General features: G+C 36.6%; 60 protein-coding genes and 1 pseudogene (2 of these 61 running past the window's edge). 10 read left to right on the top strand and 51 right to left on the bottom strand.

All coding sequences use genetic code 11. The features are described from left to right. The 4 genes from mgtE to NTX65_14050 all read right to left on the bottom strand — a co-directional run. Positions 1-1,331, bottom strand: partial view of a magnesium transporter gene (mgtE, locus tag NTX65_14065; protein ID MCX6170467.1) — the 5' portion only. Its footprint begins 37 nt before the window's first position; only the first 1,331 of its 1,368 coding nucleotides appear in the window; the start codon lies at positions 1,329-1,331; the stop codon falls past the left edge of the window. Between the two features lie 228 nt (positions 1,332-1,559). After that, positions 1,560-1,919 carry an H-type lectin domain-containing protein gene (locus NTX65_14060; protein MCX6170466.1) on the bottom strand — a complete coding sequence of 120 codons (360 nt, stop codon included), beginning with the start codon at positions 1,917-1,919 and terminating at the stop codon, positions 1,560-1,562. A gap of 111 nt (positions 1,920-2,030) precedes the next feature. Then, positions 2,031-2,945, bottom strand: a complete 915-nt coding sequence (gene rfbD, locus NTX65_14055) for a dTDP-4-dehydrorhamnose reductase (protein ID MCX6170465.1) — start codon at positions 2,943-2,945, stop codon at positions 2,031-2,033. Then, positions 2,938-3,804, bottom strand: a complete 867-nt coding sequence (locus NTX65_14050; GenBank protein MCX6170464.1) for a carbohydrate kinase family protein — start codon at positions 3,802-3,804, stop codon at positions 2,938-2,940. The genes rfbD and NTX65_14050 overlap by 8 nt, the downstream gene beginning before the upstream one ends. A gap of 107 nt (positions 3,805-3,911) precedes the next feature. Between NTX65_14050 and bshA the strand changes: the two genes are divergently transcribed. Beyond that, the gene (bshA, locus tag NTX65_14045; GenBank protein MCX6170463.1) at positions 3,912-5,039 is read left to right on the top strand and encodes an N-acetyl-alpha-D-glucosaminyl L-malate synthase BshA; all 1,128 of its coding nucleotides are present in this window, start codon (positions 3,912-3,914) and stop codon (positions 5,037-5,039) included. A gap of 96 nt (positions 5,040-5,135) precedes the next feature. Here bshA and NTX65_14040 read toward each other — a convergent pair whose 3' ends face one another. From NTX65_14040 to galE, 3 genes are read right to left on the bottom strand one after another with little or no spacing between them, the layout of a single operon-like run. Continuing rightward, the gene (locus tag NTX65_14040; GenBank protein MCX6170462.1) at positions 5,136-6,464 is read right to left on the bottom strand and encodes a UDP-glucose/GDP-mannose dehydrogenase family protein; all 1,329 of its coding nucleotides are present in this window, start codon (positions 6,462-6,464) and stop codon (positions 5,136-5,138) included. 17 nt (positions 6,465-6,481) lie between these two features. Further along, positions 6,482-7,030: a dTDP-4-dehydrorhamnose 3,5-epimerase gene (rfbC, locus tag NTX65_14035; protein MCX6170461.1), complete on the bottom strand. Its 549-nt coding sequence runs from the start codon at positions 7,028-7,030 to the stop codon at positions 6,482-6,484. 8 nt (positions 7,031-7,038) lie between these two features. After that, positions 7,039-8,013 (bottom strand): UDP-glucose 4-epimerase GalE, encoded by a 975-nt coding sequence (galE, locus tag NTX65_14030; protein MCX6170460.1) that lies wholly within the window; start codon positions 8,011-8,013, stop codon positions 7,039-7,041. Positions 8,014-8,151: 138 nt separating this feature from the next. Between galE and NTX65_14025 the strand changes: the two genes are divergently transcribed. The 3 genes from NTX65_14025 to NTX65_14015 are packed head-to-tail and all read left to right on the top strand — an operon-like array spanning position 8,152 to position 10,025. Continuing rightward, positions 8,152-8,475 carry a carboxymuconolactone decarboxylase family protein gene (locus NTX65_14025; GenBank protein MCX6170459.1) on the top strand — a complete coding sequence of 108 codons (324 nt, stop codon included), beginning with the start codon at positions 8,152-8,154 and terminating at the stop codon, positions 8,473-8,475. Between the two features lie 7 nt (positions 8,476-8,482). Further along, complete coding sequence (locus NTX65_14020) at positions 8,483-9,556, top strand: hypothetical protein (protein MCX6170458.1); 1,074 nt, start codon at positions 8,483-8,485, stop codon at positions 9,554-9,556. Then, positions 9,549-10,025, top strand: a complete 477-nt coding sequence (locus NTX65_14015) for a hypothetical protein (GenBank protein ID MCX6170457.1) — start codon at positions 9,549-9,551, stop codon at positions 10,023-10,025. The genes NTX65_14020 and NTX65_14015 overlap by 8 nt, the downstream gene beginning before the upstream one ends. Positions 10,026-10,078: 53 nt before the next feature. Here the strand turns inward: NTX65_14015 and NTX65_14010 are convergent, their stop codons facing one another. From NTX65_14010 to NTX65_13955, 12 genes are all read right to left on the bottom strand, one after another. Continuing rightward, complete coding sequence (locus NTX65_14010; GenBank protein ID MCX6170456.1) at positions 10,079-11,344, bottom strand: outer membrane protein transport protein; 1,266 nt, start codon at positions 11,342-11,344, stop codon at positions 10,079-10,081. 285 nt (positions 11,345-11,629) lie between these two features. Continuing rightward, positions 11,630-12,298 carry a rhodanese-like domain-containing protein gene (locus NTX65_14005; GenBank protein MCX6170455.1) on the bottom strand — a complete coding sequence of 223 codons (669 nt, stop codon included), beginning with the start codon at positions 12,296-12,298 and terminating at the stop codon, positions 11,630-11,632. After that, the gene (locus NTX65_14000; protein MCX6170454.1) at positions 12,295-12,897 is read right to left on the bottom strand and encodes a YeeE/YedE thiosulfate transporter family protein; all 603 of its coding nucleotides are present in this window, start codon (positions 12,895-12,897) and stop codon (positions 12,295-12,297) included. The genes NTX65_14005 and NTX65_14000 overlap by 4 nt, the downstream gene beginning before the upstream one ends. Further along, positions 12,894-13,448 carry a YeeE/YedE thiosulfate transporter family protein gene (locus NTX65_13995; GenBank protein MCX6170453.1) on the bottom strand — a complete coding sequence of 185 codons (555 nt, stop codon included), beginning with the start codon at positions 13,446-13,448 and terminating at the stop codon, positions 12,894-12,896. The genes NTX65_14000 and NTX65_13995 overlap by 4 nt, the downstream gene beginning before the upstream one ends. 47 nt (positions 13,449-13,495) lie before the next feature. After that, positions 13,496-14,443 carry a polysulfide reductase NrfD gene (gene nrfD / locus NTX65_13990; protein ID MCX6170452.1) on the bottom strand — a complete coding sequence of 316 codons (948 nt, stop codon included), beginning with the start codon at positions 14,441-14,443 and terminating at the stop codon, positions 13,496-13,498. A gap of 67 nt (positions 14,444-14,510) precedes the next feature. Next, complete coding sequence (locus tag NTX65_13985) at positions 14,511-14,825, bottom strand: GIY-YIG nuclease family protein (protein MCX6170451.1); 315 nt, start codon at positions 14,823-14,825, stop codon at positions 14,511-14,513. Between the two features lie 156 nt (positions 14,826-14,981). After that, on the bottom strand, positions 14,982-15,521 hold the full coding sequence (locus tag NTX65_13980) for a 4Fe-4S dicluster domain-containing protein (GenBank protein MCX6170450.1): 540 nt from the start codon (positions 15,519-15,521) through the stop codon (positions 14,982-14,984). Between the two features lies 1 nt (position 15,522). Then, positions 15,523-17,721 (bottom strand): molybdopterin-dependent oxidoreductase, encoded by a 2,199-nt coding sequence (locus NTX65_13975; GenBank protein MCX6170449.1) that lies wholly within the window; start codon positions 17,719-17,721, stop codon positions 15,523-15,525. Positions 17,722-17,723: 2 nt separating this feature from the next. Beyond that, on the bottom strand, positions 17,724-18,167 hold the full coding sequence (locus NTX65_13970) for a MerR family transcriptional regulator (protein ID MCX6170448.1): 444 nt from the start codon (positions 18,165-18,167) through the stop codon (positions 17,724-17,726). Between the two features lie 201 nt (positions 18,168-18,368). Continuing rightward, positions 18,369-20,330 carry a hypothetical protein gene (locus NTX65_13965; protein ID MCX6170447.1) on the bottom strand — a complete coding sequence of 654 codons (1,962 nt, stop codon included), beginning with the start codon at positions 20,328-20,330 and terminating at the stop codon, positions 18,369-18,371. After that, a complete protein-coding gene (locus tag NTX65_13960) occupies positions 20,327-20,953 on the bottom strand; it encodes a molybdenum cofactor guanylyltransferase (GenBank protein ID MCX6170446.1) in 627 nt (208 codons plus the stop codon). Before NTX65_13960 ends, NTX65_13965 begins: the two co-directional genes overlap by 4 nt. Before the next feature lie 126 nt (positions 20,954-21,079). Next, positions 21,080-21,766 carry a ribonuclease H-like domain-containing protein gene (locus tag NTX65_13955; GenBank protein ID MCX6170445.1) on the bottom strand — a complete coding sequence of 229 codons (687 nt, stop codon included), beginning with the start codon at positions 21,764-21,766 and terminating at the stop codon, positions 21,080-21,082. A 146-nt stretch (positions 21,767-21,912) separates the two neighbouring features. Between NTX65_13955 and NTX65_13950 the strand changes: the two genes are divergently transcribed. Beyond that, a complete protein-coding gene (locus tag NTX65_13950) occupies positions 21,913-23,043 on the top strand; it encodes a heparan-alpha-glucosaminide N-acetyltransferase domain-containing protein (protein MCX6170444.1) in 1,131 nt (376 codons plus the stop codon). Here the strand turns inward: NTX65_13950 and NTX65_13945 are convergent. The 12 genes and pseudogenes from NTX65_13945 to NTX65_13890 form a co-directional block, all read right to left on the bottom strand. Further along, positions 23,040-23,492, bottom strand: a complete 453-nt coding sequence (locus tag NTX65_13945; protein MCX6170443.1) for a thioesterase family protein — start codon at positions 23,490-23,492, stop codon at positions 23,040-23,042. The two genes, NTX65_13950 and NTX65_13945, sit on opposite strands and share 4 nt — an antisense overlap. A gap of 98 nt (positions 23,493-23,590) precedes the next feature. Next, positions 23,591-24,622 (bottom strand): beta-eliminating lyase-related protein, encoded by a 1,032-nt coding sequence (locus NTX65_13940; GenBank protein MCX6170442.1) that lies wholly within the window; start codon positions 24,620-24,622, stop codon positions 23,591-23,593. Beyond that, a complete protein-coding gene (lnt, locus tag NTX65_13935; protein MCX6170441.1) occupies positions 24,619-26,274 on the bottom strand; it encodes an apolipoprotein N-acyltransferase in 1,656 nt (551 codons plus the stop codon). Before lnt ends, NTX65_13940 begins: the two co-directional genes overlap by 4 nt. Beyond that, a complete protein-coding gene (locus tag NTX65_13930; GenBank protein ID MCX6170440.1) occupies positions 26,261-26,878 on the bottom strand; it encodes a DedA family protein in 618 nt (205 codons plus the stop codon). The genes lnt and NTX65_13930 overlap by 14 nt, the downstream gene beginning before the upstream one ends. Continuing rightward, entirely contained in the window at positions 26,878-27,369 is a 492-nt protein-coding gene (ispF, locus tag NTX65_13925) for a 2-C-methyl-D-erythritol 2,4-cyclodiphosphate synthase (GenBank protein MCX6170439.1), read from the bottom strand. The genes NTX65_13930 and ispF overlap by 1 nt, the downstream gene beginning before the upstream one ends. Then, on the bottom strand, positions 27,366-27,638 hold the full coding sequence (locus tag NTX65_13920) for an acylphosphatase (protein MCX6170438.1): 273 nt from the start codon (positions 27,636-27,638) through the stop codon (positions 27,366-27,368). Before NTX65_13920 ends, ispF begins: the two co-directional genes overlap by 4 nt. Beyond that, on the bottom strand, positions 27,613-28,578 hold the full coding sequence (locus NTX65_13915; protein ID MCX6170437.1) for a DMT family transporter: 966 nt from the start codon (positions 28,576-28,578) through the stop codon (positions 27,613-27,615). The genes NTX65_13920 and NTX65_13915 overlap by 26 nt, the downstream gene beginning before the upstream one ends. Beyond that, complete coding sequence (gene era / locus NTX65_13910) at positions 28,568-29,476, bottom strand: GTPase Era (protein MCX6170436.1); 909 nt, start codon at positions 29,474-29,476, stop codon at positions 28,568-28,570. Before era ends, NTX65_13915 begins: the two co-directional genes overlap by 11 nt. Before the next feature lie 536 nt (positions 29,477-30,012). Further along, a complete protein-coding gene (locus NTX65_13905; GenBank protein MCX6170435.1) occupies positions 30,013-31,530 on the bottom strand; it encodes an amidase in 1,518 nt (505 codons plus the stop codon). A 537-nt stretch (positions 31,531-32,067) separates the two neighbouring features. Further along, positions 32,068-32,343 (bottom strand): annotated as a pseudogene (locus NTX65_13900) (transposase). A gap of 21 nt (positions 32,344-32,364) precedes the next feature. After that, entirely contained in the window at positions 32,365-32,895 is a 531-nt protein-coding gene (locus NTX65_13895; GenBank protein ID MCX6170434.1) for a hypothetical protein, read from the bottom strand. After that, on the bottom strand, positions 32,892-33,458 hold the full coding sequence (locus NTX65_13890) for an RNA polymerase sigma factor (GenBank protein ID MCX6170433.1): 567 nt from the start codon (positions 33,456-33,458) through the stop codon (positions 32,892-32,894). The genes NTX65_13895 and NTX65_13890 overlap by 4 nt, the downstream gene beginning before the upstream one ends. 208 nt (positions 33,459-33,666) lie before the next feature. On the opposite strand from NTX65_13890, the gene NTX65_13885 reads away from it, so the two are divergent. Continuing rightward, positions 33,667-34,050, top strand: a complete 384-nt coding sequence (locus NTX65_13885; GenBank protein MCX6170432.1) for a hypothetical protein — start codon at positions 33,667-33,669, stop codon at positions 34,048-34,050. Between the two features lie 75 nt (positions 34,051-34,125). Here NTX65_13885 and trxB read toward each other — a convergent pair whose 3' ends face one another. The 4 genes from trxB to NTX65_13865 form a co-directional block, all read right to left on the bottom strand. Further along, positions 34,126-35,076, bottom strand: a complete 951-nt coding sequence (gene trxB / locus NTX65_13880) for a thioredoxin-disulfide reductase (GenBank protein MCX6170431.1) — start codon at positions 35,074-35,076, stop codon at positions 34,126-34,128. Positions 35,077-35,185: 109 nt separating this feature from the next. Then, entirely contained in the window at positions 35,186-36,124 is a 939-nt protein-coding gene (gene queG / locus NTX65_13875) for a tRNA epoxyqueuosine(34) reductase QueG (protein MCX6170430.1), read from the bottom strand. Positions 36,125-36,222: 98 nt separating this feature from the next. Then, on the bottom strand, positions 36,223-36,558 hold the full coding sequence (locus NTX65_13870) for a Rieske 2Fe-2S domain-containing protein (protein ID MCX6170429.1): 336 nt from the start codon (positions 36,556-36,558) through the stop codon (positions 36,223-36,225). Next, positions 36,555-37,406: an MBL fold metallo-hydrolase gene (locus tag NTX65_13865; GenBank protein MCX6170428.1), complete on the bottom strand. Its 852-nt coding sequence runs from the start codon at positions 37,404-37,406 to the stop codon at positions 36,555-36,557. Before NTX65_13865 ends, NTX65_13870 begins: the two co-directional genes overlap by 4 nt. A gap of 70 nt (positions 37,407-37,476) precedes the next feature. On the opposite strand from NTX65_13865, the gene NTX65_13860 reads away from it, so the two are divergent. Then, positions 37,477-38,364 carry an endonuclease/exonuclease/phosphatase family protein gene (locus tag NTX65_13860; protein ID MCX6170427.1) on the top strand — a complete coding sequence of 296 codons (888 nt, stop codon included), beginning with the start codon at positions 37,477-37,479 and terminating at the stop codon, positions 38,362-38,364. 185 nt (positions 38,365-38,549) lie between these two features. Beyond that, positions 38,550-39,521, top strand: coding sequence for a thermonuclease family protein (locus tag NTX65_13855; GenBank protein MCX6170426.1), 972 nt, complete (start codon positions 38,550-38,552; stop codon positions 39,519-39,521). Between the two features lie 36 nt (positions 39,522-39,557). Here the strand turns inward: NTX65_13855 and NTX65_13850 are convergent, their stop codons facing one another. The 11 genes from NTX65_13850 to NTX65_13800 form a co-directional block, all read right to left on the bottom strand. Then, complete coding sequence (locus NTX65_13850) at positions 39,558-41,267, bottom strand: hypothetical protein (GenBank protein MCX6170425.1); 1,710 nt, start codon at positions 41,265-41,267, stop codon at positions 39,558-39,560. A 198-nt stretch (positions 41,268-41,465) separates the two neighbouring features. Then, positions 41,466-41,798, bottom strand: a complete 333-nt coding sequence (locus NTX65_13845) for a 4Fe-4S dicluster domain-containing protein (protein MCX6170424.1) — start codon at positions 41,796-41,798, stop codon at positions 41,466-41,468. Positions 41,799-41,825: 27 nt separating this feature from the next. Further along, positions 41,826-42,185 (bottom strand): DUF309 domain-containing protein, encoded by a 360-nt coding sequence (locus NTX65_13840; GenBank protein ID MCX6170423.1) that lies wholly within the window; start codon positions 42,183-42,185, stop codon positions 41,826-41,828. Between the two features lie 66 nt (positions 42,186-42,251). Further along, entirely contained in the window at positions 42,252-42,995 is a 744-nt protein-coding gene (locus NTX65_13835) for a TPM domain-containing protein (protein ID MCX6170422.1), read from the bottom strand. A 35-nt stretch (positions 42,996-43,030) separates the two neighbouring features. Beyond that, positions 43,031-43,636, bottom strand: coding sequence for a LemA family protein (locus tag NTX65_13830; protein MCX6170421.1), 606 nt, complete (start codon positions 43,634-43,636; stop codon positions 43,031-43,033). An 88-nt stretch (positions 43,637-43,724) separates the two neighbouring features. Then, positions 43,725-45,086, bottom strand: a complete 1,362-nt coding sequence (locus NTX65_13825; protein ID MCX6170420.1) for a PFL family protein — start codon at positions 45,084-45,086, stop codon at positions 43,725-43,727. Positions 45,087-45,181: 95 nt separating this feature from the next. Next, on the bottom strand, positions 45,182-45,607 hold the full coding sequence (locus NTX65_13820) for an ACT domain-containing protein (protein MCX6170419.1): 426 nt from the start codon (positions 45,605-45,607) through the stop codon (positions 45,182-45,184). Beyond that, the gene (locus NTX65_13815; GenBank protein ID MCX6170418.1) at positions 45,604-46,440 is read right to left on the bottom strand and encodes a hypothetical protein; all 837 of its coding nucleotides are present in this window, start codon (positions 46,438-46,440) and stop codon (positions 45,604-45,606) included. Before NTX65_13815 ends, NTX65_13820 begins: the two co-directional genes overlap by 4 nt. A gap of 1 nt (position 46,441) precedes the next feature. After that, positions 46,442-47,269, bottom strand: a complete 828-nt coding sequence (locus NTX65_13810; GenBank protein ID MCX6170417.1) for a hypothetical protein — start codon at positions 47,267-47,269, stop codon at positions 46,442-46,444. Positions 47,270-47,348: 79 nt separating this feature from the next. Beyond that, positions 47,349-47,768, bottom strand: coding sequence for a membrane protein insertion efficiency factor YidD (gene yidD, locus NTX65_13805; GenBank protein ID MCX6170416.1), 420 nt, complete (start codon positions 47,766-47,768; stop codon positions 47,349-47,351). 184 nt (positions 47,769-47,952) lie between these two features. After that, a complete protein-coding gene (locus tag NTX65_13800; GenBank protein MCX6170415.1) occupies positions 47,953-49,095 on the bottom strand; it encodes an acyl-CoA dehydrogenase in 1,143 nt (380 codons plus the stop codon). 200 nt (positions 49,096-49,295) lie between these two features. Between NTX65_13800 and rlmN the strand changes: the two genes are divergently transcribed. Beyond that, a complete protein-coding gene (gene rlmN, locus NTX65_13795) occupies positions 49,296-50,360 on the top strand; it encodes a 23S rRNA (adenine(2503)-C(2))-methyltransferase RlmN (GenBank protein MCX6170414.1) in 1,065 nt (354 codons plus the stop codon). A 2-nt stretch (positions 50,361-50,362) separates the two neighbouring features. Here rlmN and NTX65_13790 read toward each other — a convergent pair whose 3' ends face one another. The 5 genes from NTX65_13790 to NTX65_13770 form a co-directional block, all read right to left on the bottom strand. After that, on the bottom strand, positions 50,363-50,968 hold the full coding sequence (locus NTX65_13790) for an NTP transferase domain-containing protein (protein MCX6170413.1): 606 nt from the start codon (positions 50,966-50,968) through the stop codon (positions 50,363-50,365). Between the two features lie 71 nt (positions 50,969-51,039). Next, a complete protein-coding gene (locus NTX65_13785; protein ID MCX6170412.1) occupies positions 51,040-52,311 on the bottom strand; it encodes a pyridoxal-phosphate dependent enzyme in 1,272 nt (423 codons plus the stop codon). Positions 52,312-52,407: 96 nt separating this feature from the next. Continuing rightward, positions 52,408-53,418: a hypothetical protein gene (locus NTX65_13780; GenBank protein MCX6170411.1), complete on the bottom strand. Its 1,011-nt coding sequence runs from the start codon at positions 53,416-53,418 to the stop codon at positions 52,408-52,410. A 171-nt stretch (positions 53,419-53,589) separates the two neighbouring features. Beyond that, a complete protein-coding gene (locus tag NTX65_13775) occupies positions 53,590-54,093 on the bottom strand; it encodes an ORF6N domain-containing protein (protein MCX6170410.1) in 504 nt (167 codons plus the stop codon). A gap of 59 nt (positions 54,094-54,152) precedes the next feature. Beyond that, positions 54,153-55,367 carry a YgeY family selenium metabolism-linked hydrolase gene (locus tag NTX65_13770; GenBank protein MCX6170409.1) on the bottom strand — a complete coding sequence of 405 codons (1,215 nt, stop codon included), beginning with the start codon at positions 55,365-55,367 and terminating at the stop codon, positions 54,153-54,155. Between the two features lie 208 nt (positions 55,368-55,575). On the opposite strand from NTX65_13770, the gene ygfK reads away from it, so the two are divergent. Further along, positions 55,576-57,671: the 5' portion of a putative selenate reductase subunit YgfK gene (gene ygfK, locus NTX65_13765; protein ID MCX6170408.1), read on the top strand. Its footprint extends 1,033 nt past the window's final position; only the first 2,096 of its 3,129 coding nucleotides appear in the window; it begins with the start codon at positions 55,576-55,578; the stop codon falls past the right edge of the window.

The raw sequence follows: 57,671 nt of genomic DNA, 5'->3' as shown, positions 1-57,671 counted from the left end.
ATCAATCCGGTAACGTCAACAAGGGTTGCAACAAAAGGAGCAGAAGAAGTTGCCGGGTCAAAACCAAGTTTCTTAATTATCAATGGTAGCATCGAACCCATTAATGTTCCCCACGTAACAACACCTACTAATGAAACACTTACTGTAAGTGCAAGTAAAAACCACTGATTGCCGTAATAATGCCCCACAGATTGCCATACTGAAATTCTTACAAACCCAATTGAAGCAAGAATAATACCTAAAACCAAGCCGGTTAATATTTCTCTTTTAAAAATGAAGAACCAGCTTTTTAAAGTTATTTCTTTTAAGGCAAGTGCTCTAATAACAAGTGTTGTAGCTTGTGAACCTGAATTTCCACCGCTGGAAATGATGAGAGGAATAAAAAGAGCCAATAAAACTACTCTTTGAATTTCATCCTGAAAAATTTGCATGGCTGAAGCTGTTAACATCTCGCCTAAGAAAAGAATGCTTAACCAGCCAGCCCTTTTTTTAATCATCTTAAATAAGGAAATGTCCGTATAGGGCTCGTCAAACGCTTCTACTGCGGCAATTTTTTGAATATCTTCAGTAGCTTCTTCTTCCGCAATATCCAGAACATCATCTACAGTAACAATTCCTACGAGTACGCCGCTTGAGTCTGTGACAGGAAAAGCAATTCTATCATACTTTTTGAAAACTTCTACCGCCGTTTCTTGATCATCATTTACCTTTAATGAAACAAAAGTAAAATCCATTAGATCACTAACTTTATCATCAAGCGGAGACAAAAGAAATTCGCGGATTGTTATATCATCAATTAAAACACCTTTTTCATTTACTACATAAACTACATTCAGTGTCTCGCTGTTTTTTCCATTGACTCGAATGAAATTTAGAGTTTCTTGTACAGTCCAATTCTGTTGTGCTGCAATGTAATCGGGAGTCATCAAACGACCGATGCTATTTTCCGGATAACCAAGAAGCTGTAATGAGATCTTCCTTTGTTCCGGAGATAAATAAGTGATCATTTGTTTAACTACATTTGGCGGGACTTCTTCGAATAATGCAGTTCTATCATCATCGGCCATTTCATTGAGTATAGAAGCAATATCTTCTTTACCAAGAAGTTGAATCAAATTTAATTGAGCATCAACATCAAAATATTCAAAAACATCGGCAGCCAAATCTTTTGGAAGAAGGCGGAAAAATATTGCTTGTTCATTCTCTGGTAATGAAAGAAAAAGGTCTGCAATATCTATAGGTACCCAATCAATTAGAATTTCTTTGAGGGCAGTGAACTGTCTATTTTGAATTAAATCTGTTATTTCTGGTTTGAGTAACTGTGACAGCATTCAACCTCCGGCGGATGAAGGGTTGAGAAAAACGACATTGAATTTTGTAGTCGCAATCTAAAACAGAATAACTAAATATCCGATAAGAAACTTGTGTGAAGCAAAACTATTTCTGATTGGTAAGTAATAAAAATATCAGTTCGGTCAATTGATAAAGGGTAGAGTTAATAAAAAAGCTATTCCCTTTATATAAAAGGAACAGCTTTTCATTAAAATTATCATTAAAAATTATTCTTCAGTATGAGCAAGCCAGAATCCGCCAATGGCGTTTAATTGAGTATCGCCCCAAACTTCTGCAAGTAATACAAACCCGTCACGGGAAATACCGGTAGCTCTTATACTATAGCGAACTTGGGTTGCCTTTTCAGCATCAAGAAGAGACGGCATTATAACAACTTTTGGTTTCTTATCGAATGGTTTGCTAAAATTAACCTCGAACTCAACCATTCTCTTTCCCTGATTCGTATTTAGTGTATAGTTTGGGCTATCCTTTGTGTAATAAAACCAGCTGCTTTGAACCTGAGACTGAGCATACGAGCTAGCACAAAACAACAATAATACTGCAACAACCAATAATAATTTCTTCATAGTTTTATTCCTCCTCCTGATTTGATGAATGGGTTTAAATCCAATAATTCTATTTTCAAGTTCATAATTATAGATCAAATTGTCAATTAAAGAATTAGTGAAAAATGATTATTATAAATTCAGCTCATTTTTGATAAGCTGGAAACTTGTCTCTATCGATTTTGGTTTATATTCAAGTTCGGTCTCAGCCTTGAGCGTAATAAGTCCGGATTTTAGAGGGCGATGTGCGGGTTGGTTAAGATCTTTAGTAAGGATCGGCAAAATTAACTTTTTGTCTAAATTGAAATATCCGGCAATGCGTTGTGTGAAATCAAATCTTGACAACATTTCAATACCGCCGATGTTGTAGATTCCTTCCATTTTAAATTCAGTTACTTTATTTATAGCAGAGACAATATCATCAATATATGTTGGGTTGCCGATCTGATCTGTAACAATGCGAATTGTTTGACCGGAACTTAGAGAAGTTAAAACCCATTTAACAAAATCATTGCGACCGAATTTAGCAGCTCCATACAAAATATTTGTACGAATAATTGTAAATCGCACACCGCTAGTCCGGATAGAGTTTTCACTTGCAAGTTTAGTTCTTCCGTAATAACTAATTGGACATGGTTTATCTACCTCGGTGTAAGGTCCGTTCTTTCCGTCAAAAATATAATCCGTTGATAAATGAATTAGATGTGCGTCAATAGTCCAGCAGTAATGTGCAATATTTTCCGGACCGTTAACATTAATTTTCCATGCAGTTTCCTTATCAGTTTCAGATTTATCAACGTTGGTGTAAGCAGCGGTATTTATAACGAAATCCGGAAAGAAGTTAAGAATGATTTCGCGAACTTCATTTTTTTGTCTAATGTCCAATTGCTTATAATTGACTTCAGGAATGAGAGATTCATTTTCCACAGACGCGCAGAGGAGTTCAATTTTATCGTCAGAGCGAAAAAATTCAGCAAGCCGCTGCCCCAGCATTCCGTTTGAACCAATTATTAATATTCTCTTTTTTATTAAATCACCGCTAATCATTCAGTTTTATTAATCTTTCCGTCGTTAAATTTTTTGTTGTGGCTGCAATAGCTCCCGCTTTATTTGCCTTATTAAGTGATTTACTTACATCTCTTGTAGAAATATATGAATAAAAGAAGACCGCCCCAAAAATATCGCCACAGCCAATTTTATTAACTGTTACAACTTGTTCAGCATTTAGAAAAAGTGATTTGATTTCTCCGTTTTCAAGAAAATAAGTTTGTGCTCCTTTCTCTCCTTTTGTGATGATGAGTATTTTGGGTCCGAATCGGAGAATTTCTTTTGCGGAATTAAATTCGTCCATGTTTTGAACTATTGTATTTAGTTCGCTCTCATTACATTGAAGAATATCAATGTTAGTAAGCCATTCATAGGTTTGGGGGATCGGGCGGAATTCTCGTTCCATATTCGCACCAACTCCCCGTGAAAGTGTATGAATGTCAAAATAAATTATGCCTTTAAAATATTTCCTAATCGTTTTTAATTGATCAAGAGAAATATCAAATCCGGTAATCATATTTATTAGGATTCCGTCGAACTGATTCCAATCTCCAATTTTTTCTATTATAAGCTGCGATGACAAATTTTCATATGTTTCTTTTCGCTCCCCCAAACCCGAAGTTCTAAGAATAACCTCAGGCATATTTTCGACTGTGTCTATGAACGTCTTATTAATTTTTGAATAGAGACTTTCAAAAAGATGAAATGATTTTTCATTCATACTTGTAAGAAGAAAGATTTCATCTTCCGGCTTGGCTAGAGACAATATTCCGATAGTTGAATAAAATATTCCTCCTGGTCTGGAGATTTCACTATTGAGTTCTTCAAAGTGATCGATAATTGAATGTCCTATGAGCAAAATTTTCATTGAATTAAAAAAAACGTATTTTGAACGTAATTATAAACGTAGTTGTTTAGATATAAAATAGTGAATTATATTCATATCAATAAAGATAGAAAGACAGAATGAAAATTGGAATTACGTGTTACCCCACTTACGGCGGCAGCGGCGTTGTAGCAACAGAATTGGGTTTAGCTTTAGCGGCACTTGGACATCAAGTTCATTTTATCAGCTACGCCATTCCTCATAGACTAACCGGATTTTATGAAAATGTTTTCTTTCACGAAGTAGAACTTAGCACCTATCCATTGTTTGAACATTCTCTGTATGATTTAGCTTTGACAAGCAAGATGCTGGAAGTATTTGAATTCGAGGACTTGGATTTGATGCATGTACATTACGCAATACCGCACGCAGTTAGCGCATACCTTGCTCAACAAGTTTTACGCAAGTCAGGTAAAAATTTAAAATTCATTACAACACTGCATGGAACCGATATTACTCTTGTTGGTCTTGAACCTTCATTTATGCCGCTCGTAAAATTCAGCATCGAAGAGAGCAACGGCGTAACTACAGTTTCCCGTTTTTTAAAAGAGAAGACGCTGACTAATTATAACATCAAAAAAGAAATTGAGGTTATCTATAACTTCATTGATATTGATAAATATAAGAATCAAGAGAGTGAAGTTTTCCGTAAACATATAGCACCAAACGACGAAAAAGTTTTGGTTCATACTTCAAATTTCCGGCAAGTTAAAAGAGTTGCCGATACAATCCGGGTTCTAGAAAAAGTGAAAAAAGAAATTCCAACGAAATTAGTACTTGTGGGTGATGGTCCAGAAAGATCGGATTGCGAACGTCTTGCAAGAGAACTCGATTTGCAGAAAGATGTTGTATTTCTTGGCAAGCAGGATGGTCTTGTAGAAATTTTGAATGCGGCGGATCTATTTCTGATGCCGTCTCAATCAGAAAGTTTTGGATTATCTGCACTAGAGGCAATGGCGTGCGGCGTTCCGGTTGTTAGTACCTCTGTTGGCGGTTTGCCGGAATTAAATATTCACAACGAAACCGGTTATATTGCAGAGATTGGAGATATTGACCGGATGGCAAAGTACGCAATTGAATTACTGACAAACGAGAAACGGTATAAATCGTTTTCAAAAAATTCCCGTGACCGTGCAGTTAATAATTTTGATAAGAATTTAATTGTACCGAAGTATGTTGAGTATTATGAAAAGGTTCTAAATTCATAATGTCACTCTGAGATTATACTTTAGTATGAACAAGGAATCTCAAAATTGAAAATTGAGAAGTTTTTCATTTAAGCACGTATGAAGGTCGCTCAGAATTTATATTCCTACCGGTTTTCTTCCAATGCTGAAATACACAAATCCTAACTCCGCCATCTTTTTTGTATCAAAAATATTTCTACCATCGAAAATTATTGAAGATTTTAATTCGGATTTGATACGGTCGAAATCCGGATTGCGAAATTCATTCCACTCGGTCAAAGTAAGAAGAGCATCTGCATTTTTTAGAACTGCATACTGATCTTGTGAATATTCAAGAATGTCATCCAAATAATATTTAGCATTATCCATAGCTGCAGGATCATAAGCAGAAACTTTGGCACCAAGCCGCACTAATTCTTTGATGATTGTGATAGATGGTGCATCACGCATATCGTCTGTATTCGGTTTGAAAGCCAGTCCCCAGACTGCAAATTTTTTACCTTTTATATCACGGTCAAAATGTTTCAAAACCTTTTTTATAAGAATTAGTTTTTGAAGTTTATTTACTTCATCAACAACTTTGAGTAATCGAATTGGTGAGTTGTGTTCTTCCGAAGTTTTAATTAATGCATTTACATCTTTCGGAAAGCAAGAGCCTCCATATCCAATACCCGGAAAAAGAAATCTTTTTCCTATTCTAGTATCGGCGCCAATTCCCTTCCTTACCAAATCAACGTTTGCGCCAACAGATTCGCAAAAATTTGCAAGTTCATTCATATAAGTGATGCGCATTGCTAGGTATGAATTAGCCGCATACTTAGTTACTTCGGAACTTTCCGGATCCATTTCCAATATCGGGTTTCCTTGCCGTACGAAAGGTTCATAGAGCGCACACATTTTTTCGAAAACTTTTTGAGTCCGTGTTCCAACAACAATTCTATCGGGTTTCATAAAATCATCAACTGCAAATCCTTCGCGTAAGAACTCCGGATTAGAGACAACCTCAAAATATTTGATTCCATACTTTTCAATAATTCTTGTCAATCTGGCAGAGGTTCCGACAGGCACAGTGCTTTTATTTACGATAATCTTAAAATCCTTAGTCCCGGAAGTCTTTAGGATATTTCCAATCTCTTCAACAACTCCAAAAACATATTTAAGTTCAGCGGAACCGTCTTCATCCTGTGGAGTTGGTAGGCAGAGAAAAATTACCTCAGATTCAATGACAGCTTTTTTTAGATCGTCGGTGAAGATTATTCTTTTCTTCTCAACATTTCGATGGAACAGCATTTCCAAACCGGGTTCATAAATTGGAATTTCCCCGGCATTCAACTTCTGTAATTTATCTTGATTGTTATCAACACAAATAACCTGGTTGCCCATCTCTGCAAAACACGTTCCGCTTACAAGCCCAACATAACCTGTTCCGATAACTGATAAATTCATTTTTGACCCCGTGAATATTAGTAGAGAAAATCTTTTTCTATTTCTTTAAAAAGTTTTGCTTGTAAATCTTTTTCGGAGACGATCGGTTTATCAACTTTCCAATCAATTTTAAGATCAGAATCGTTGAACAGAATTGCGCGCTCAGATTGTTTGTTGTAGAGCGCCGAACATTTATAACTAAAAATCGCTGAATCTGAAAGGACAGAAAAACCGTGAGCAAATCCGGGAGGAATCCACAACTGATTTTTTATTTCCTCATTTAGCTCAACAGCAAAATACTTACCGAATGTTGGGGATCCGAATCGAATATCAACAGCAATATCTAACACTTTTCCCACAACCACACTGCATAACTTACCTTGAGCATATTCACCAATTTGATAATGCAATCCACGGACAGTTCCTTTTGATGATTTGGAAATGTTATCCTGAACAAATGATTTATTAATTCCGCCATTTATAAATTTTTCCAGGTTGAATGCTTCAAAAAAATAACCGCGTTCGTCTTGAAAAACATCGGGTTTAACCACAATCAACCCGTCTATAAAAGTTTTTTCGAATATCAATCTTTACCTCAGTATTTTGGATTTTGGTGCCAGCGCCATGCTGTTTGGATAATTTCTTCAATAGAATATTTTGGTGACCAATTTAAAAGATCTTTTGCTTTTTTATTATCGGCTACAAGTACTGCCGGATCTCCGGCACGTCTTCCAACAATTTCAAATGGAATTACTTTTTTAGTAATATTTTTTGCTTTCTCAATTATTTCAAGAACTGAATTCCCTTTTCCTGTGCCTAAATTAATTATTGCTGATTCGCTTCCGCTGTTCAAATAATTTATTGATTTCAAATGTGCGTCCGCTAAATCGCTCACATGAATGTAATCGCGGATACATGTACCATCTTTTGTTTCGTAATCATTTCCAAAGACAGAAACTTTTTTTCTTACGCCTAATGCAGCTTGTAATATTATCGGAATTAAATGCGGTTCAGGATTGTGGCTTTCTCCAATTGAACCTGATGAATTGGCACCCGCAGCATTGAAATAACGCAATGCAATGTGTCTCATTCCGTTAGCAATTTCAAAATCTTTCAATATCGTTTCAATCATCAATTTAGTATTTGCATATGGATTTATCGGATTCGACGGCTGATCTTCCGATATCGGTACTTTAGAAGGATTACCGTAGATAGAACATGTGGAAGAGAAAACAAAATTTTTAACACCATTCTCCGCACATAACCTGATCAAATTCAAACTACCGACAACATTGTTTTGATAATAAATTCCTGGGTTCTCGACTGATTCTCCCACGTATGCATATGCGGCAAAATGAACTACCGCTTCCGGTAAATAAGTTCGAATTGTGTGAGCAAGGGCTTCTGTGTCTAGAATGTCAATATCTTCAAACAGAACATTTTGAGGAACAGCTTCAATATGTCCGCGCAACAAATTATCAACTACAAGAGGTTGATGCCCTTGATCGATAAGGAGTTTAACAAAATGCGAACCGATATATCCGGCGCCCCCTGTAACAAGTACTTTCAATAATACCTCGATACATTTTATTGATTCAAAAATACAAAAACTTTTCAATTAGAATGACCGATTATTGTTTCGCATTATCAAATTGCAGGAACAACATTTTTGGATTAATTTGCAATCGACAATAAAAATGAGGTCGGGATGTCAACTCTTCCCAAAAGATTTGAAAGATTTCTTAAAGAATATCCTGAGGTTGCGGTTGCATACGAAATGCTCGGGGACGCAATTCACAAAGAAGGTTCTCTTACCGAAAAGGAACGTACGTTGGTAAAACTTGCGATTTCTGCCGGAGCTAAAATGGAAGGTGCTGTTCATGCTCAGGTTAGAAAAGCTCTAAAAGCTAAACTAACAAAAAAGGAAATTCGTCAGGTTGCACTCCTTTCGATTCCAACTATTGGATTCCCATCCTCTATGGCAGTTATGAGCTGGATGGATGATATCCTAGATAAGAAGAAAGGCAAATAAAAATATTTTGCAAACTGAAAAACCTCTAGTAGAACTTAAAAATATTTTTGATGAGACGACTCCCTTAAAAGTTCAACGTATTGTTGCTCTTTGGGGATTTAGTGAAGCGGCATTCGGCGGAATACTTCATGCGCTAAAAATTCCATTCACTGGATTATTTCTTGGCTGTGCGGCGGTAATTTTTATTACTCTAATAGCTCATTATTCAAATGATAAGTTAGCAATTCTGAGAGCCACGTTAATCGTAATATTAGTGAAAGCATTTGTCAGCCCTTACTCTCCAATAACGGCATATTTTGCGGTAGCGCTTCAAGGAGTTCTTGGTTATTTATTTTTTTCGCTGATCAAGTATGAACGTGCGGCAGCGCTGCTTCTTGGTTTTTTTTCTTTACTTTTTTCGGCCTTGCAAAAATTAATTTTTCTCTCTTTGATATTCGGTACGGGCTTATGGAAATCCATTGACCTATTCGTTGATTTTGTTTTGTCGCAAATTCCCATTTTTAAGCAGTCTACAACTTTCAGCTTTAGTATAATATTAATTTCAATTTATGCAGGTATTCATATATTCTCGGGAATTTATATCGGAATAAAAGCCGCACTAATTCCGCGTTGGCTTATATCGAAATCGGAATCATTTGAGAAAATGAAAATTGACTTTGCAGAAAACGAAGACTATTTCAAAAAATCAAAGAAGAAGAAACGCTGGTTTAAGAGATCCTCGGGAATTTTATTGTTTTTATTCTTATTTGGATTGATGATTCTTTCGTTTTACTTTCCTCAGCTTGGTAAAAATCGCGCTTATGAAATTATGTTCACTTTGGTGAGAGCAATTGTAATAACGTTCTTCTGGTTTTCGATTATCTCTCCATTCGTTATAAAACATTTCAAAAAATTTCTTGAAAAGAAAAATTTTAGGCATGCTTCTGAGATGAACGAAGTAACCGCATTGTTCCCCGGTTTTAAGCAGATAATAAATTTCTGCTGGAGAATCTCTTCATTGAAAAAAGGAACAAAAAGAATTAGAAAATTTTTCTCGGATTCTCTTGCACTTTTACTTTTAGCGGAAATTAAAATTGACTAAAAAAATTTTCATACTTACAGGAGCGTTCCATTCCGGCAAAACAACTCGCTTGATGCATTGGGCGGCATCACAGAAAAAAATTGACGGTATCTTCCAACCCGTTATTGATGACAAGCGATTCATATATCACATTTCTTCCCGGACATTAAAATCCTTAGAAGTTCCGTCAACAACAAAAGATGAACTTATAATTAAAATCGGAAAATATTTTTTTAGCAAAGAAACATTTTCATGGGCACAAGAAAAATTACTCGATTGTTTGAGTAAAGATCTGAACTGGCTTGTGATCGATGAGATCGGTCCGCTTGAACTTGAGAGCAAAGGGCTGGAACCTGCTGTTTCAAAGATTTTGAATGAATTCGAAAAGTATGATGGAAAGATTTTGTGTGTTGTTAGGGGCTCAATAATTGATAAATTTGTTGAGCATTACAAACTTGAGAATAAATTTACTCTGTTTGATTTCGATTAATATTAAAAACATGAGCAAGAAAATCTTGCCCATGCCTTTAAACATTTTCTTTATTAGAAACTAAATGCGTACCCAAATTCCAATTGCCACTGGCTCATTTTTAAAACAATAGTTTGAAGACCCGGTGCTTCTAATGGATTAGCACCAGCAACTTCTTTTGGCAAAGCATACATAAAAGCAACATTCAATTCATTCGTTTTAGTAATCATCTTAGATACACCAAAAGTTAGATGGCTCTCAATGACTCCAGGTGCAAGAATATTAAACATTACTTCCGTTTCTGATATTGGTTCTTTGCCATAAGAAAATCCGCCCATAAAGGTCCAATCTTGAATGCCTTTATACATCACACCAAATTTATAAATTGTCATATTCTTCCAACCGAATCCCGCTCCGTTGTCAGCGCCTAAAGGTGCAGTCATTATATTTGGAATCATTGGATTGTTAATTGATCTTACTGCGCTGTAAAGTATTTGTCGGACATCAAAAGCAAATGTGAAATCTTTTATGACATCTGTTGCAATACCTACAACCCAGTTTGCAGGTACATCAAAATCACCTTTCTCTGCAAATAATCCTTTGTAACCGTCAAATGCGCTCATGCTCATTTTTGTTTGATATGAAGCACCGATCATAAAATGATCTGCATATGTTCCTTGATAACCAACACGTACCCCAAAACCAGATGATGTGCTGACTCTATTGCCTGTTAAGCTTTTGGAGTCACTTGAAAACATTGAGAATGCTGCCAATCCTTTTGCCGCAAATCTTTGATAACCGAATAATCCAGTTATTCCAAGAGATTGATTAGCATCAACTTTTGCTGCAAAGGTCAAACCAATAAACATTTGTTCAATATTAACTCCGGTTCCAGGAGATGAAGGATCTCCAAAAATTTGTTTTGGATAATCCGAGTTCATTCCACCATTACCATAAAACATTAATCCTAAAGCCATATTATCTTGAACCTTATAATTTACACCCAAGGTTGGCATATAGAAATAATTTGATTCACTTTCAGTTGTTCCGGGCATTAATCCAAATGTTCCCGGATAACCGGATGGGTTTCCTGTAACTGTGAACTGACGAGCAGGACTGAAAACTGCAAAGTCGACATCAAAACGATTTCCTAATGACGCTAAACTTGCCGGGTTTGTTGCAGCTCCTATAGAACTTAATGATAAAGCTGAACCTGCACCTGCTAGTGCGGAATATTTAATTCCGAAACCATGACGAAAATATCCATCGGTTGCAAAAATACTTTGGCTCATAAATGAAAATACCGCTAAGACAAGAAGAAATCTGAAATGCTTTTTCATCTTTGTACCTCTTTGTGATTTTTTTTTGAATACGTAATTAAGTAACACTGTGAACTATTTGAATCTATTCTTTCAGATCAATTCTTCTTATACTCTTTTCCAAAAAGAGCGAGACCAATAGATTCATCCAACACAGACGGCATGCTCATGTGATTCATAAAAAAAATCTTTTGATTGACTTTCAAAACCAATCTTTATTCAAGCAATCCGAACTTTTATATTACAATCATGTTCAAAAAGTAAAATTATTTTGATCATGATCTTGCACATAATCTTGTTCTTTCTTTAGCAACCTTCTTTCTTTTTCTTTACAGCTTTTCCACCAACAGCGGGAGTAGAAAGTTTTGGCAATACCGGAGTTGTTGGTTTTATAGTTGGCGAAGCCGCCGATGTTGTCTGTTCTGCTGTTGCTAATTGAGGCGTACCGCCAAAGTATGCGCTAATCTGTTTTGCTTTTTCAAATGCTGCTGTTTGTTCCGGTGTTGCATTTAATGCTAGCTTCGGAAATAAAATTTGATTTTTCCATTCATTCAATCCGCCGGAAAGAATATAGACACCTTTATAATTACTGCTCTTTAGTACAAACCAAGCTTGTGCTGCAGATATGTCATCAATACCATAAAGAAGAATAGTTTGATTTCTCATTAATCCTGAACCGAGCAAATCTTCCATCCTAATATTAACTGAAGTAGGAATGTTGTATTCGGAATATTCTTTTTCATTTCTTAAATCCACTAAAGTAAAATCCGATTTTTCTTTGATCAGCCAATCCGCTAAAGTCATTACATCAATTTTGTCTTGATCTTTAACGGTTGATAGTGCCATCTCTTTCGCATTTACATAAATTTTATTATCGTCTGTTGGATTAGCTATAAAGAGCGCGATAATTCCTAGAAAAGCAGCAGCCATCGCTAATTTTTTTGATCTGCTTAGTTTCATAAACCATTCTTTCATTCTATACCTCTTCCGCTTTTCTTTGCTAATTTTCTTTCTCCCCATTGAGCTGCCGCAAAAGCACCTAATGCCATTGCAACAACTAAGAAAACAACCATTCCGTGTGAAAGTCCAAGGAAACCGGGAAGAGTGACTCTTCCCATGTTAGTCGAATTATAAAATCCTTCTAACAGCGGGAACATTTCTCCAAAGACAAAGATGCCGAAGAAAATTCCTAACAAGTAAACTAAACCGTCGATTCTTCCTGTTGAAGCTGAGACAACAGATGTGCCGGGGCAATATCCGCCGATTACAAATCCCATCCCGAGTATCAATCCGCCAACTATTTGAGGAAGTATGTAAGTATCGCCAACATAAACAAGAGAAAGATCAAGCCAGCCCAACCAGGCGAAGTAAAATAATCCAAGCATTGCGGTAACAATTGCGGTGAACATCACTTTTAAAACACGCATATTATAGAAATAAAACTGCGCGGCAAGAATTCTGGCATTTCCAAATCCGCCTCGTTCAAGTGCGAAGCCAAAGCCAATGCCGATAATAAATGCTACGACCAAACTGAAATCGAAGCCGAAGTAATCAAATTTAAAATAGGGCATCATAACCATTGCCTCCTTACGAAAAATGCAACAGCATAACCACCGCCGAATACTGCTAACATGAAAGCCCAGCCGCCAAGACTAAGTAATGCACCGCCTGTAAGTGCTAATCCGCTCGTGCATCCACGCGCCAACTTTGCGCCGAAACCCATTATTGATCCGCCAACAAAAGCATAAATCAATCTTGTTCTTACGGAAACATTTGGACCTTTTTCTGTTGTACGTTTAATTCTGTGTGCGAGAGAACCGGAAATAAATCCCCCGACAACAACACCAATAACTTCAAATAAGAGCCAATCTTTAAGAGGATTTGTAGTTCCATCGCCTATGTACTCTTTATAAAAATTATTTGAAGCAGCATGTTCGGGCGCAACTTTTTCAACACCTACTGCAACAAGAGTTGAAACTGCTCCGGAAGCTCCGAGCCCACGTCCCATAATTAAAAATGCTGCAAGTAGAACAAGTCCTAAACCAACGCCGGTAACGTAGGGATTCGAATACGGCTTCGGCTCATGATGTTTTTCTACATGAGATTTTTCTTTTTGTGAATTCATAAATACTCCATCGTTTTAATCTTTTTTGAACTTCAATTGAATCTTTCTTAATTAAAATGAGCATTGAGATAATGACTGTACTGTCCCGCAGCAACAATTATAAATCGTAATATCAATCCGCCCAGAATTACCATTATCGGTGCGATAGGTGTATGATTAATTTTATGATTAACTGCCAAGAGTTGAATAATGAGTGGCACAACCAAGCCCATTCCAACTACAAAAACCCAGAAAGGAGCTGTGTAAGGACCGCCTAGTAAAAGTTGCGCAGCTTGAATTTGAGCTTGTGAAGAAGTTGCAAGACCGATCAGCATAAGGACTATTACAAACATTTCTATCACTATAAATCCGTTATCGGCTTTAGCAAGTAATTCCCTTTCTTGAACATTTTTTGCAATCATATGAACGAAAGCTGCGGCAGTGGACAATCCGGAGATAAGAAAAAGAACCCAAAGAATTGAAGTATTCCACAAAGGACGTGAGCCCATGGCACTTAGCAGAACGCCGGTGTAAACACCAAGCATACCGCCAAGCAGCATATTTCCAATTCCAATATTTTGTATTAGGTGCGGTCGTGAATTGATGTAATCGGTAATTTTATTTACTTGAGGGAAACGATTCGCAAGAAATGACGGAGGCACCATAATCATATTTGCAAATATCAAAGGATAAACCAAAATCAAAATCCAAGCACCCCATGACATTGGTGAGGAGATCTTGAAAGTTGTGTAAAGTCGCCACACAAAAAGTTTATGCTCTAAATCGAGGAAGAGAGCACCAAGTCCCAAACTTAAAAACACAATACTTATTAACGGGATATAATTAGCAATACTATCCGAATTTTTATGTTTCTCTTTAAATAAAAAATAACCCGCTATGATCATCATCCCGGCAACCATTCCGCCGAGAAAAAGATAAACAGGAATCTCCCAACCCCATACTGCTGTGAAAGGATCAATCTGCGGATTGTGCCGTGTTGTTGTTAATTCTTGCATTTCTTACTCCTTTAATTCTGAGCGTAGCGAAGAATCTCCTACTACATCGCTAGCATAAATCTAACTTTTATTTGTTTTCTTCTTTCCCCATTAGCTCATCAAGCCATGGTTTACTTAAGTCTTCCCAATTTGGATTTTGTATTTCAACCAATTTTATTTTCTTGTCTCTAATCCAACCTTTCAATTGTTTCTCTCTTCTAATTGCTGATACCTTGTTTGCTACTTCCTCGAAGTAAACTAGGCAATCCACATTGTACTTTGCCGTAAATCCAATATTCATTTTGTTTTTATGTTCGTAAACTCGTCTTGAGATGTCATTTGTCATTCCGACATAAAGTACTTTTGCTTTGCTGCTCATTATGTAGACGTAATATTTGTCCACAATTATTATTCTGAACCCGATGAAATCGGGTGAAGAATCTCCCAACAATTATTTTGAAAACATTTTTTCTTTTTTTCCATTTTTGAATTGGTGTTCCCATTTCAGAATCTCTAACTTTTTTTGTTAGGAGATTCTTCGTCACTTCGTTCCTCAGAATTATATGAGATAAAAAATTCTAGGTTGCGTCCCGGCTTCAGGAATTAATTGATGATTTTTTCTTGAAGCTATCAATCGGCATACTTCACTATTCGGATCATCAAGATCGCCGAAATACATACAATGGGTTGGGCATACGGAAACGCATGCCGGCAATTCTCCTTTTTCAACTCTGTGAATGCAGAAGGTACATTTATCAGCGTAACCTTCGGGATTGATGAAACGTGCATCATAAGGACAAGCCGCAAGGCATGCTTTACAACCAATGCACATATTATGTTCAACCAAAACTACTTTCCCAATATCGTGAATATGGCTGGCTCCGGTTGGACAGCACGCAACGCATGGAGTATTATCGCAATGGTTGCATCTCTGAGATTGAATTTCAAGATTCACACTTGGAAATTTTCCATTAGCCACAGTTACAATCCAATCTCTATTGTGTCCTTCGGGCACATTATTTTCAGTTTTACATGCAACAACGCAATCCATACATCCGACACATTTTTTTGTATCTATCACCATTCCATATCTTGCCATGCTATGCCTCCATCTCAAAAGTTACAAAGTTCACATTCATAGCTGTTCCTCCCATCAATGGATCGGTTTTATATTTGGTAATAAGTTGAGCATCGCTTGCGCCTTTGCCGAATGCACCTTTAAGCATTTTAGAATTGTGCCCGAAACCATGAACCATATAAACACAATCTGGTCTGATTCTTTCCGTTATCTTAACTTTAATTTTATTGCTCACAACACCATCTTGATTCTTCAATCGAACGTGCTGAGCATTTTTTAATCCAAAGCGATTTGCTACATCCTCGTTCACCCAAATTTCATTCTCATCCATCATATCCATCAAAATTCTATTTGATTGAGTACGGCTAAATGAATGAACCGGTGCGCGCCCGAATAACAATCTGAAATATCCGGACGGCGGCTGTTCCGGTCTTTTATATTTTGGAACGGGATCGAATCCGGCTTCAGCCAGTTGCGGCGAGTAAAATTCGATCTTGCCGGACGGAGTCGCAAATTCCGGAACAATTCCATCTTCAAAAAAGATTGGCACTTTATTACCGTGAATAATTCCTTTCTTCTTCATCTCTTCTAAACTCATTCCGATTTTCTTCAAACGAAAATCGAGATACTCTTCAATATCATTCCAAGGATAGTAATGACCAAGCCCCAATTTTTCTGCAAGTTTTTTTGCGATCCACCAGTTTGGTTTTTGGTCGTTTGGTGAATCAATAACAGGCTGGCGGATTCCTAAAAATTGTTCCTTAAATGGAGATGAGTGTAAATCATCATAACGTTCCAGATAAATAGATTCCGGAAGAACAACATCTGCCCATCCGGCAATCTCGCTTGGAATTACATCTACAACAACCATCAGATCTAAATTCTGAATTGCTTTAATTGTTTCTTCTTCATTAGGTAACGCGTGTATTAAATTTGTAGCATAAACGAACCAGCTTTTAATTGGGTACGGTTTACCTGTTATAGTTGCGTCTCTAACTCCGGTTGTAATTTCTTCTGATGCGAATGGATATTTTTTATCAGGATTATCAACTTTGGGTTTTGTTGGTTCAGGATATGCGGGATATGGATAAGCTGGAACTCCAAATTTTGTCGGGTAGAAGAATCCGCCTTTTCGTCCCCAACTTCCCATAAGTGCATTTAACAATGCAATTGCGCGCGAACGCTGTGTATCATCTCCATACCAGGTTGTGTGTCTTCCGGGATGGATTAATGTTGCCGGTTTATGTTGAGACATAACTCTTGCTGTTGTCCGGATCAATTCGGGATCAATTCCCGTTTCCGGATAAGCCCACTCGGGTGTGAATTGAGAAATTTCAGCTGCGAATTGTTCGAAACCAAAACCAAATTTTGTAACGTATTCTTCATCATAGAGTTTTTCAGAAACGATCACATTCATCCACGCGAGAAGAAGCGCAATATCTGTTCCCGGTTTAATCGGTAAATAATATTTTGCTTTAGATGCAGCCACTGAAAATCTCGGGTCAACTACAATAATTGCAGCGTCCTTCTGAACCGCAGTAGCAAATTCTTGCACTTGTGAATTATGCATGTTCTCACCAAGATGAGAACCAATGAGCACAAGACATTTTGAATTTTCTATGTCGGTTCTTTCAGGCGAACCGATAGCCTCACCAAATGTTAATTCGAAGCCAACATCCCTTGGACCCCGGCATTGCGCAAATGACGGTGCCGAAATATTTTGTGTTCCGAATGCATTGAGGGTATGTTTCAAAAAATTTCCGCCAATACCGTGAGCAAAAAACGCAACCGCTTCCGGTCCATACTTAGCTTTAATTTTATTCATCTTCTCCGCGATGTAATCAAATGCTTCACCCCACGTAACTTCTTTCCATTCTTCTTTACCTCGCGCCCTTGTTCTGATTAGCGGCGAACGTAAACGATCAGGATCCGAATAAGCTCCAATGCCGCCTGTTCCTCTGGGACATAATCTTCCTTTGCTTAATGGATCTTCGGGATGTCCTTCAATTTTCCACAGCTCACCGTTTTTTAAATATGCTATGGCTCCGCATTTCCAGAAACAGATATCGCAGTAAGTTGGAATTTTTTGAATTCCTTTTACTTTTTCTTTGTTGATTTTTTTAGCTCCTTTGATTACCGGACCGATAGAAGAAACAGCTGCAGCAGCGCCGACTGTAAATCCGGAAATCTTTAGGAATTTTCTTCTTGAGATAGAATTCATCCTTACCTCGTAATCGATTTTATTAATTCTTTTATCTTACCACACTCAGAATATTTTGAATAAACTTCGCATGATCTGCATTCTTTTTTTTCACAAATTGTTTGGGGATGGTGATAAGTCCAGCATGGCTCATGGCTTCCAGCGTAAGCTTTACAGATCTTTCGATCATCGTCAGAGCATTTAACTATATCCCAACACGGAATAAGCGAGTAAATTGTTTTTATACCGTTGATGCTGATCTTTGCCTCGTTAATCGCATTCCGAATACATTGTATCCGCTCAATATCCGCTTTAGAAAAAAGTCTTTGATTCGATTTTTTCTTATAAGGAATGAAAAGCCCTTCACGCTCGTACATTCGTAAAGTATGTACAGAAATTTTCAGTAGTTGAGCTGCGGCACTGATTGTAAAGATGGGTTCATTTTGTGCAACGTTTATATCGTTCATATAAGTTGTCTTGTTGTTGATATTTATAAATATCAACTATGTTGCCAATTATAAAACGAACTATTCATTCGATTTCAGTAAAAAATCAAAGGTTTTATTTTTATTATTAAGAAATAGAAAAAATAATTTCTTGGATTTGGAAATAAGGAGAGTGATAGTCTTGGACAGAGATATAAAGAGGAGTTTATATCTGCAAGAATATTAATTCCATATTGGCAAAATACATTTTTTGGTCAGCATCGATTTGGTTTTTAAAAAATCTAAGACCGCTTCCTTCATTATTCTTGTGCTAGAAGAATGACAATTTAAGCAAGCTCCAACTGTAAGAATTTTTTTCTGCTCTTCAATTGAAAATGGACGTGTGTTATCTCGAGTAGTTGAGTTGAAACTTCTCTCCTTCAGAAAACCAATCCATGCGTCTTCAGGAAGTCCATCTTGTTTGATAATTGAATATTGCGGTATAAATTTCCATTTTCCTGTATTACCAAAAATTTTGTATTCAAGTTTTCCTCTTCCGTATCCGAGTGCAAGAGGATTGTTATGACACGATTCGCATGAACGCGCGTTTTTAACAATTGTATGAGAAAAACCGGGCGCAAATAATCTTTTGAAAATCGGTTTCTCATTTTTAGTTTTATTTTTATTAATTGTTAAAACCATTCCCGGTATAAATTCTTCAACTACTTTTTTGGTAATTCCATTCTCATTAGTTTCTCTAATTCCAAGAGTTGACGGTTCAGGCAATAAATCTTTTGGATGTTCAAGCCACTCTCCAGCTTCTTCTTTATTTGAAAGAAGATCGAACATTGTTCCTTTATCGTCATATTCTGTATGGCATCCAATACATTGCGGAGACCATGAGCTATGACATGAGTTGCACGATAAATTTTTATGTGCCGCTCCTTCTACACAAATTTTTGCCGGATTTTTTATTTCCGATATCTTTCCGGAAAATTTTTGTATTAAATACGATTTACCATTCTGCACAAATGCATTGACAAGCGGAAAACCATTCCTAGAGACAGTCAAATAATTTTTGTCGTTATCATTCAGTTTCTTCAATTGAGCTATTTGCTTCGATTCAAAATCAAAATCGCTAAATTTTTGAGTGACCGGGGCAGACGTTAAATGACAATCCACACATTGTACTTTCATCTGCTCTTCTTTGTGCAAATTATATTTTCCATCTCCCATTAATTCATACGAAGTATGGCAATCAATACAAATCATTCCACGTTCCGAGTGTACATCCGCTTGAATTTTTGTTACAACTCTTCCATCATCAAGAATTCTAAATCCCACTTTACCTTTTATTTCTTCGGGTTTAAGGAGTGTTTCATGCCAACCGTCATAACTCAAAGAAATTCTACCCGAGCGTGAATGGCATCCGAAACAATGTTTATTTTCCACTTGTAAAGTAATTGACGGATGGAATTTCTCATTCGTTCCTTCCTTCTTTCCTTCTTTTCTTATTTTCTTCAATTCTTCTTCTGCTTCTTTTGAGTAATTAAGATGACAAGCAAGACATCCGCCGCCGCGTGATAATTCCTCAACCGGTCCAAAATCAGTTTTCTCATTGGAAAGATGACACGAGGCGCACAAATTTCTTAAATGTGTTTCAGCGGACGAGAATCCGATTGAATCAATCGGGAATCTGAATGTTGGTGAATCAGATTCGTCGAAAACCCATTTATCAACACTAACAACACCGTTCATAGTATTCATTATATTATTATTCATTCTGGAAATCATTTGAGGATGGCAACCGTTAACGCCGCAGGTTTTTTCCGCATTGGATGAATTGCCGGGAATGAGAACCATATTCTGATGTGCTTTTATTTTATCCTCTGTTAATCTGTTTCCAAGATGACAGGAATAACATCCGATTTTTTCCGGATCGTGGGAAATTTCAAACCCCTCCATTTTATCATGACATGTAACACACCCTTCTCTACGATTGAGAATAAGTGGTAATTGGCGGAATGCAGATTCATCAACTCCGGTTTGTTTTTTGAGCAGTTCAATTCTATACAGTTCGGCTTTTTCGTCAACCGGAACATTTATGAACCAATAAACTCCGTAGATAAAAAAGCAGGCTGCAAGGAGTACAAAAAAATACGATGTTAATAAGAATTTTATATTTGGTTTATACCTTTTTCTCATCCTAAAATTTTCTTTTTGATTATCTCAAAGTCATTTTGTGTGTTCATGTTGAAAAAGATTTCTTCGTTATAGAATGGAATATCTTCTGCTTTGATTATTTCAGCTCCGGTATTAACTATCATTTTTTTTATACTTGAAGAACTTTTTCCATTTTTATTAATAGAATTATTTGAACTTCGTAGAATATCTTCAATGGTTCTGATTAATGATTTACTATAAATTCCGCATAGATGTTGATTTCTTCTGTTTGCTGAAGTGATTAGTAAATCGCTCTTAGTTTTATATTCGGTAATGTAACGAATCAATTCTTCCGACATTAATGGTAAATCGCATGAGAGAAAAAAATTTTTATTTGTTTCGGAAATTTCTAATCCGGCATGTATTCCTGAAAGCGGACCAAGACTTTTGTAGATGTCTTCAATCATTGGGGTATTGAGAAACCTATAGATTTCAAAATCGTTTGTGCACAAAAATACATTTTCAAAAATATTCAGCATTAAATCAAGTGAGCGTTCAACAATAGTTTTATTTCCGATCTTAAGAAGTGCTTTATTTATACCCATCCTTTTGCTATCGCCGCCGGCAAGAATGAATCCCGTTAGCTCTTTATATTTTTTGTTCATGAATTATTCTAAATTTGAAAACTCTTAGAAGTAATTTCCCAAATAAAATCTTTAAAACAAAAAGAGGCACCGGTGTGCCTCTGGGAATTGATTTGACAATTTTAATTCATGTCTTATCTGTAAAACCTAGATGTTGAGATACTCATCCCATATGTTATAAAGTTCGAATGTAGCTTTAACATCTTGTCCGCAGTAAATTGCAATGTCCTTCATCCTTCCGGCTCGGTAAAGTTCTTTAACATCCATACCCGTAATTCCTTTGGATTTAGGCGATTCTACACCGAAAGCATGACAATAGAAATCAAGATTAAATTTTTTAGTAAGACCGTAAAATGTGAGTTGTTCAAGCATATCAATATGGTGAGTTGAATCGTAACGATTCTTCAGATAATTTTTTGTTGGTTTAACTTTGTTTAAAACCGAGCGAATCATTATGAAGGGCAGATCAAAGTTTCTACCGTTGAATGAAATTAATTTTTCCGCTTTGTCTGCATACTTCCAGAAATATGATAGCATTTGTTTTTCATCTACTGGTTTGTACTTAATAACTTTTTCTTCAGCAATCCATTCATCATCATTTCCGCCTTCAAAAAAGACCATCGATTTGCCGGTTTCTGTGTTGAACAATCCAAGTGAAATAATTTTTGCTGTGTACGGATAGAGACTGAGATAGCGCATAGTTTCATCGACCAATTCGCTTTTTTTCTGGCAATCTTTTTCGTATTCGGTGTATCGAAGAAGGAATTCCCGTTGGGATTCTGAAAGGGTTTCAAAACCAAAACTAACAGTTTCAATATCAAAAACAAGATTCATAATGCCCCACTTATTTACTTGTTCCTGTGTTAAACTAATGAATTTTAATAATAAATGATACAATATAAAATGTTAAAATTTACCTGGTCGGATTATTGTAAAAATTTTAAATTCATTATCTTAACACAAATTTTTTTGAGTAAAAAATGGATTTAAAAAACCGGGCTTTGTTTATCGATCTTTTAAAAGGGCTTGCCTTAATTATTATGATCGAAGTGCACGTTGTTAATGCATTATTAACCCCGGCGCTTAGAGATACATGGTGGTTTGCCCGTTTGAATTTTATCAATGGATTAGTAGCGCCTTCCTTTAGTTTCGCTTCGGGATTGGTTTTTGTTCTTTCTCTACAAAAAGGGATTGTACAACTAAGAACATTTGGTAAGGAATTTTGGCGCAAAGTATCAAGAATTGGATTAATCTTTTTTGTAGGGTACTCGCTTCATATTCCTTATTACTCGTTCGCAAAAATTTTGGCTAATCCCACACAGTCTAATTTAGAAAGTTTATACACTGTTGATATTCTTCAATTAATCTCAACAGGACTTATATTTCTTCTCCTTGCTCGAATTGTGATCAAATCGGAGAACGGTTTTTACAATTTTTCTTTGATTATCACTGCACTTGTATTGATTGTAAGTCCAATAACATGGAGTATTGATTTTGCAAAGTACATGCCTCTTTTCTTCGCAAATTATTTTAACAAAATGCACGGCTCTTTATTTCCGGGATTTCCATGGTGGGCTTTTGTTTTTAGCGGTGCTTATGTCGCAAAATATTACATCAAAGCTCGAAAGGAAGGAGCCGAAAAAGAGTTCGCAAAAAAACTGATTATTTATGGTACAGCATTTTATCTTATTAGCGTGATTGTTCAATATATCTTATTTCCGACTCAGACAGCCAAATATCGGCCAAGCCCATTTTTCTTTTTCGAAAGATTCGGAGTTATTCTTTTTGCGCTTGGAACATTCTGGTTTTATTTGCACAATAAAGAGAATTATAAATCGCTCATACTGGATGTTAGCCGTGAATCTCTTTTAGTTTATTGGGTACATCTACAATTAATTTACCAGCAGGTAATTTTAGGCAAAAGTTTAATTCAGATTTCTCGGCAGGATTACAATTTATTTCAATGTCTGATCGTAACTGTGGTTTTGATTGTACTAATGCTTGTGCTTGCAAAAGTATGGGGCAATTTAAAAAGGACGTACCCGTTTTATTCACGTTGGTTAACAGTATCGGTACTATGTATAGCAACGTTAATATTTTTTATACGTTAGGTTGTTTTAATAATTTCTAAATGTTTTTCAAATTTTTGCACTGCTTCATAAAACTCATTCGGGATTGGAATTGACTTATTTGTCGCTCTGTTAATATGAACTACAACCCCGCCGCCTCGAGCAATTATTTTACCTGTGTTATTATTTTCCACAATATGCTTAAATCCAAAACTAGTATTCTTGATAAATTCTATCCGGGTATAAATATTAAGTTCGTCGTCCATATACGCAGATGCTATGTAATCACAGTTGTTATGAACCATGATGAAAAATGAGTTGCCTTCCAATATTTCCATCAGCCCAAAATTTTTCTTGATGTCTTGCATATATTTAATACGCGCATCTTCAAAGTAGTTGAAGTAAACCGCATTGTTACAAACCCCAAGAATATCAACCTCGTGGAAACGAACAACTTCAACGATTTTATGTTTGTAATTAGTTATATCCATTTATTCTTTCTATCCCTTCTTGATCATAATCATAATCTTATTCTTGCTCATTTTGAAAATTAATCAAAAGAGAGAGCAAGATTAAGATCATGAAAATTTTATAACATTATCTGTTCAAAAATCTTTGCTGCTTCTCCAATTTCTTCCATCGTAGCATCCATGTGAGTTACAGCCCGTATAACACCAACTTTTCCTGTTCCAAGTAGAACTCCTGCATCTTTACTTTTTGCCAGGAAATTATCTACAGACATTTTTAACGGTGTAAACATTACAATATTTGTCTGCACAAATTCTTTTTGAATCGCTAATCCCGGAATCTTTGAAAGTGCCTCCGCCAATATTTTTGCCTTTAAATGATCTTCTTTCAACCTCGGAATATTATTTTTGAGTGCGAATAAACCAGCTGAGGCGAGAATTCCAACCTGGCGCATTCCGCCGCCCCAAGCTTTACGTACACGGTAAGCTTCTTTAATGAAATCTTTAGTCCCCGCAATTATAGAACCGATCGGCGCACCGAGTCCCTTTGAAAGACAGCAAGAAATTGAATCAAAATGTTTTGCGTAATCAGCAGGTGAAATTCCGGTCTCAACAGAAGCATTCCAAATTCGTGCACCATCAAGATGGAAGTAAAGATTATATTTTTTTGCTAATTCACTTAAAGCAATAATGTTGTTTATCGGATTAATTGTTCCACCGGCACGGTTGTGTGTGTTTTCAACTTCGATAACTTTTGTACGCGCCATATAATATGCGCTCTCGGGACGAATCAACTGTTCAACTTGTTCAAGAGTGAATATACCTTGCGTACCATCAACAAGACTTAGCTGAATCCCGCTCAAGGCAGCTGGCGAACCCGATTCGTATTGAAATATGTGAGCATCTTTTTCGCAAATTACTTCATCGCCGGGTTGAGTAAGTACGTTCAAACAAATTTGATTTCCCATCACTCCGCTCGGGACAAAAAGTGCAGCCTCTTTTCCGAGAAGTTCAGCGGCATATCTTTCTAATTCATTTGCTGTCGGATCTTCTTTGTACACATCATCGCCTACTTCAGCATCATACATTGCCTTGCGCATTTCTTGTGATGGTTTTGTTATAGTGTCGCTTCTTAAATCAATAATTTTTTTCATGAACTTTTCTTCAGTTTAGTTGAGATTTTTTTATAAATAAAAAACAAAAAGGTTCCAATTGAAATGAAAGAAGAAAACAACGGCATTATAGATGGGTAACGTGAATAAAATGTCATTCCATCTTCTATAGTTGCATCTACAACAAGAATATCACGTGTAAAAAGTTTTGTTGAGGCAATTGTTCTTCCGAGCGGATCGATTATGCAAGTAACTCCGCCATTAGCGGCGCGGACTACCGTCTTCCGGTTTTCCACAGCTCGTAGAACAGAAATTTCTTTATGCTGATACGGTCCGCTTGAATTTCCGTACCAGCTGTCGTTTGTGACTACCACAAGTAAGTTTGCGCCCTGTTGGACAAAGCCAGCAACAAATTCTGGATAAATTGATTCAATACAAACAACGCCGCCAACTTTAAGAGGAAGATTATTCGATTCATTTAGATTAAATACAGTTTGAGTCTTACCAACATTCCAGCTTGATATACCAACTTCCCATTTAATAAAATCACCTAAGAATGGAAGTTCTTCAACGAACGGCACATGCTCACCAAAAGGAACGAGTTTTATCTTTCCATATTTCTGAACTTCGAGAGAGTAAGGTGTAAAAAGTAAAATTGAATTATAAGATGTATACAGAACGCCGCTCTTTGTTTCTTTTGCATCTTTAGGAGATTCATTTTTATTAAAATAAAAATTTACATCCGGCATTCCGGTCATCAGAAAAATATTTTTCGTGCTGACAAAATTGTGAATACGGTCAACCTGATCTGTATAATTTCCAGAGAGGAGATAGACGGGCAAAGCGGATTCGGGCCAAATAATAAGTTTTGCGCCTTTGTTAATTGCACTTTGCGACAATTCCAAATATTGACTAAGCTGATCATCAAGATTACCGGCTTTCCATTTATCCCACGGATTCAAATTTGGCTGGATCAATCCGACTTTTATTTTTTTATCTGCAATCTTGAAACTATTTATCCTTACAACTCCATAGATCATCACAACAAAAAAAAGCGCAACTGCTGCTAAAGCAAATTTATTATCAATCTTCTTTTTTTCTTTCAGATCTTTGATTGAGAGATAAATAAAAATATTAAGGAACAGAATGATCAGTGAAAGACCATAGACGCCTACTATATCTGCGGCTTGTATAAATGTATTGAAGTAGGGTAAACAATTTCCCAACGTAAGCCATGGAAAGCGTAAGTCGGTTAAACTATAGAGATATTCAAATGTTACCCAGTAAAAGGGAAAAAGGAAAAGTGCAATCCTTTTACCAAAAGTTTTTTTTGAAAAATGATAAAGCGTTGGTATAATTAAATAGAAGAAAGGATTAAAGAATAAGAGTGCGGCGCCAGAGATCATCAAAAATGTGTCCGCTTCTTTTGTCCAGCTTCCGACCCAGTATAATGTTATTAAATTAAAAAAGAAAAGAATGAAGTAGGTAAAACGGTTCAGCGATGCAAGAGTTTCTTTTTTTTCAAGTACATAGAGAAATGGGATAAAAGCAAAGAAACTTAGAAACGGCAAAGGAATCGGCGGATAGGAGATGCCAAGCATTACACCGCTTAAGAGCCCGAGCAACAAATTTTTCTTTCGTTCCTTTCTCTCTTCGGTTGTTAAAACTATTCTATACTTTTCAAGAAATTTCATTTGTCTTTTTCTTTTTCAACCAAAATCTAATCAAAACAAAAACAATTACTAAGAATGTGAGTGATAAAATGATCATCGAATATTTAGAAAGATAAGAATCAATTAGTTGCAGATTCTCTCCCAATTTAATGCCTAGAAAAATCAGCAGGGCATTCCAAATAAATGAACTTACCCAAGCATAGATAAATGTACGCATCGGTTTAAGACGGTGTACTCCGCAGAAAAAACTGACTACCGCACGAGTGCCTGGGAGAAATCGATTGATTATAATTATATTATAACCGTACCTGTGAAAGAATAGATCGGCTTTAATCAAATATTCTGCTTTGATAAATTTAAATTTTCCTTTGCGAATTATTTTTTCGCCAAAAAATTCACCTATTAGATACATTACAATAAAACCAAGTCCGCTGCCGATACTAGTAAGCAATAATATCGGTATGAAACCAAGAGTTGAATTTGCAATTAAAGTTGCCCCAAAAAGGACAACAAAATCGCTCGGTGAAGGAGGAAAAATATTTTCGACGAAAGCAAAAAAGAAAAGAACAAGATAGATTAGTGCCGGATCGAGAGTGCTGATATAGGAAATTATTTCATGAAGCATTATTTATCTTTTTTAGTTAGAAGAACAACTGCATGGGCAGCACAACCTTCTTGACGACCGACAAATCCTAATTTTTCTGACGTAGTCGCTTTGATGGAAATACGATCAACGTCTACATTTAAAATATTTGCTATAATTTTTCTCATCTCGGGAATAAATATAGAAAGTTTGGGCTCTTCAAGGAGAACCGTTGAATCCACATTTCCAATTTCGTAATGGAAATCGGCCATCAAATAAAAAACATGGTTCAGCAATTGTTTACTGTCGGCATCTTTGTATTTAGGATCGGTATTAGGAAAATGTTTTCCGATATCACCGAGCGCGAGAGCACCAAGGATGGCGTCGCATATCGCATGAAGAAGAACATCGGCGTCGGAATGCCCAAGCAATCCTTTTTCGGAAGGAATTTCAACTCCGCCAAGAATTAATTTACGGTCTGTTGAAAATGGATGGACATCATAACCAAAACCAATTTTAAATTGTGCGCTCAATACCGTACCTCAAATTTAGTGAACTCATTTTTTGATTCGCTCCACTTTATAGATGCGTTTTTCACATCGGCTTGTGAAGGACCTATCTTTATTTTATTGAAAAATTCTTCAATCACTGCCAATTCACCTTCTACAACTGTATAAACTTCTCCGGTATATAAATTTTTTGTATAGCCTTTCAATCCAAATTTCTCAGCAAGTCTAACTACAAAATATCTGAATCCAATTCCTTGGACAAGACCGTTAATTAAAATTTCTGCCCTCTTCATTTGTTATTTTCTTTTCGAAGAATGAATCATAAACTTCGGAAACAATTAAGCCAAGAAAAATCAGCGCACATCCTACCAAACCAAAGTTAGTGATTTTCTCACTTAGTAAAAAGAATGCAAAGATTGCTGCAAAGATCGGCTCGAATGAGTAAATGATTCCCGCTTTTGTAGGACTTACTACTTTTTGAAATTTTGTTTGAAGTCCTATATTAAAAAGTGTTGCGAGGACAGAAGTATAGAGCAATCCGAAAATCAAATATTCTGTGATTGAGATGTGAATTGATTCGATCGAGACTCCCGAGAAAAGGAATGCCGCGATAAAGCTAAGAACAGAGGCAGTGGAAATCTGCATAAGCAGAATTGTCCAGAAATGATTCTTCAACGAGATAACATCGATATAAACTATATGCAGAGCGAAGAAGATGGCACAGATTAGTGTTATTCCATCTCCGAAATTGAAGTTGGCTCCCAGTTCGCCGAGAAAATCTTTTATTGATGTTCCGCCGCTTGATAAAAAAACTATTCCGAAAAAAACTAGAAGTGTTCCAATCATAGAACCTTTTGACGGAAGTTTTTTTTCAATGATCATTTGAAATATTGGAATCATCACAACTAACGATCCGGTCAGAAATCCGGATTTGGTTGCCGATGTATATTTAAGCCCGAGCGTTTGTGTTAAAGAACCAAGGGAAAGGAATAAACCGAGGAACATTCCCGGTAATATAGATTTTAGATCAATCTTAATTTTTCTAACAACCATAATTAAAAGAAGAATTGAAGCTGCAATTCCATAACGGAATGAAACAAAAAGCATACTTGAAATATCGTTAAGGGATTCTTTAATTATTACAAATGTACCGCCCCAGAGAAGCGTCATTAAAAGAAGAGCACCCTCGCCAACATATTTACCGGAAGTTTTTTGAGCAGGGTTATTTATCATCCGCCTTATAGCCAAAACTTTTTAACATGTTCGGATTTGACCGCCACTTCTCCCGTACTTTTACACGCAATTCAAGATAGACTTCGTGATGTAAAAATTTTTCAATGGCTTCACGGGATTCTTGACCCAGCATTTTTATCGCTTCCCCCTTGTTACCGATAATAATCGGTTTCTGTGATTCTTTTTCTACTACAATTTCCGCACTTATAAAGTCTTTAGCATTTTCGCGTTCTTTATACTCGGCAATTAAAACTTCGGTACTGTATGGAATTTCATCTCTGTATCTTTCAAAAACTTTTTCTCGAATGATTTCGGAGACAAAGAACCGTTCGGTTTCGTCGCTCAATTGATCATCGGGATAATATTTTGGATGTTCGGGAAGAAACTCAAGTATTGATTCAGTAACCGAAGAAAGATTAAATCCTTCCGAAGCTGAAATTGGAATTATCTTTTCAAAAATTCCTTTTGCGGATAGATCTTTTATGAGACTTTCAACAACACTTTGATTTGAGAGATCTATCTTATTGATCAGTAATATCTTTTTTAATTGAGTATTCTCAAAAATTTTTGAAACACGTTCATCGGAAAGAGTTTCTGAACCGTTCGGATCTGCTTTGATATCAATAATGAATAAAATCAATTCGGAATCTTTTACTGACTGATAAACATATTCAAGCATTCTCTCCTGTAAAAGATATTCCGGATTTAGAATGCCAGGTGTATCTTGAAAGATAATCTGGTAATCTTCGGCAGAAAGAATTCCTAAAATTTTTTTACGAGTTGTTTGCGGTTTACTTGTTGTGATTGAAAGTTTTTCGCCGATAAGAGCGTTCATTAATGTTGATTTACCAACGTTGGGCTTTCCTATTATAGATACGAATCCCGATTTATGTGACATATTCTTCTTTTTTATTGTGGAGGCAAAAATATCGAAAGTATGACTGATACGCTAATGGACAATTCTCTAGTAATGCATCAGTATTTGTCATGCCCGAACGTTTCTATTGGGCATCCACTATTAGATTTCAGCTAAAAATTTAAGGGGATGGTACTACCGATAGAGAGTCTTTATCTGGGTCGTCGAGGACCATTCTTCGACGAAACTAAGCCTGTCCGGATTTCTCGATGTCAAGGAGTGGTCCTTGACAGCCGGGGGAACGTCAAGCTGACACTGAAGCCCAATATTTTTTAAAAGTTGAAGTTAAGGACTAAAGCTAAAATTATTAACGTCAAGCCGAAACCGAAGCTCATAGCGAACTGCAGCCGAAGCTAATAACTTCCAGCCCCAATAACGCCAAACCCCTTGTTGTAGGTAGCCTGATTTCGTGACAAAGAGTGCATTTACCAGCTCTTGTTTTTTGTTGTCAGAAAATTGATCATCATAAAAGCAGAGTGTTACCGACTAAATAGGATCATAATTAATCATTGAGACGTTTAAATGGTCGGGTGTTGTTTTGACCAGCCCGTCGCTTCTTCGTAAGCGTAACCGATTTGGCAAAGTATTGCCTCAGTCAGAGCCCCACCCATCAGTTGGAAGCCAGGAGGAGGCATTCCATTTTCTGCTTTTCCGCAAGGAAGGGTTAACGACGGAATGCCCGCCAGGTCTGCTGCGTCAGCAAACCGAAAATTAAGCTGCTTACTAAAGTGAGCAATTAGCCCTTCAGACATATTTGCCCTCCATAGTTGTTCGGTAACGCCTTTGACCATTCCACATGCAGGGGCTGCAAAAGCATCTACTGCCGACAAAGCCATACGGAATTTATCGGTGAAATCTTTTTGAAACTGGCGTGCCTTGTTGTATTGTTCGTTGGTTACATGGCTACCTATCTCAAGGAACTCGGCTATGTATTTCCCGTATTCTGTTTTTCTAAGTGGATAGGTCGCTTTGTGTGCTTCATAAGCTTCCCGGGTAGCAATCGTAAACCACGCATTGCCATGTTCTTCTTCTGTCGTTGGTATTTTAAAAGAAACAATGGTTGCCCCCAGCTCCTCCATTTTGCGAACAGCAGCATCAATACAGCTTGCCAATGCAGGATCAACTCCTTTATTAATATATTGATGATCAACACCAATTTTTAAACCTTTCATCCCGTTCCTGATGCCGGCTGATATGTTGGGTGCTTTGCCCGGCAAAGAAGTCGGATCGTTTGGATCAAATCCTGCTATAACTTCCAGCATTAGTGCCGCATCCAAAACAGACCGGCACATCGTTCCCACATGATCAAGAGAGCCAGCAAATGTTAACACCCCATAGCGGCTCACTAATCCGTAAGTAGGCTTAAGGCCTACAATACCGTTAGCAAATGACGGAAAACGTATAGAACCTCCTGTATCAGTCCCTATCGATCCAAAACATAGTCCGGCAGCAGTGGCAACACCCGAACCGCTTGATGATAAACCTGTCCACAGGTCTTCACCCCATGGATTTTTTGGAATTGGTGTGGTGGAATTGTAGCCACCTGTTGCACCTTCGGTAAGATTTAGTTTTCCAAGTATCACTGCCCCTGCATTGTGAAGCCGTTCAACAACAGTTGCGTTGTAGGACGGAATAAAGTTGGCTTTGAATAAATGTCCGCCGGTAGTAGGTGCATTGGTGGTGTATAAAAGATCCTTCACGCCAACAGGTACACCATGCAATGGCCCCCAGTATTTGCCCTCTGCCAACTCTTTATCCAAAGCTTTTGCATCCGTCAATGCATCCTTGCCCATTACAGTAATGTAGCTGTGCAAACGATTGTCTATAGCCGCTATCCTGTCAAGCATTATTTGCGTGAGCTCTTCTGAGGTTATTTTTTTCGTTCGTATCCATTCGGCAACTTCAGCCAATGTCTTATAATGTAAAAATTGCAATTCAAAAGATGATAGTTTTGATTTTTGACTTGTGCAGCTATAAGGAATCCAAAAAGATAAAGCACTTAAACCAATAAGGTTAATTGCCTTGCGTCTTGGCATTTTTTGTCCCGGACACCAATTGGTTTCATTAACATTTCTCATAGCAGTTTATTAAGTTTTTGAGAAGCATATTTAGTTATTGATTTTAAACAGTAATCAAATCTACCACATTCAGCCAGAACTTACATAAGGTTGCCTACAACGGCGTGGTGCTTAAGCCGCAGCCAATAGAAGACAGCTTATTTTGCTTAACTACGCCAATAATTATAAATTTTTTTTACTCTGCAACTTAGAACAGGATAGCCGACACGGAACGACTACCTTTACGACTTCTAAAATGCCGAATGCGTATACGCTGTCGGCTTGAAGAACTTGTTATATGAAGCTGCCCCCTTTATTAATAAGCTCTCAACATTCTGTCTATCCAGGAACAAAAATTTCCTTTCTGTATTTTAATATTCTCCCTACACATTGCGGACATAATTTCAATATGTATTTTATTAATCCATCATAAAAAGCTTTTATCTGTTCCTCTGTTTCAGGCAGTAAATTAACAAAATATTCTCTTATTATCTAAATTGATTTTCGCCTTTGGTTTGATGAGAATATCCCGCCGTCTCTTATCTTCCTGAAACCATCAGGTAATATATGAAGCATAAATCTTCTTATAAATTCTTCCTGTTTCAACTTCATCTGTTTTATCTTTCCTATTCTCTTTATGAAGGTCGTCGAGGACCATTCCTCGACGAAACTAAGCCTGTCCGGATTTCTCGATGTCAAGGAGTGGTCCTTGACAGCCGGGGGAATGACTGATACGCTAATGATGAAGTTATAGAAATGAACTGCTTTAAAACATTCACATATGTGAAGCATAGCAACATGTGTTTGCAAATTTTAATGCGAAATGCTGTTCAGCTTCTTCGTAAAGTTTTTGTGAGATTCAAATGTGAAATAAGCAGTTACTAAAAGAACTAAAGATAAAACTGAAATTACAAGTATTACACTCGGATTAGAAAAGATGCTTTGAAGCGCAGTTAAATTTTGGTTGAACAATTCTTTCGCCTTGTCCGCATAAGGGGCAATTGCAGACGGAGAATTGTTTTTTTTATATGCTTGGAATGCGGCGATTAGAACGGCAACTACTCCTAAAGAAAAAATAGAAATTATAGTTATGAAGAAATAATTAACACTTGGTTTGACTGCCTTCTTAGCCGCGGCAATTGCCTTCATTACATTATCTGTAAAATTGCCGGATGTATGCTCAACTTCCATCTGGTGCAATGAATTGTCAACCATTCTGAGCGCCTGTAATTTTGCAATCAGCTTGGCGTCTTTTTCCATTTCATTCTTTACCATTTCAACTTCGGAAGAATCCAATTCTCCGTCTATATACTTATTCAAAATTTCATCTGTTACATTGCTCATAACATTTCCTCCTGATAATTATGCTTAAGAAGAAGGTCCTTCAAAGCATTACGCGATCTGTGTAATAAAACTTTTGTATTAACAAGCGATGTTCCCATTACCTGGCTAATTTCGCTGAGCGACATTCCATCCATATAAAACAATATAACAACCAGGGCGCCCCGAACCGGAAGTTTATCTACCATCTTCAATACATACTGCCGGGAATTATCAACCGTACTGTAAACTTCATTGTCGTGACTTGCAAGATCAAATTCGTCGTCAATTGAACTCATCTCAAGTTCAATCTTTCTTCTCTTAGAAGCGATTACAGTCAATCCCGTGTTGTAAACTATTTTATAAAGCCATGTTGAAAATTTAGCATCCTGCCGGAAACCTTTCAGCGAATTAAATGCTTTTAGAAAACTATCCTGAAGCGCTTCTTCGGCATCCATTTCATTCTTTAGCAACCGTCTGAGTAGTGAAAACGCTCTATCTTTATATCGGTTGACCAAAAGAGAGTAATCAGAACTATTCCCTCTGTTGATCGAATCTATTATTTCTATGTCGCTTAAGTGTTTCATTACTGCATTAGACCTTATAACATATTACAAGGTTACACTTTTCTTTAAATATTATTTGTAACCTTTTGAATGTGTAAACAAGTCCAAAGAAGTGAACGAATAAATCTGTTCTTAAAATAACAGAATCTGGCAAAAGAAAAATAAAAATGATTGTAACCTTACTGTTAGAGTTTCAGTCAAAAGAATAAAACAACAAAAGGAGGATAAAATGGAAGAGTTAATACCTATTATAATGTTCTTAGTGGTCGGATTGGTACTGGTGACATTTATCTATTTCCGCTCTAGAGAAAAGCAGATGATGATTGAAAAAGGATTATCCATCGAACAAATGATGGAACTCCTTAGAACAAAACGCGATCCTTATCTAATGCTAAAGCTTGGAATCATTACATTATTTGTCGGTCTTGGAATAGGATTGGGATTTCTATTTCAACAGTGGTTCGGATATCAATTCCAGGTTGGTTCTGGTGCCGATAGATGGATGGATCATAACGAAGATGGCAGGTGGATGGGATTCTGGGTTGTTTTTATGACCGGCTTAGGATTTGTAACCGCTTTCTTATCGACCAGAAAACTGAAAAACGGAAATTAATATTAAATTGTCAATCTGAACGAAGTGAAGATTCTCATTAAAAAAGAGATACTTCGCTTCGTTCAGTTTTAAAGATTATGCAAGTTCGTGTTCTTCAAGCCAATGTTGTGAATCAATAGCCGCCATGCAACCGGTTCCCGCAGCGGTAACTGCCTGTCTGTAAGTTTTATCAGCAACATCACCCGCAGCAAAGACACCTTCAATGTTTGTTTGTGTTGTTCCCGGTTTTACAATTAAGTAACCGGTTTCATCCATATCTAAAATTCCTTTAAACAATGATGTATTTGGCTGATGACCGATAGCCATAAAAATTCCGTCTGCCGGAATTTCCCATGTTGAACCGTCCTTTGTGTTTTCAAGCTTCGCACCGGTAACAACTTTTTTACCGTTCTCATCTTTGCCGAGAACTTCCTTTATTACGGCGTTCGTTATAAACTTTACTTTAGGATTTTTCTGGGCTCGATCAATCATAATTTTTGATGCACGGAATTCTTCACGACGGTGAATTAGTGTAACTTCGGATGCAAATTTTGTTAAATATGATGCTTCTTCAAACGCTGTATCTCCGCCGCCAACTACAAGCACTTTCAAACCTTTAAAGAAAAAACCATCGCAAGTAGCACACGCAGAAACACCATAACCCATATATTTCTTTTCACTTTCGATGTTCAGAAGTTTTGCCGATGCACCTGTTGAAATAATCACAGAATCAGCTGTATAGATTTCATCTTCTGCTTTGATTGTAAAAGGTCTTTTCGAAAAATCAACTTCGGTTACATTTTTGAAAAAGCATTTTGCACCAAACCGTTGAACCTGTTTACGCATTATATCCATCAATTCCGGACCTTGAATTCCATGTTCGAAACCGGGAAAATTTTCAACTTCTGTTGTAATTGTTAATTGTCCGCCCGGCTGCATTCCTTCCAAAACAATCGGATTTAGATTTGCACGCGAAGTATAGAGGGCTGCTGTTAATCCTGCTGGACCTGAACCGATAATTATTACTTTATGATGATTGTCAGACATTAATTTATCTCCAAAATTTTACTGAACAAAATTACCTAAACAACATGAATTATAATAATTATTAGATGGGATTATTGTCTATAGGATTCATTTAATCTAACGATATGATTTACGAAAGCGATTTCAGGAAAGCGGCGTTCCGCTTCAATCCGCTTAATTTTGCACGTTTTATTGGGCTTGTTTCAAATCTTTTTTTGAATGATTCAGGGGTCATTTCTTCAATTTTATCAAACGGAATTTCTTTATTCCCTGCCGGTTCAAATTCTTTCTGATTAGTAAGAACAGAAAATTTATTATTCCAGGGACAGACATCCTGGCAGATATCGCAGCCGAAGATCCAGTCATCAAATTGGTCTTTAAATGTATTCGGAATCTCTCCTTTATTCTCAATAGTCAAGAATGAAATACATTTGTTCGCATCAACTACATATTCATTAGCAATTGCTTTTGTGGGACATGCGTCAATACAAGCTGTGCATGAGCCGCAGAAATCGGCAACAGGTTTGTTGTAATCAAATTCATAATTAGTAATAACTGTTGAAAGAAAAACCCAGCTTCCCATTTCCCGTGTTATAATATTAGTGTGCTTGCCAAGCCAGCCGATTCCCGCACGTTCTGCCCAGACTTTATCCATAACAGGACCGGTATCAACATAAGTGAGACAATCAAAATCCGGGTCGATCTTCCGCAATTCTTTTTTAAACAGCTCAAGTTTTTCCCAAATAATTATATGATAATCTTTTCCCCATGCATATCTCGAGACTTTACCCGATCTGTTTGATAATTTTGATTTAATTGAGTGATGATGATTTGTGTTGTAATTCATCGCAAGAGAAATAACACTTCGCGCTTTCAGTAAAATGTTTTTTACGTCAAGCCGTTTTTCAAAATTGCGCGCCATGTAATCCATCGTTGCATGATAACCCTTATCAAGCCATTCTTTCAAATGCTCGGATTCTTTTGTGAGTGTTTGAGCAGGAGTAAAACCAACAAGATCAAATCCAAGTTCTTTTGCTTTTTCAATTACGATTTGGTTTGTTAGTTTCATATTGGAAGTGACTGAGTAACTGAGTGATTGAGTTCTTGAGTGTCTAAGATTGAATCATTTCTTCTTTCCTTTATTCCTTTTTCTTCTTTCATCATTCACTACCATCTCAATTTTTTCTCATAAACTTGAATATGTACTTCATCACCTAAAATTTTTACCGGATAGGAATCCAACCCGGCAACTGCATTTGGCACTCTGCCGGTTTTAAGATCGAACTGCCAGCCATGTGCGGGGCATTCAACTTTTCCGTCTTCAATAAAACCATCGTATATAATTGCCGCTTTTTGATGAATGCACATATTGCTAAGCGCATAAACTTTTCCATCTACTTTGAAAACCGCTATATCAACATCATTTACAAAAAATCTTTGTCCAATTTTTTCTTTTAGATCGGAATACTTGCATACTTTAAAGAAGCCATCAAGTTCGTTCATTTAATCATCTCGGTATAAACTTCATCAATAGAAAATCCCTTGTTCGATTCGGCAACTGTAGCCATGACAACTTCCGGGTCATGTTCAAAAAACAAATTCCAATTCTCTTCAACGGCTTGAGGAAGAATTTTTCTCTTTTCTTGAACGGTTACAAGCGGCTGCAAATCATAGCCCATCACATAAGGAATTGGAATGTGCGATGTAAACGGGAATAAATCTCCGCAGTAAAGAATTGTATTCGATGAATCATATATCTTTATCATCTGCTGAAAAGATGTATGCCCGTTAATAGTTAGAAAATCAATTTCGTCATCAAAAGAAACATCACCCTCTACAAAGTGAAGCAATCCTTCTTTGTGTAACGGCATAAACCTATTTTGAATAAAACTTCCTCGGTCGCGGTCAGTTGGATTCATCGCCCATTCAAAATGTTTTTTCTGCACATAATACTTTGCGTTAGGAAATGCCGGAATCCAATTTCCATCTTTCAGAACTGTTGAGCCGCCGGTATGATCGAAATGAAGATGAGTTAGAAGAACGTCGGTAATTTCATCGGGCTTTATTCCAAGTTTAATAAAAGAATTATTTAATGTATTCTCGGTTTGATCTAAGCGGTATATCTTCTCAAATTTTTCATCCCAATCCGAACCGATACCCGTATCGATCATTATCTTACGCTTCCCATTTACCAATAAGAGATTTCTTGCGTTCAATGTTACACGGTTAAGATCGTCTGCCGGATTGAATTTACTCCAGAGCGGTTTTGGTATAATTCCGAACATTGCCCCGCCGTCCAGACCAAACGAGCCTGTTTCTATAACATTTAATTCATATTTACCGATTTTCATCTTTTAGCTTTATGATTATTTTGAAATTGATATCTTTGAGTGAAAGTTACAAATAAGTAAGGATATTTTTATGAACAACAAACCTACTAATGAATTTGTTCACCAATTTGCAGTAATTGCTGTTGTCTTTATTACAGCCGTACTACTTGTAAATTGTCTAACTGTTAATCCGGTTATAGCTCAATCAAGTAAAGAATTAAAAGTAATGACTTTTAATATCCGTTACGGAACTGCAAATGATGGAGAGAACAGTTGGCAGTTTAGAAAAGATAATGTTGTGAAGACAATCAAAAATTTCGGACCGGATCTGTTTGGAGTGCAGGAAGCACTTCAAATTCAGATCAATGAATTTCTTAATCAAATGCCTGAATATTCCTATTTAGGAGTTGGGAGAGATGATGGTAAATCAGAAGGCGAACATTCATCAATCTTTTACTTAAAGAAACGGTTCGATGTTGATTCAACCGGAACATTTTGGTTTTCCGAAACGCCAAACATTGTTGCTTCAAAAAGCTGGGGAAATAATATAACACGCATTTGCACATGGACACGTTTGAAAGATAAAATTTCCGGTAAAACGTTTTACATGTTTAATGTTCATCTCGATCATGAGTCGCAGCCGTCTCGTGAAAAAAGTACCCTACTACTCATGAAACGAATTTCCGAAAAAACATTGCCCGTGATTCTTACCGGAGATTTCAATTGCGGAGATGATAATCCCGCAATAAAAACAATTCTTTCATCGGGAATGATTGATACGTACCACAAACTTCATGTTAAGCAACCAAACGAAGGAACATTTAACTCATTCAAGGGAGAGATAACCGGAGATAAGATTGATTTTATTTTTGTATCAACTGGTTTTGATGTAAAAAAATCTGAAATAATTAGAACAAACTATGATGGCAAATATCCATCGGATCATTTTCCGGTGAGCACGATTATCGAATTGGAGTAAAGTTATCGGGAAGGTTAAACAAAGAACAATTCTCATCACTGCCCGGTCAGAAGAATTGTTCTATATTTGTTTCGTATTGAATATTATTTTTACGGAGCTTTATGATCTACAGGGGAATGTTAACGGCGCTTATTGTGTTATTAATTATTGCGTGCTCCATTAGGGCGCAATCTTTAAAAATTGTTATGATTCTCGACTCTAATCTTTTCGAACTTGAGGATGGCAGAAAAATTAAACTTGCCGGAATCGACGCACCCCAATTAAATAATCCTATACCGCTCTTCGCGGAAACAGCAAAACAAGCAATAACATATCACACAGAAACTATCCTAAAAAGGAGAGTTGTGGTACAATCCATTTCCAAAGCTGATTCAAATGAGTATGAGTTTGTTTATCTCTGGTTAGAGTATCCTCTGGAAAATTTAGACTTCAACCAAAAATTCTTAGAAAGAGGTTTCGGAAAATTTATTAACAATGTTGATTCAACTAAAACAGCATCCTTAATGAATGCAGAAAAATACGCGAAGGAAAACAATGAAGGGATTTGGGAATATTACAAACAGAATGTTTCAGACACACTAGACGGAGATTTGAGAGATTCAAAGACTGCTCAAATAATAAATATTGATTCAACCGGAATAAAGATCATTCTCAAACCACGACCGCTTCACGTCTCTATACCGCTTGAATTGTTTGTAGGTTCAGCAACAACGTTAGTAACTTCTTTGGCGAGTGGTTTACTTTACGCGGCAGTAATTAGGGAACATGGGGAGTATGCAGGACTTGGTGCAGCTCTTTTTGGTATTGCAATAGGGTACGTTTTTGGATTTCCTTCTGGCGTCTACCTTGTTGCGAGTCATGATAATCCAAATCTTTCTTACCTAGCTACATTAGGATCTAGTTTAGTCATGACTCTTATAACCAGTGGAATAGCTGCTGCATATACGGGAGAAGAACGCACTCACTTTACTCGTTACATTGCAGCTTTTTCACCGATTATCGGCACGTTATTGTATGTTCACGTATTCCCTCCTGCGCCCCCGACTAAAGAAGAATTGATGAAGCAGAATTTTGGTTACAAGAAAATTGACAGCTTCAAAGATTTTTACGATGCCGGAATGAGTTTCAGAATGGAACTGATGAGAATTTATTTTTAATTAGAGAGCGGCTGATGAACCGTTACACATCAGTAGCTAAATTGGTAATCCGTTGGCTTGCATAATCTTTAGTGCGTTGGTTGTGGGACAAGGTCCATTCTTAAGTTTATAATCAAACAACATAATTTTATCCAAAACTTCTTCACGAAAATGGTAATTAGATATGGAGGGAATTTCTTCAGCTAGTTTCACTAGCTCGAGATCATGCGTTGAGATCAAACCGCTTCCGTTTTTATCAGCCAGAACTTTGATAATTGCCCGGCTCCCTTGCAAACGTTCAATGTTATTTGTGCCTTTAAAAATTTCATCTATCAAAAAAAGAATAGGTATCTCGTTCGGTATCTCAATTTTATCTAACAAATCCCTTAGTCTTTTAACTTCCGCATAAAAATAAGAAATTCCATCAATCACAGAATCACTTACTCTTATGCAAGTAAAAATTCTTACCATTGATAACGAAAATGACTCAGCGTAAACCGGCGCCCCTGAGTAAGCAAGAGATATATTGATTCCTACCGTTCTTAAGAATGTACTTTTACCAGACATATTTGAGCCGGTTATTATAGAGATGTCTCCAACATCATGTATTTGAAAATTATTAGTTACATTCTTTTCGTGGTTAATCAGCGGGTGCCCCATTCCCTTTGTAGTAAATTCAAGTTTGTTATCTTTACCGATGCGCGGAAATGAATAATCCGGATTTATATATGCAAAATTTGCTATCGATACAAAAGCTTCTAATTTATGCCAGACATCTAACCAAATTGGAAGATTTTTCACAATCCCTTTTTTATAAACTTCAACGCAGTACGCCAAATAATAGTCAATTGGGCAGATCAGCATAAAAAGGAACCAGACAACTGGATTTGATCTCATTGATAATAATGAGAGTACACTGTTTATCTTATTGAGTTGCTTTGTTGGACTTTTCGTTTTACCTGAGAGTGGGCTACATAAATCAGATAAATTTTTACGGGCACCAAATTTATAATTCTCAATAAATGAAAGAATGCCAATTACTTTTCTGAATTGATCATTTATTATTTCTGCTTCAGATGAGGACGCTTTAATAAGTTTGCTATTTAAATTGTAAGAGACAAAATAAAAGAATGTTGTATATAGATAGAATGTCGGCATAATTCCAAGAATTGCTAGTATAATGAATACGAGATTCGCAGCACATATCAATCCTAGAATAATCAGCATTTTTTTAATTTGATTAGTTTTTTCGGATTCAGCTAGCCAGTTAAGAAGTGCTTCTGTATTAATATCATCCTTAGCAGAGAGTGAATTTGTTAGAATAAATTTGTTTCTAAAGTGGGAGAGACTTAACAATTCATTCACCAAATTTTGCCGATGGATTACTTCATTTCTACCATGTGGATTTTCAATTAATAATTTTTTTAAGAGTTGACTTCCCTCAGTAGATTTCGAAAAATCCAGCAATTGGTGAAGTGACCTGGGGCCTGTCAGATCCAAATCTATTTCTATAGGTGAGATATCGCTTTGAGAAAATATTTTTTCTGCGGGTATATTCTGCCAATCGAGAATGGCACGTGCCAGATAAGATTTTTTTATCTCTATCCATTTCCGGATTATTGAGACAGCATAAATTGTCCGGTTATGAAAAATAGTTATAACAATAAATAAACCTATAGATGGTATAAGACTAAGCAGAGAAAATGTTTTTAGATTTAGAAAGAAGAGAGATAAATAAAGCACAAGTCCAGTAAGAAAGACCGACAATCGGATCCACCCAAAGTTTGAATTTTTACGCTGCAATTTTTCTAATAACTGTGAGGACTTAAGAATGGTCTTTTCAAATTCATGAAGTCTTTTCTTACGCTTGTCGGAATTAGTCATTTAATAGAATGGTTATTAAGAAATATTATTTATCAAAAAGGCATCATTCGATGCCTTTTTGATAAATCGGAATAATTTTTTTTACCTTCCCAATCCATCCAAATAATCTTTTCTTTTCAACAATGTTTCTTCATCTTCAACATGTTTTGGATCTGGGATACAGCAATCAACTGGACAAACAGCGGCACATTGCGGTTCATCATGGAATCCTTTGCATTCGGTACATTTATCGGGAACTATATAGAAAAAATCTTTGGAGAAAAATCCGTCTGCACCGGAGGGAGCTGCATCTCCATCACCATAAGTTGTTGCACCTAATTTCCATTGTGCGCCGCCCTCGTAAATAGCCGTATTAGGGCATTCGGGTTCACATGCGCCGCAATTAATACATTCGTCTGTTATCATTATTGCCATAACTGGCCTCCTTATTTATTAAAAAATTTAACTGTTGAGTTCAATTTTTGGAATTAACTTCCAAATTTTCTTTGGATCTTCAATTATAGAATTTTCGGATATGGATTTAATTAGTACATCTATTTCGATCAACAGCTTATCAATCTTTATTTCTCTGTATGACGGATTAAAATTCCTCAGTTTCTTTGTTCCTTTCAAAAACTGACTTAAAGAACCTTTGTAATTTCCGGATAGAAGATGAAAACATCCAACTGAAATCTGAACCATTCCCTGGAAGAACAATCTTTCTTCCCGATCGCAAATAACCCAACAATCTTCAAAAAAGTCGTGAGCCGAAAAAAATTCGGCTTCATTAAATAAACTGATGCCTTTAGAAATTTCTATCAATGCGGTTGAAATAATACTAAAACAAGGCTAGAACTTCAAGACAAATAAGACTTTTATGAAAGGAATTTACCAGCTTCCACTTGAGCCGCCGCCGCCAAAAGAGCCGCCACCCCCGGAAAAACCGCCAAAACCGCCACTTCCGCCAAATCCGCCGCCGCCGCCCCAGCTACCGCGGTTTCCTCCGCCTCCCATTGAACCAAGAATAATCCACGGCAAAAGACCACCGCCACCGCCTTTACCACCTTTCTTAAATAGCGAAGTTATGAAAATTATCAATATGATTATGAAAATAAACGGAAATCCCTTTCCTTTACTTCCTTTTTCTTTAACGTCACCTTTGTACTCACCGCGCGAAGCAGCCATTATTGCATTTAGTCCTGCGGCTATTCCGGAATAATAATCGCCCTGCTTAAAATATGGACGGACTTCATTTCTTTGAATAGAACTTGTTAGAGCGTCCGTAAGAACACCTTCTAAACCATAACCAACTTCGATTCTCATTTTGCGATCGTCTTTAGAAACAAAAAATAGAACACCGTTGTTATTTTTCTTCGATCCGATTTGATTCTTAGTTGCAGTCTCGTAAGTATAACTCTCAAGTGAATAACCATCAAGATTTGAGATCATAATAAAAACTATTTGGTTGGAAGTTGAATCATCAAAACGTTTGAGTGATGAATTAAGTGTGTAGAGTTCAGAGCTCGAAAGAGTATTGGTGAAATCATTAGCATAATTTTTTAAAACCGGAATTTCTACTTGAGCTATTGTTAATATAACCGGTAATAAGAAGAAGAAAATTATTTTTTTCATTTATCTCTCTTTATCATAAACTCTACACATATCATTTAGAATTGAACTTTGGGAGCTTGTTCCGAGCCGGCAGCTGCCTTAAAATATTCTTTCTCTTTGAACCCGCCAAAATTAGCTATGAATACGCCGGGAAATCTTTTGATTGCGGTATTATATTCGGTTGCAACTTGATTATACTTTTGTCTTTCCACAGTTATACGATTTTCCGTTCCTTCTAATTGAGATTGAAGCTGTAAGAAATTCTCATTTGCTTTTAATTGAGGATAATTTTCAGATACTACTAGTAACCGTGAGAGAGCGCTTCCTAAACCGTCCTGCGCCTGCTGGAATTTTTGTATTGCGGCAGGATCGCTAAGTTGATCTGAAGTAAGTTTTATCTGTCCAACTTTTGCGCGTGCTTCTGTAACTGCTGTATAAGTTTCTTTTTCAAAATTAGCGACACCTTTAACTGTAGCAACTAAATTTGGAACTAGATCAGCTCTTCGTTGATAAACATTTTCAACCTGACCCCATGCAGACTTAACACTTTCGTTCAATCCAACAAAGCTATTGTATTTACCGGTTCCCCATGATATGATTAAAAAAACAATAATGATTAATCCACCAGCAATCCCCAATCCGATCTTTAGACCTTTGCTCATTTATCCTCCTTTATTAAAAAGTGTAGAGTTTACAGTTAACAATATATTGTAATTTTTTAACTAATAACGGAAAGCCGATGATTCTTATCTAATTTGTTAAACTTCTCATAGGAGCCGGAATTCTTCCGCCGCGTCCTACAAATCCGGCACTGCTAATAGTTCTTACTTCCATTATAGGAGCTTTTCCAAGTAATCCGCCGTAATCAACCATATCACCAACTTTCTTACCGTACGCGGGAATAATTCTTACTGCTGTCGTTTTATCATTAATAATTCCGATTGCTGCTTCATCAGCTATTATTCCGGCAATTGTAGTCGCGGCTGTATCACCCGGTACAGCAATCATATCTAGACCAACCGAACAGACTGCAGTCATTGCTTCTAATTTTTCCAGAGATAGATTTCCTGCTTGTACAGCGCGTATCATTCCCATATCCTCACTAACCGGTATAAAGGCACCGCTCATGCCGCCTACAGACGAACTAGCCATCAATCCGGCTTTCTTAACTGAATCATTCAACATAGCCAGAGCTGCAGTTGTTCCGGGTGCGCCAACATCTTCGACACCCATCGCAATCAAAATATCTCCGATACTATCTCCTTCGGCGGGAGTTGGAGCTAATGAAATATCAACAATTCCAAATGGGATACCATGCTTTTCGGCAACTTTTCTACCAATTAGCTCACCGGCACGGGTAATCTTGAAAATTGTTCTTTTGATTACTTCAGATAATTGCTGTAAATCTACTTGGCCCGCTTCTTTAATTGCTTCTAGAACTACACCTGGACCGCTGATACCGACATTGAGAACAATCTCCGGTTCGCTTACTCCGTGGAACGCACCGGCAACAAATGGATTATCCTCAACAGCATTTGCAAATACAACAAGTTTTGCGCACCCAATTGAATCATGGTCTTTCGTTTTTTCAGCCGTTAGTTTAATTACTTCGCTCATCATATTTACTGCATCCATGTTTATGCCGGCTTTTGTTGAGCCGATATTAACACTTGAACAAACACGTTTTGTCTGCGACAGTGCAAAGGGAATTGATTTGATAAGTTCACTCTCTCCGTTTGTCATTCCTTTTTGTACAAGAGCAGAGTAACCGGCAATGTAATCTATTCCAATTTCTTCAGCGGCTTGATCTAAAGTTTTTGCAATCTCAATAAATTCCTCCATGTTGCATGCATCAAAAGGAATTGAGATTGGTGTAACTGAAACTCTTTTATTCGCTATCGAAATTCCATATTGTGCTTCTACTTCTCTAGCAAGTTTAACATGTTGACTTCCGAAACGTAGAATTTTATCATAGATTTTTTGTTTTGTTACTTCAATGTTGCGGTCGTAACAATCGCGCAAACTAATTCCCATTGTAACAGTTCTTATATCGAAATGTTCAATCTCCGTCATTCTGATTGTTTCGAGTATCTCCTCGAATTCGTATGGCATATTTTACTGTTCCTTTTGATTGATAATCGTGAAAAATGAAACGTAAATTGTTAGACGATCTAAATCATCTTGCGTTTCACTCAAATCGCTTCGGTTCAAATTCTATGCATGAATCTGAATACATCTTCATGCTGCAAATAAATTTTTACCTTTAATAATTCGGCAACTTTACTCATTTCTTCCTGGATTTCTTTCAAATCTTTTTTAGATGAAGTGATATCAATGACCATGATCATAGTAAAAAAATCACCAAGAAGTTTTTGGCTAAGGTCTTGGATATCGCAATTGGCATCACCGAGTGCTTTTGTAACCCCGGCAACTATTCCCGGCTGGTTCAGACCAAAAGAGGTTAGTATAACGCGGCCCGATGAAACTTCTCCCTTTTCAAACTTGTAATCACCACTCAAGGCTTCAACACGGCTGCGTACAAGTTCTTTAACAGCTTCGGGTGTAATTTGATCACCCAATTCATTAATTGCTTCGAAAGTAATTTTTCTTATTTCGTCTTCTGAAAGCTTCACAGTTTAGTACCCTTATATTCGTTCTGTAGAAATCGTAATGACTTATTAGAAATTTCTAAATTTTTCTCAATTGCAGAATCTTCTCCATTCTGAATAGCGCCTCTGTAAAAACGGAGCCACAATAGTTCTCCGACAACAATCCCGTCAAAAGCTCTCTTTTCAACGAATGAATTAATAGTCCAGTAACCGGAGAGCACGTTCCAGCCCAAAGATAGAAGTCCCGGTAAGAATTTTCCGGTATATATTGCACCTGCACCGGGCAAAATATATGAAATTACCTTTGCAAATGTTACAGAAACTTTGGCTTTGTCGGTTCTTTCTGCTAATAATTTCAGTTCGTGATTAGAATTTATTTTTGCAAATGTTCTGGCAGCGCTTTTCCAGTCATCGGACAACATGAAAGCCCATCCGCGCCAATAATTAATAGTATCGGCTTTAGCAACAAACCTTTCATCTTTTTCCAGATCATCGCACAATTGAAGAGCTCTATCAATTGTCCGCCGTATGATATTTGTGCGGATAATTTCTGTTTTAGTTTGGAAGATCTCGTCGTTGTTGCTGGCATTTAATTCGGCGTAAGAAAAATACTTAACGGCATCATCGAACTTTGCACCGGCTTTATAGCTTTCACCAATTTTTAAATTTGCTTCGTACTGATATGTTTTAGTCGAATCGAAAAATAAGAGCCGTTTATATTCTGTGATTGCATCGAAATATTTTTCATTGCCGAATAACCCGTCTGCATAATTCAATTGGCTTGATAAATTATCTTGCCCTCTAAGAATGTTAAAAACCAAAACGAATGACAATATGGTGATAGTCCGGATTTTCATTTTAAAGATCTATCTGCGGTAAGAAATAATTTCTTTGTTCGAAGTAAAATCTTACTTCTTTATCAAAGTCGAAACGAATCCGTGCATTATAAATTTGAGCCGATGCCGCCGAACCGTAAATATTTCCTCCGTAAAAAAATGCTGTTAGACCCGTGAATAACCATCCCCTAAATTGATGCTCGGCTTTAAAATTTGTGTAGGCAAGATAAGCCGATAATGCTGTTGTGACTAAAGCGGTAATTCCATCACCAATCTCTCCGGTATATATTTTTCCCGCACCCGGAAGTAATGTGGATAGTATTGTGGCAGTCGTTGGACTCTTATGCAATGGAAATTTTTTCTGTATGTAAAATTTTGCAACCTGCGATTGTACAGAATCCGGGAATGATTCCAGCAATACATTTTCGTCCGGAAGTTCGGTATTATCAAAGAAATATGTTGTGAATTTCAATCGGTTGATCTCTTTCTTATACTTTTGCGATATATAGACATTCTGATCAGCGAGATAACGAAATGCTTTAAAATCATTTTGAAAAAAATTGGATTCATAAAACATCAAACGCGCTTCGGATGAAATTGCCAGACTAAAAAATAATCCTTTAAAATTATCGGCAGCTTCTGCAAACATTCCCATTTTATAAAGACAATTTGAAAGCCTAAACTGAATTGTATCATTGCTGCTGATTTGAAGAAATTCTTTGAATTCATTTGCGGCACGTAGGTAATCTTTATCTTTATATAAATAATTGCCGAACTGCAATCGTTTATCCGGTGAGAAGTAATTACCGCCGCTTATTGGTTGACTATAACTGTTCACTAGCGGAATCATTAACAATATAATCCAGAGAAGGTCCGAATAAGTTCTAAAAGCAAGTATTTTTTCAATGGTTGATTGAATCACGATGAGATTATAATTTTATTTTTGCTGAATGAAGCGTGTAATTATAAACCGGGTCCAAATATTTTTTAATTGGAAGCAATTGATAATGATTCGATCCTTTGAAAAAATTTATATCACGTGTAAACCGGTCGGCAAACATAAGTGTTCCTTTAAAAATACTAGTTTCCTTGATAGCTTGCAGATAGAATGCTGAACATGACGGTGAGAATGCGCAATTATCGCCGTCAAGATCAGAAACAAAAAAGTAATAAGTATTTCTTGCAACCGAAAGAATTGATAAGCCGAAATTTGATTTATCAATTGAATAATCGTGATGTTGATAGGCGGGAAGCTCATAAGAAACTTGTTGAGATTCCCACTTCACCCAATCTGACTGAGCCGATAACAGAGCCGCACTCAAGAAAAAAAATAGTAAAAATGATTTCATTTTATGCAACTCTGTTTCATGGTCAATTTAATATTTAATTAGGCCTCTGAAATATTATTCTTGTTGGTCATTGCGAGGAATGAAATAACGAAGCAATTTCAATTTCGACTGAAAATGTTATCTTTAGTTTGCTTCACTTCGTTCGCAAAGACAATTATTAAAATTTTTTAGATGTTTCTTATAATTAATCTTTCAACAATTCACGTGCAATTACTATTCTCTGAATTTCCGAAGTCCCTTCATATATTTCAGTAATCTTCGAATCGCGTAGATATCTCTCCACCAAATATTCTCTTACGAAACCGTAACCGCCATGTATTTGAATAGCTTCAAGAGCGCATTCAACGGCAATCTTTGAAGCGTACAATTTAGCCATGGCAGATTCTTTAACGTATTTTTTACCGGCATCTTTAAGTGCAGCGGCTTGAAGAGTTAATAATTTTGCTGCTTCGACTTTTGTGGCCATATCGGCAAGCTTAAATTGAATTGCCTGATGATGTGCTATTTCCGTACCGAATGCTTTTCTGGTTTTAGCATATTTAGTTGCCGCATCAAGCGCACCTTCAGCAATTCCAACGGCTTGAGAAGCAATTCCAATTCTTCCGCCGTTGAGAGTATTCATTGCAAAATTAAAGCCTTTACCAACTTCCCAAATTACATTTTCTTCGGGCACCCGGCAATTTTCAAAAGTTAATGAACATGTATCGCTGCTTCGGATTCCCATTTTATCTTCTTTAACACCATGCCCAAAACCGGGCGTTCCTTTTTCAACAAGGAAAGTTGTAATTCCATGATGAGCTTTTTCTTTATCGGTTTGTGTAACCACTAAATAATAATCAGCGGAAATTCCATTTGTTATCCAATTCTTCATTCCGTTTATTACCCAGTGATTTCCGTCTTTATGGGCGGCAGTATTTTGTTTTGTAGCATCGCTTCCCGCTTCCGGCTCCGACAAAGCAAAAGCGCCAAGTTTCTCTCCTCGTGCAAGAGGTTTTAAATATTTTTCTTTGAGAAAATCACTTCCCCATTTTTCCAATCCATAACAGACTAATGAATTATTAACAGACATAATTACACCGAGACTTGCATCAACTTTAGAAAGCTCAATCATTGCCAAAACATAACTTATTGTATCCATCCCGGCACCGTCATACTGAGGTGAAACCATCATTCCCATAAATCCAAGCTCACCAAGTTTTTTAACTATTTCTGCCGGATACTTTGCTTCTTTATCGCGTTCTATTTGGGATGGTGCAATTTCTGATTCAGCAAACTCACGCGCGGTTTGCTGAATCATTATTTGATCTTCTGTGAATTCAAAATTCATTATTTCTCCACAATTTGATTTATTTTTTTAATTCGGTTGCAAACTAAAGAATGCCGTTCCAAATTTCAATTTTTCTTGATAGAAACAACAAATGAAGCACCCAACCGAAAATGTTTTTTATTTTTGACGATTTGTTGCTTTTTTAATTTGTAACGAAGCTACTTTGTCACTTTGTCGCTTCATACTTATATTTGCGGTAGATGAACAAAGAAGAAAAAAAAATAGGACTAAAAGGCTTTACTTTAACGGAACTTCAAGAATATTTCGTTTCGATCGGTGAATCAAGATTCCGTGCTCAGCAAGTTTTTAATTGGATGTATAACCATCTGTGTACAAATTTTTCAGAGATGCAGAACATCTCAAAAGAACTACGAATTAAACTCGCGGACAATTGTATTCTACAAACTCTGAAATTGGTGACAACACAAGGATCAGCATCAAGCGGGACTAAGAAATATCTTTTTTCAACTTATGATGATAGGAAAATTGAATCTGTTGTTATTCCCGAAAAAGATAGAAATACTCTCTGCATTTCAACTCAAGTCGGCTGTCCGCTTGATTGTAAATTCTGTGCGACGGGATTAATGGGATACAAAAGGAATTTGTCAACGGGTGAAATTGTAGATCAATATCTTCTAACAGCAAAAGAATATGGCAAAGAAAAGATAACAAACATTGTTTACATGGGAATGGGTGAACCTCTTTTAAATTATGAAGCTACTTTAAAATCGGTAGAAATTTTTACTCACGAACTTACAAAAGGATTAAGCCGCAAACGAATTACTGTTTCTACATCTGGCATAGCCAATAAAATCAGAGATCTAGCTGATAGAAACTTGCGCGTCAAGCTTGCATTTTCCCTCCACTCGGCTTTTGAAGATGTGCGTTCAGTAATTATGCCAATCAATAAAAAATATTCTCTTAAAGAAAATGTTGAAGCACTGAAATTCTATGCTAAAAAAACAAAAACACGCATTACGTTTGAATATACAATGCTGAAAGATATAAACGACCGCGATAAGGATGTGAAAGCAATTACAAATCTCTGCAGTTCACTTCCTTCTAAAATAAATATCATCCCTTTCAATAGTATTAAACATATGAATCCCGGTGGAATTTCTTCCGAACTTGAACCGACTTCAATTTCGGATATTCATCTTTTTGCAGATAAACTCCGGGACAATAATATCACGGTAATGATACGTGAGACTCAAGGAGACGATATTGCGGCTGCATGCGGTCAACTCGCCGTCAGAATTAAATAGAATTATTTAGTCGAATCTATCACGTCTTCCGGAGTGTCAAAGTCTTTTAAAATTTGCGGGTAATTACATTCCCATTTTTTCTTTTTTGTAACGTCGTCATCTCTAATCAATCTTAATATATGATCTTCCGGACTTGAAATAATTTTTTCAAAAATAGTTTTTTTAAACATCACCGGATGACCATCTTTACTATCGTATACCGGTTGAATCCAATCGTATTCATCATCAATCTGCGCAACAAATTCTTTATAAAATTTTTCTTTATGAAACGGCTGATCTACAAAATGATATAGAATCCATTCGGAATCAATCAGCTCTTTCAAACCAGCTTGAAGTGATGTGAACATTCCTCTTTCAAAATTTGGATTAACTACGATTTTTACGCGCGGGAACAAAATATTTTCGATGAAGGCTAATTTAATTGTAGATTCTATTTCAACGCTTTTGTGACCGGTTACAATAACTACTATTTCACAAACACTCAAAAGTTTTTTGGTAATTACAACTATGTAAGGATTGTCATCATATTCCATCAACGGTTTAAAATCGCCCATCCGCCTGGAAAACCCCGCAGCAATCAGCAATCCGTTTATCCTGGGTTTATTCATCTAATTCAATTTTACTCCAAAAAAAAGCGAAAATTCTAAATACCAACTTTGATGAAATAATTTAGAATCTTTTATTCCGATTGCTGAATTACTTTTTTAAAAATCTGTTCCGGTGTCAATGGCTCAAGAGTATCATTCCAGTATTTAAGCGATGATGTGTCTTTCAGCCCATTACCGGTAAAAAGTAAAAGTGCTCTTTTTCCGTTTAATTTATTTGAGTCAACAAAATTTTTATATGCCGCAAACGTTGAAGAAGAAGATGGCTCCAACATTATACCATAATTCTGAGCAACAAATTTTTGAGCATCAAGAATCTCTTCGTCGGTAACTTCAACAGCACTTCCCTTCGATTTCATTATTGCGTCGTAAGCCATATATAAACATCTTGGTGCGCCGGCACATATTGAATCTGCAATACTATTAGCGGGTTTATACTCAAACTTTTGATCAGCTAAATATCTGACAACCGCATTACTACCATCAGCTTGAACAGCAATTAAGGAGGGAATTTTTTCGATCCATCCAAGTTCTTTAAGTTCTCGCAAACCTTTGTAAAGACCGGACAGAATTACTCCGTCTCCCGTTGGTACAAAAATAATGTCGGGCATATTTCCATTAGTTGAAATAAAAAGATCGAAAGCTGCGGATTTCTTTCCTTCGATCGTTAGAGGATTATATGCCGTGTTTCTGTTGTACCATTTTTTTTGTGTCGAAATTTCGAGGCATGTATCAAATGCCAGATCATAATCACCGTCAACTAAGAAAATATCCGCGCCGTAAGATTGTATCTGGATTCTCTTCGCTTCGGGAATATTTTTGGGTACAAAAATTATTGATCTCAATCCTACACGTGCGCAGATTCCGGCAAGGGAAGACCCGGCATTTCCTGTTGATGCAGTGGCAATTTCTTTTATCCCCATTTGCAACGCTTTAAGAGCAACTAAGCTCGAAGCTCTATCTTTAAACGATAAAGTTGGATTTCGCGTATCATCGAGAGCAAGAAAATTATGTCCGTTATATGAAAGTTTTAAAGTACTATTTGAGTCAAGCGTTACTCTTTGTAATAAATTATCATCTACGGATGCCATTTTCCCATTTACAAATTCAAGAGGACTTAAAAAATCATATTGCCAAAATTTTCCGGTTTGGAGTTTTAAGAATTCTTCCCGTCTGAAATTCTTCCTAACCGATTCATAATCATACTCAATTGTAAGAACACCGCGCAACGGTTGATTCTTTTCAACTTTACCGCAACCTGGACAGAGATAAACCAGATTTTTTTCAATCTCATCTTTATTGTAGCTCTTTCCGCAATCAAAACATTTATAAAAGTATTTTTTCATAGTATTCTCAATGTCATTCTGATATTAGGTAAGAATTTCAAAAATATTTAAGAAGTAGATTCTTCCTCGCTGCGTTCGTCAGAATGACACTTTGTGTCACATTGTTAATCCCATAATTGCTTTTGCTGTGTGAAGACGGTTTTCCGCCTCATCAAAAACGATTGAGATATTCGGATTATCCAAAATTTCATCAGTCACTTCATTTCCCCGGTCAGCCGGAAGTGCGTGCATCAATTTTACGTTTTTATCTGCCAGTTTAATTCTCTTATCATCACATATCCAGCTCTTATATTTATCAAGATTTCCTTTCATTTCTTTCTTGCAATCATCTTCGTTCGATAGATAATGCTCTTCATCATAGAAACCGAAGCCGCCCCAATTTTTAGGAATAACAATTTGAGCTCCTTCGAAAGCTTCATCCATATTATTTGTGAAGCGTAAACTTCCTCCGCCTTCTTTTGCATTCTTTTGAGCTTTGTCAACAATATTTTTGCTCAACGGAAATTCTTTCGGATGAGCAACGGTTACATCAATTCCATAACGGGGGAAAAGAAGAATTTGTGTTTGTGGAACGCTTAGTGGTTTTGAATGAGTTGTTGCATATGCCCATGATACTGTCACTTTTAATCTTTCAGTATTTCTTCCCATGTGTTCAAAGATCGTCATCAAATCCGCAAGACCCTGGAACGGATGATAAACGTCATCCTGCAAAGACATAACCGGCTTACGTGAATTTGCAGCGAGTTCATTTAAATATTTATTTCCAACACCGTAGAAGCAATTACGGCATGCAATTCCGTGACCCATACGGCTTAGAATAATTGCAGTGTCTTTTGCAACTTCACCGTGAGTAATCTGCATCTTATCCGGCGTAAGATCGTGCGCATGCCCGCCAAGCTGGGTCATTCCGGCTTCCATAGAATTTCTTGTCCGGGTTGATTGTTCGAAGAACATCATAAATAATGTTTTGTATGGAAGCCATAATGTTGGTTCTTCCGCGTAGAATTTTTTCTTTAGATCGAATGCCGTTTCAAAAACTATATCAAGTTCTTCTTTAGTCCAATTGTCTTCTGTTATAAAATGTCTGCCTTTAAAACGAGTTTCCATTTGTTTCTCCAATTAGTGAATAGAACACGGATTACACAGATCACACTGATTGTCACGGTTATATCCGCAAATATTCATGTTCTCTGTCATCCAGTCTTTGATTAAATATTTTTTATCAATTCAAACGGGAAAAGATAATTAAACTTTGTTGCTTTCGGTCTTTTACTAATTTTAAAAACCAATTTTATTAGTCGGCTTTTCTTCTTCTTTCATTAGTTGTTTTATTGCTTCAAATATAATTTGAAACTTGGCATTATAATTTTTCTCTAACTTTTCAATCCTTGCAAGCAGTTCTTTATTGGCGTCAATCATTCTTCTCAATTCCACAAATGCCCGCATAATTGCAATATTAACTTGTATGGCTCTTTTACCACTAAGAATTGAAGAAAGCATTGCAACGCCTTGTTCCGTAAAAGCTAACGGCAGCTTACGAACACCGCCCCAACTTGAAGTCACAAATTGTGACTTCAGGTTTAGAAACTCCTCTTTAGAAAGCTGGAGCATAAAGTCAGAAGGAAATCTTTCAATATTTCTTCTTACGGATTGATTCAGCACTTTTACCTCAACTCCGTATAGTTGAGCGAGATCACGGTCTAGCAAAATTTTTTCACCACGAACCCATAGAATTTTAGAGGATATTTTCGCAACTGAAACTAGATAAGATTTTCTTTTCATTTTATCATTCTACTTTAAGAAGCATTAATTCCTTTAAAAATCAGATAATATTATAATAATCAATGTTCTATTTTACTAACCAACTCAAAGGGGAAAAGAGAATAAAACTTAGTTGCTTTCACTAGATCATTCAGCACAAGTTCTTCTTTTGATGAATGGGCAAGTTCTTCTTTGCCGGGTGCAAATCCAATTGTCGGAATTCCAAAATGCCCGGCGGTAGCAACGCCGTTAGTAGAGAAGCTCCACACTCCGCTCTTAGCCTTTCCCATAGCAGCCTTAGAAGTTTTCATTGCCGCATCAACGAGTGGATGTTTTTCATCATAAACCCAAGTTGGAAAATAAGCTTCAGTTGAAAACTTTGTTCCCTTCCAGCTAATTCCCTCAACATTAGGAATCGAAATTTTTGCATCGCTCTTATATTTTCGTAGAATCGCTTTCAATTCTTTAATAACCGAGTTTTTGTTTTCACCGATTGTCATTCTTCTATCAAGATGAACCTGGCAGTAATCTGAAACCGAACAAACCGATGGGGCTCTCGATACAATCTGGCTAACAGTTATTGATCCTTTACCAAGCGGTTTTTTCGGCTTTAATTTTTTATCAAGTTTTTCAATCTCGGCAACAACCGGCATCATTTTATAAATTGCGTTGATTCCCTTTTGATTATGAGCGCCGTGTGCGGATTTTCCGGTCGCAGTAATTTTCAATTCCATTCTTCCCCTCTGTCCGCGATAGACCTTCAGATCCGTTGGTTCTCCCAGCAAAACAAAATCCGGTTTAATTCCTTCGTTTGCAATAATATGATAGAGCGGGTAACCATCAGCATCTTCTTCCAGCACCGAGCCAACAACATAAAGTGTGAATGGGAAGTCATTACCATAAATTTGCTTCAAGATTTTTCCGGCAATCATAAACCCGGCCATAGCAGGTTTTTCATCAACAACACCGCGCCCGTACATTTTTCCGTTTTCAATCTCTCCGCCAAAAGGCTGGTGAGTCCAATTTTCCGTTTCCGTAACCTTAACTGTATCAATATGCGCATCAAACATTATTTTAATTGGTCCATTTCCAATTCTTCCAATTGCGTTTCCAAATCCGTCGTGGTATGATTCATCGAAACCAAATTCTTTCATCTTAGCAACAATGAACTCAACAATTTCTTTTTCATCACCGCTGTAACTTTTAATCTGGATCAATTTCTGAATCAATGAAAAAAGATTTTCTTTTTCAGATTCAACTGCGCTAAATAATTTTTCTTTTACTCCGTTTTCCATATAAATTCCATTTATTTTATTTGTTAGTGACATTCCGATTTTTAGATGCCGCGACCAAAATTTAATAATAATTTTATTTTAGCCTTTTCTATGACTTCAAATAGCCATAGTACCCGACTCCTTTTATACAAAATTACAAAATTACTTTACCACTTAATACCGGAGTGTCTTATATTTCTATCCAAGAAGATAACTTTAGAGAATTGTTATGTCTGATAAGATGCAGCCAATTTTGTTTCGCAAATTGATCAATTGGGTCCTTTCCGAATACGTCATTCATAAAATGATATTCGGAATTCCCGCAATCAAATTTTACTTTCCAAAGACTAAAACTGATGAAAAAATTTTTGGCGAAGAACTTGAAACTCCTGTTGGCCCGGCGGCTGGGCCACATACACAGCTTGCGCAAAATATCATCTCTGCTTATTTAGTCGGAGGACGATTTTTTGAGCTCAAGACCGTTCAAAAATTAGATAACTTAAAAATTGATAAGCCATGCATCGATGCTTCGGATGAAGGATATAACGTTGAATGGTCGCAAGAACTTTCTCTAGATGAATCCTATTCGGAATATCTTAAAGCGTGGTTTCTGATTCATTTACTTAAAGAAATTCTTGGAATGTCGCAATCCGAAAGAGGATTTGTTTTTAACATGAGTGTCGGTTATGATCTGGAAGGAATCAAAACGGAAAGAATGGACCGGTTCATTGATGAATTGAAAGATGCCTCAAAGAACAAATTATTTGCTGAATATAAATTAGAATTAAAAGATTTGCTCTGCAGCGGCGATACAATAGAGTTGCTTACAAAAGAATTTGGTCTTACCGGAAGCCAACAAAATTTAGTTCTTGAAAAGATTGAAAAAATTTCACCGCACATTTCTAATTCGGTTACGCTCTCTACAATGCATGGATGTCCGCCGCAAGAAATTGAATCCATAGCAAAATATCTAATTCAAGAAAAAGCATTACATACTTACGTAAAACTGAATCCTACACTTTTAGGTTATGATTTTGTAAACGACACACTTCATAAACTTGGGTTCAAATATATTACTCTGGATAAAAGTTCATTCGATCATGACCTGCAATATAAAGACGCCATCCCGATGCTTAATAGATTACGCTCGCTTGCTTCGGCGAACAATAGAATATTCGGAATAAAACTTTCAAATACACTTGGAGTAAAAAATACACTAAGGACACTACCCGGTGATGATATGTATATGTCGGGTAGATCGCTATTCCCGCTCACAATAAATCTTGCGCATAAATTGGCAGATGAATTCAACGGAGAAATAAATATTTCTTATTCGGGCGGTGCAAACTTCATTAACATACAAGAGATTTTACAAACTGGAATAAGACCCATAACATTTGCCACGGAATTATTGAAGCCGGGAGGTTATTTACGTTTAGCACAAATAACAGAAGCTGCAGAGAAAAATTACCTGAAGATCGGGCGCGGTAATAAAATTAATTTATCAATTTTACAAACGGTAGCAGAAGTTTCTCTCTCCGATAGAAATTATTCTAAGGATAAACATGAAATAAGCTCGATAAAAATTTCTAAAAGTTTACCGGTTTTCGATTGCTTCATCGCTCCGTGTCAAGAAGCATGTCCAATCCATCAAGATGTAGCAGCATACATTAAATTAGTTGAACAGAAAAGATATGCAGAAGCATATGAACTGATTGTTACGAAAAATCCTCTTCCTCATATAACCGGTTATATCTGCGATCATCAATGCATGTATCATTGCACCCGCTGGGATTATGACGAGCCGGTGTTAATTAGAGACCTCAAAAAGGAAGCAGCGGAAAAAGGTTATTCAACTTACATAAGTAAATTCAAAGCGGAATTTCTTGACAACCAGAATAATATTAAGGTTGCAATAATTGGTGCGGGTCCATCGGGATTATCAGCTGCATACTTCTCAGCCAAAGCCGGATTCGATGTAACAATATTTGAAAAAGAAATGAATGCTGGGGGAATTGTTAAAAACGTTTTACCAAAGTTCAGACTTCCCAAAGAAGCTATTGAAAAAGATATTGAATTTATCGAGAAGCATGGAATTAGATTTATCTTTGGAATGGAACCGAACTTCTCAATTGAAAAATTGAAGAAAGAAGGATTCAAATATATTTACATCGCAATTGGGGCTGAAGACTCCAACAAAATACTTTTAGACGGCGACGAAATTAATATTTATAATGCCATAGAATTTTTACATGATTTCAACTCCGAACAGAATTATAAACTAGGTAAATCTGTCGCAGTAATTGGCGGCGGCAATTCCGCGAT

It is taken from the genome of Ignavibacteriales bacterium (assembly GCA_026390795.1).
Classification (GTDB): Bacteria; Bacteroidota; Ignavibacteria; order Ignavibacteriales; family Melioribacteraceae; genus Fen-1258.
Note: the sequence above shows the minus strand (reverse complement) of the source record. Positions and strands in the feature narration are given on the sequence as shown.

Bases quoted from the DNA above. Each gene is read 5' to 3' on its own strand.
- yidD (MCX6170416.1), bottom strand. From the start codon at position 47,768: ATGAAATCATTTTTACTATTTTTTTTCTTGAGTGCGGCTCTGTTATCG.
- rlmN (MCX6170414.1), top strand. From the start codon at position 49,296: ATGAACAAAGAAGAAAAAAAAATAGGACTAAAAGGCTTTACTTTAACG.
- NTX65_13845 (MCX6170424.1), bottom strand. From the start codon at position 41,798: ATGGCAATAATGATAACAGACGAATGTATTAATTGCGGCGCATGTGAA.
- NTX65_13945 (MCX6170443.1), bottom strand. From the start codon at position 23,492: ATGGATATAACTAATTACAAACATAAAATCGTTGAAGTTGTTCGTTTC.
- NTX65_13955 (MCX6170445.1), bottom strand. From the start codon at position 21,766: ATGAATCTTGTTTTTGATATTGAAACTGTTAGTTTTGGTTTTGAAACC.
- queG (MCX6170430.1), bottom strand. From the start codon at position 36,124: ATGAAACTAACAAACCAAATCGTAATTGAAAAAGCAAAAGAACTTGGA.
- NTX65_13865 (MCX6170428.1), bottom strand. From the start codon at position 37,406: ATGAAAATCGGTAAATATGAATTAAATGTTATAGAAACAGGCTCGTTT.
- NTX65_13830 (MCX6170421.1), bottom strand. From the start codon at position 43,636: ATGAGCAAAGGTCTAAAGATCGGATTGGGGATTGCTGGTGGATTAATC.
- NTX65_13950 (MCX6170444.1), top strand. From the start codon at position 21,913: ATGGATTTAAAAAACCGGGCTTTGTTTATCGATCTTTTAAAAGGGCTT.
- NTX65_13980 (MCX6170450.1), bottom strand. From the start codon at position 15,521: ATGGCAAGATATGGAATGGTGATAGATACAAAAAAATGTGTCGGATGT.
- NTX65_14005 (MCX6170455.1), bottom strand. From the start codon at position 12,298: ATGAAAGAATGGTTTATGAAACTAAGCAGATCAAAAAAATTAGCGATG.
- NTX65_13960 (MCX6170446.1), bottom strand. From the start codon at position 20,953: ATGAACAAAAAATATAAAGAGCTAACGGGATTCATTCTTGCCGGCGGC.
- NTX65_13790 (MCX6170413.1), bottom strand. From the start codon at position 50,968: ATGAATAAACCCAGGATAAACGGATTGCTGATTGCTGCGGGGTTTTCC.
- NTX65_13810 (MCX6170417.1), bottom strand. From the start codon at position 47,269: ATGATTCCGCTAGTGAACAGTTATAGTCAACCAATAAGCGGCGGTAAT.
- NTX65_13915 (MCX6170437.1), bottom strand. From the start codon at position 28,578: ATGATAAATAACCCTGCTCAAAAAACTTCCGGTAAATATGTTGGCGAG.
- NTX65_13825 (MCX6170420.1), bottom strand. From the start codon at position 45,086: ATGCCATACGAATTCGAGGAGATACTCGAAACAATCAGAATGACGGAG.
- NTX65_13890 (MCX6170433.1), bottom strand. From the start codon at position 33,458: ATGAAACACTTAAGCGACATAGAAATAATAGATTCGATCAACAGAGGG.
- NTX65_13815 (MCX6170418.1), bottom strand. From the start codon at position 46,440: ATGAAAATCCGGACTATCACCATATTGTCATTCGTTTTGGTTTTTAAC.
- NTX65_13930 (MCX6170440.1), bottom strand. From the start codon at position 26,878: ATGCTTCATGAAATAATTTCCTATATCAGCACTCTCGATCCGGCACTA.
- NTX65_13835 (MCX6170422.1), bottom strand. From the start codon at position 42,995: ATGAAAAAAATAATTTTCTTCTTCTTATTACCGGTTATATTAACAATA.
- NTX65_14060 (MCX6170466.1), bottom strand. From the start codon at position 1,919: ATGAAGAAATTATTATTGGTTGTTGCAGTATTATTGTTGTTTTGTGCT.
- lnt (MCX6170441.1), bottom strand. From the start codon at position 26,274: ATGAAATTTCTTGAAAAGTATAGAATAGTTTTAACAACCGAAGAGAGA.
- NTX65_13780 (MCX6170411.1), bottom strand. From the start codon at position 53,418: ATGGAAACTCGTTTTAAAGGCAGACATTTTATAACAGAAGACAATTGG.
- NTX65_13975 (MCX6170449.1), bottom strand. From the start codon at position 17,721: ATGAATTCTATCTCAAGAAGAAAATTCCTAAAGATTTCCGGATTTACA.
- nrfD (MCX6170452.1), bottom strand. From the start codon at position 14,443: ATGCAAGAATTAACAACAACACGGCACAATCCGCAGATTGATCCTTTC.
- NTX65_13965 (MCX6170447.1), bottom strand. From the start codon at position 20,330: ATGAGAAAAAGGTATAAACCAAATATAAAATTCTTATTAACATCGTAT.
- NTX65_13860 (MCX6170427.1), top strand. From the start codon at position 37,477: ATGAACAACAAACCTACTAATGAATTTGTTCACCAATTTGCAGTAATT.
- NTX65_14025 (MCX6170459.1), top strand. From the start codon at position 8,152: ATGTCAACTCTTCCCAAAAGATTTGAAAGATTTCTTAAAGAATATCCT.
- NTX65_13920 (MCX6170438.1), bottom strand. From the start codon at position 27,638: ATGAAGAGGGCAGAAATTTTAATTAACGGTCTTGTCCAAGGAATTGGA.
- NTX65_13905 (MCX6170435.1), bottom strand. From the start codon at position 31,530: ATGCCAAGACGCAAGGCAATTAACCTTATTGGTTTAAGTGCTTTATCT.
- NTX65_13885 (MCX6170432.1), top strand. From the start codon at position 33,667: ATGGAAGAGTTAATACCTATTATAATGTTCTTAGTGGTCGGATTGGTA.
- NTX65_13800 (MCX6170415.1), bottom strand. From the start codon at position 49,095: ATGAATTTTGAATTCACAGAAGATCAAATAATGATTCAGCAAACCGCG.
- NTX65_14000 (MCX6170454.1), bottom strand. From the start codon at position 12,897: ATGATGCCCTATTTTAAATTTGATTACTTCGGCTTCGATTTCAGTTTG.
- NTX65_13770 (MCX6170409.1), bottom strand. From the start codon at position 55,367: ATGGAAAACGGAGTAAAAGAAAAATTATTTAGCGCAGTTGAATCTGAA.
- NTX65_13855 (MCX6170426.1), top strand. From the start codon at position 38,550: ATGATTCTCGACTCTAATCTTTTCGAACTTGAGGATGGCAGAAAAATT.
- NTX65_14010 (MCX6170456.1), bottom strand. From the start codon at position 11,344: ATGAAAAAGCATTTCAGATTTCTTCTTGTCTTAGCGGTATTTTCATTT.
- NTX65_13870 (MCX6170429.1), bottom strand. From the start codon at position 36,558: ATGAACGAACTTGATGGCTTCTTTAAAGTATGCAAGTATTCCGATCTA.
- NTX65_13775 (MCX6170410.1), bottom strand. From the start codon at position 54,093: ATGAAAAGAAAATCTTATCTAGTTTCAGTTGCGAAAATATCCTCTAAA.
- rfbD (MCX6170465.1), bottom strand. From the start codon at position 2,945: ATGATTAGCGGTGATTTAATAAAAAAGAGAATATTAATAATTGGTTCA.
- NTX65_13970 (MCX6170448.1), bottom strand. From the start codon at position 18,167: ATGAACGATATAAACGTTGCACAAAATGAACCCATCTTTACAATCAGT.
- trxB (MCX6170431.1), bottom strand. From the start codon at position 35,076: ATGTCTGACAATCATCATAAAGTAATAATTATCGGTTCAGGTCCAGCA.
- bshA (MCX6170463.1), top strand. From the start codon at position 3,912: ATGAAAATTGGAATTACGTGTTACCCCACTTACGGCGGCAGCGGCGTT.
- NTX65_13895 (MCX6170434.1), bottom strand. From the start codon at position 32,895: ATGAGCAATGTAACAGATGAAATTTTGAATAAGTATATAGACGGAGAA.
- NTX65_13995 (MCX6170453.1), bottom strand. From the start codon at position 13,448: ATGAATTCACAAAAAGAAAAATCTCATGTAGAAAAACATCATGAGCCG.
- era (MCX6170436.1), bottom strand. From the start codon at position 29,476: ATGTCACATAAATCGGGATTCGTATCTATAATAGGAAAGCCCAACGTT.
- NTX65_14040 (MCX6170462.1), bottom strand. From the start codon at position 6,464: ATGAATTTATCAGTTATCGGAACAGGTTATGTTGGGCTTGTAAGCGGA.
- NTX65_13785 (MCX6170412.1), bottom strand. From the start codon at position 52,311: ATGAAAAAATACTTTTATAAATGTTTTGATTGCGGAAAGAGCTACAAT.
- NTX65_13940 (MCX6170442.1), bottom strand. From the start codon at position 24,622: ATGAAAAAAATTATTGATTTAAGAAGCGACACTATAACAAAACCATCA.